General features: G+C 59.2%; 51 protein-coding genes and 5 tRNA genes (2 of these 56 running past the window's edge). 38 read left to right on the top strand and 18 right to left on the bottom strand.

What is annotated here, in order from left to right; translation table 11 throughout:
* Positions 1-575, bottom strand: partial view of a heavy metal response regulator transcription factor gene (locus F7R06_RS14015; RefSeq protein WP_090318607.1) — the 5' portion only. The gene continues 106 nt to the left of window position 1, outside the view; only the first 575 of its 681 coding nucleotides appear in the window; the start codon lies at positions 573-575; the stop codon falls past the left edge of the window.
* A gap of 155 nt (positions 576-730) precedes the next feature.
* Here F7R06_RS14015 and copI point away from each other — a divergent pair, with 155 nt between their 5' ends.
* Together copI and queF are read left to right on the top strand one after the other, a co-directional pair.
* Positions 731-1,267: a copper-resistant cuproprotein CopI gene (gene copI, locus F7R06_RS14010; protein WP_090318609.1), complete on the top strand. Its 537-nt coding sequence runs from the start codon at positions 731-733 to the stop codon at positions 1,265-1,267.
* 61 nt (positions 1,268-1,328) lie between these two features.
* The gene (gene queF, locus F7R06_RS14005) at positions 1,329-2,159 is read left to right on the top strand and encodes an NADPH-dependent 7-cyano-7-deazaguanine reductase QueF (RefSeq protein ID WP_090318612.1); all 831 of its coding nucleotides are present in this window, start codon (positions 1,329-1,331) and stop codon (positions 2,157-2,159) included.
* Between the two features lie 44 nt (positions 2,160-2,203).
* On the opposite strand, the gene F7R06_RS14000 is transcribed toward queF, so the two are convergent.
* Together F7R06_RS14000 and pcrP are read right to left on the bottom strand one after the other, a co-directional pair.
* Positions 2,204-2,467 (bottom strand): DUF4404 family protein, encoded by a 264-nt coding sequence (locus F7R06_RS14000; RefSeq protein ID WP_090318615.1) that lies wholly within the window; start codon positions 2,465-2,467, stop codon positions 2,204-2,206.
* A gap of 109 nt (positions 2,468-2,576) precedes the next feature.
* Positions 2,577-3,197 carry an HAD superfamily inactivated hydrolase PcrP gene (pcrP, locus tag F7R06_RS13995; protein WP_090318617.1) on the bottom strand — a complete coding sequence of 207 codons (621 nt, stop codon included), beginning with the start codon at positions 3,195-3,197 and terminating at the stop codon, positions 2,577-2,579.
* Positions 3,198-3,398: 201 nt separating this feature from the next.
* On the opposite strand from pcrP, the gene F7R06_RS13990 reads away from it, so the two are divergent.
* Positions 3,399-4,088 (top strand): MlaA family lipoprotein, encoded by a 690-nt coding sequence (locus F7R06_RS13990; RefSeq protein ID WP_090318620.1) that lies wholly within the window; start codon positions 3,399-3,401, stop codon positions 4,086-4,088.
* A gap of 62 nt (positions 4,089-4,150) precedes the next feature.
* Here F7R06_RS13990 and F7R06_RS13985 read toward each other — a convergent pair whose 3' ends face one another.
* Entirely contained in the window at positions 4,151-4,450 is a 300-nt protein-coding gene (locus F7R06_RS13985; RefSeq protein ID WP_090318623.1) for a PilZ domain-containing protein, read from the bottom strand.
* 275 nt (positions 4,451-4,725) lie between these two features.
* On the opposite strand from F7R06_RS13985, the gene rssB reads away from it, so the two are divergent.
* Both rssB and rssC read left to right on the top strand, forming a co-directional pair.
* Positions 4,726-5,907 carry a two-component system response regulator RssB gene (gene rssB, locus F7R06_RS13980; protein WP_090318626.1) on the top strand — a complete coding sequence of 394 codons (1,182 nt, stop codon included), beginning with the start codon at positions 4,726-4,728 and terminating at the stop codon, positions 5,905-5,907.
* Complete coding sequence (gene rssC / locus F7R06_RS13975; protein ID WP_090318630.1) at positions 5,907-6,389, top strand: anti-sigma factor antagonist RssC; 483 nt, start codon at positions 5,907-5,909, stop codon at positions 6,387-6,389. The genes rssB and rssC overlap by 1 nt, the downstream gene beginning before the upstream one ends.
* A 192-nt stretch (positions 6,390-6,581) precedes the next feature.
* Here rssC and tal read toward each other — a convergent pair whose 3' ends face one another.
* Together tal and dusA are read right to left on the bottom strand one after the other, a co-directional pair.
* Positions 6,582-7,508, bottom strand: a complete 927-nt coding sequence (tal, locus tag F7R06_RS13970) for a transaldolase (RefSeq protein ID WP_090318632.1) — start codon at positions 7,506-7,508, stop codon at positions 6,582-6,584.
* Positions 7,509-7,686: 178 nt separating this feature from the next.
* Entirely contained in the window at positions 7,687-8,682 is a 996-nt protein-coding gene (gene dusA / locus F7R06_RS13965; RefSeq protein ID WP_090318635.1) for a tRNA dihydrouridine(20/20a) synthase DusA, read from the bottom strand.
* A 212-nt stretch (positions 8,683-8,894) separates the two neighbouring features.
* Here dusA and F7R06_RS31460 point away from each other — a divergent pair, with 212 nt between their 5' ends.
* The 4 genes from F7R06_RS31460 (at position 8,895) to F7R06_RS13945 (ending at position 13,022) form a co-directional block, all read left to right on the top strand.
* On the top strand, positions 8,895-9,260 hold the full coding sequence (locus F7R06_RS31460; protein WP_212613242.1) for a sensor histidine kinase: 366 nt from the start codon (positions 8,895-8,897) through the stop codon (positions 9,258-9,260).
* A 296-nt stretch (positions 9,261-9,556) separates the two neighbouring features.
* Complete coding sequence (locus F7R06_RS13955) at positions 9,557-11,116, top strand: GGDEF domain-containing protein (RefSeq protein WP_090318639.1); 1,560 nt, start codon at positions 9,557-9,559, stop codon at positions 11,114-11,116.
* 261 nt (positions 11,117-11,377) lie between these two features.
* Complete coding sequence (locus F7R06_RS13950; RefSeq protein ID WP_090318642.1) at positions 11,378-12,568, top strand: MFS transporter; 1,191 nt, start codon at positions 11,378-11,380, stop codon at positions 12,566-12,568.
* Between the two features lie 229 nt (positions 12,569-12,797).
* A complete protein-coding gene (locus F7R06_RS13945; RefSeq protein WP_090318644.1) occupies positions 12,798-13,022 on the top strand; it encodes a hypothetical protein in 225 nt (74 codons plus the stop codon).
* Positions 13,023-13,188: 166 nt separating this feature from the next.
* Here F7R06_RS13945 and F7R06_RS13940 read toward each other — a convergent pair whose 3' ends face one another.
* The 3 genes from F7R06_RS13940 to F7R06_RS13930 all read right to left on the bottom strand — a co-directional run bounded on the left by F7R06_RS13940 (position 13,189) and on the right by F7R06_RS13930 (position 15,337).
* A complete protein-coding gene (locus F7R06_RS13940; protein ID WP_425415216.1) occupies positions 13,189-13,953 on the bottom strand; it encodes a transporter substrate-binding domain-containing protein in 765 nt (254 codons plus the stop codon).
* A gap of 203 nt (positions 13,954-14,156) precedes the next feature.
* The gene (locus F7R06_RS13935; RefSeq protein WP_342671273.1) at positions 14,157-14,636 is read right to left on the bottom strand and encodes a hypothetical protein; all 480 of its coding nucleotides are present in this window, start codon (positions 14,634-14,636) and stop codon (positions 14,157-14,159) included.
* The gene (locus F7R06_RS13930) at positions 14,633-15,337 is read right to left on the bottom strand and encodes a murein L,D-transpeptidase catalytic domain family protein (protein WP_090318654.1); all 705 of its coding nucleotides are present in this window, start codon (positions 15,335-15,337) and stop codon (positions 14,633-14,635) included. The genes F7R06_RS13935 and F7R06_RS13930 overlap by 4 nt, the downstream gene beginning before the upstream one ends.
* 83 nt (positions 15,338-15,420) lie before the next feature.
* On the opposite strand from F7R06_RS13930, the gene F7R06_RS13925 reads away from it, so the two are divergent.
* Positions 15,421-17,172 (top strand): L,D-transpeptidase family protein, encoded by a 1,752-nt coding sequence (locus F7R06_RS13925; RefSeq protein ID WP_090318656.1) that lies wholly within the window; start codon positions 15,421-15,423, stop codon positions 17,170-17,172.
* Positions 17,173-17,266: 94 nt separating this feature from the next.
* On the opposite strand, the gene F7R06_RS13920 is transcribed toward F7R06_RS13925, so the two are convergent.
* Entirely contained in the window at positions 17,267-17,734 is a 468-nt protein-coding gene (locus F7R06_RS13920) for a hypothetical protein (RefSeq protein WP_090318659.1), read from the bottom strand.
* A 192-nt stretch (positions 17,735-17,926) separates the two neighbouring features.
* Here F7R06_RS13920 and F7R06_RS13915 point away from each other — a divergent pair, with 192 nt between their 5' ends.
* Positions 17,927-19,498 carry a sensor domain-containing diguanylate cyclase gene (locus F7R06_RS13915; RefSeq protein ID WP_090318662.1) on the top strand — a complete coding sequence of 524 codons (1,572 nt, stop codon included), beginning with the start codon at positions 17,927-17,929 and terminating at the stop codon, positions 19,496-19,498.
* A gap of 142 nt (positions 19,499-19,640) precedes the next feature.
* Positions 19,641-21,047, top strand: coding sequence for a DUF1254 domain-containing protein (locus F7R06_RS13910; RefSeq protein WP_090327242.1), 1,407 nt, complete (start codon positions 19,641-19,643; stop codon positions 21,045-21,047).
* Between the two features lie 55 nt (positions 21,048-21,102).
* Here the strand turns inward: F7R06_RS13910 and F7R06_RS13905 are convergent, their stop codons facing one another.
* Complete coding sequence (locus F7R06_RS13905; protein ID WP_090318665.1) at positions 21,103-21,414, bottom strand: hypothetical protein; 312 nt, start codon at positions 21,412-21,414, stop codon at positions 21,103-21,105.
* 238 nt (positions 21,415-21,652) lie between these two features.
* Between F7R06_RS13905 and xth the strand changes: the two genes are divergently transcribed.
* The 3 genes from xth to F7R06_RS13890 all read left to right on the top strand — a co-directional run bounded on the left by xth (position 21,653) and on the right by F7R06_RS13890 (position 25,303).
* On the top strand, positions 21,653-22,447 hold the full coding sequence (xth, locus tag F7R06_RS13900; RefSeq protein ID WP_090318668.1) for an exodeoxyribonuclease III: 795 nt from the start codon (positions 21,653-21,655) through the stop codon (positions 22,445-22,447).
* A 113-nt stretch (positions 22,448-22,560) separates the two neighbouring features.
* The gene (locus tag F7R06_RS13895) at positions 22,561-23,388 is read left to right on the top strand and encodes an arylamine N-acetyltransferase family protein (RefSeq protein ID WP_090318671.1); all 828 of its coding nucleotides are present in this window, start codon (positions 22,561-22,563) and stop codon (positions 23,386-23,388) included.
* A 397-nt stretch (positions 23,389-23,785) separates the two neighbouring features.
* Positions 23,786-25,303, top strand: a complete 1,518-nt coding sequence (locus F7R06_RS13890) for a nucleobase:cation symporter-2 family protein (protein ID WP_090318674.1) — start codon at positions 23,786-23,788, stop codon at positions 25,301-25,303.
* 128 nt (positions 25,304-25,431) lie between these two features.
* On the opposite strand, the gene F7R06_RS13885 is transcribed toward F7R06_RS13890, so the two are convergent.
* Positions 25,432-25,507, bottom strand: a tRNA-Asn gene (locus F7R06_RS13885).
* 227 nt (positions 25,508-25,734) lie between these two features.
* Here F7R06_RS13885 and F7R06_RS13880 point away from each other — a divergent pair.
* On the top strand, positions 25,735-25,965 hold the full coding sequence (locus F7R06_RS13880) for a hypothetical protein (RefSeq protein WP_090318677.1): 231 nt from the start codon (positions 25,735-25,737) through the stop codon (positions 25,963-25,965).
* Here the strand turns inward: F7R06_RS13880 and F7R06_RS13875 are convergent.
* The gene (locus F7R06_RS13875; protein ID WP_090318679.1) at positions 25,962-26,162 is read right to left on the bottom strand and encodes a hypothetical protein; all 201 of its coding nucleotides are present in this window, start codon (positions 26,160-26,162) and stop codon (positions 25,962-25,964) included. The two genes, F7R06_RS13880 and F7R06_RS13875, sit on opposite strands and share 4 nt — an antisense overlap.
* 150 nt (positions 26,163-26,312) lie before the next feature.
* On the bottom strand, positions 26,313-27,509 hold the full coding sequence (locus tag F7R06_RS13870) for an amino acid aminotransferase (protein ID WP_090318682.1): 1,197 nt from the start codon (positions 27,507-27,509) through the stop codon (positions 26,313-26,315).
* Positions 27,510-27,861: 352 nt separating this feature from the next.
* On the opposite strand from F7R06_RS13870, the gene uvrB reads away from it, so the two are divergent.
* Entirely contained in the window at positions 27,862-29,877 is a 2,016-nt protein-coding gene (uvrB, locus tag F7R06_RS13865; RefSeq protein WP_090318684.1) for an excinuclease ABC subunit UvrB, read from the top strand.
* Positions 29,878-29,982: 105 nt separating this feature from the next.
* On the opposite strand, the gene F7R06_RS13860 is transcribed toward uvrB, so the two are convergent.
* On the bottom strand, positions 29,983-31,533 hold the full coding sequence (locus F7R06_RS13860; RefSeq protein ID WP_090318687.1) for an MDR family MFS transporter: 1,551 nt from the start codon (positions 31,531-31,533) through the stop codon (positions 29,983-29,985).
* The gene (locus tag F7R06_RS13855) at positions 31,523-32,572 is read right to left on the bottom strand and encodes an HlyD family secretion protein (protein ID WP_090318690.1); all 1,050 of its coding nucleotides are present in this window, start codon (positions 32,570-32,572) and stop codon (positions 31,523-31,525) included. Before F7R06_RS13855 ends, F7R06_RS13860 begins: the two co-directional genes overlap by 11 nt.
* 233 nt (positions 32,573-32,805) lie before the next feature.
* On the opposite strand from F7R06_RS13855, the gene gltX reads away from it, so the two are divergent.
* The 10 genes from gltX to F7R06_RS13805 all read left to right on the top strand — a co-directional run bounded on the left by gltX (position 32,806) and on the right by F7R06_RS13805 (position 38,786).
* Positions 32,806-34,287, top strand: coding sequence for a glutamate--tRNA ligase (gltX, locus tag F7R06_RS13850; protein ID WP_090318693.1), 1,482 nt, complete (start codon positions 32,806-32,808; stop codon positions 34,285-34,287).
* 201 nt (positions 34,288-34,488) lie between these two features.
* Positions 34,489-34,564, top strand: a tRNA-Ala gene (locus F7R06_RS13845).
* A gap of 79 nt (positions 34,565-34,643) precedes the next feature.
* Positions 34,644-34,719 (top strand) — tRNA-Glu (locus F7R06_RS13840).
* Between the two features lie 53 nt (positions 34,720-34,772).
* Positions 34,773-34,848, top strand: a tRNA-Ala gene (locus tag F7R06_RS13835).
* A gap of 80 nt (positions 34,849-34,928) precedes the next feature.
* Positions 34,929-35,004 (top strand) — tRNA-Glu (locus F7R06_RS13830).
* Between the two features lie 184 nt (positions 35,005-35,188).
* Positions 35,189-35,728, top strand: a complete 540-nt coding sequence (locus F7R06_RS13825; RefSeq protein WP_090318696.1) for a TetR/AcrR family transcriptional regulator — start codon at positions 35,189-35,191, stop codon at positions 35,726-35,728.
* A gap of 29 nt (positions 35,729-35,757) precedes the next feature.
* Entirely contained in the window at positions 35,758-36,591 is an 834-nt protein-coding gene (locus F7R06_RS13820; protein WP_090318699.1) for an alpha/beta fold hydrolase, read from the top strand.
* Positions 36,592-36,639: 48 nt separating this feature from the next.
* A complete protein-coding gene (locus F7R06_RS13815; protein ID WP_090318702.1) occupies positions 36,640-37,080 on the top strand; it encodes an acyl-CoA thioesterase in 441 nt (146 codons plus the stop codon).
* A 170-nt stretch (positions 37,081-37,250) separates the two neighbouring features.
* On the top strand, positions 37,251-38,210 hold the full coding sequence (locus F7R06_RS13810) for a tRNA dihydrouridine synthase (protein WP_090318705.1): 960 nt from the start codon (positions 37,251-37,253) through the stop codon (positions 38,208-38,210).
* 129 nt (positions 38,211-38,339) lie between these two features.
* On the top strand, positions 38,340-38,786 hold the full coding sequence (locus F7R06_RS13805; protein WP_047531258.1) for an Hsp20 family protein: 447 nt from the start codon (positions 38,340-38,342) through the stop codon (positions 38,784-38,786).
* Positions 38,787-38,852: 66 nt separating this feature from the next.
* Here F7R06_RS13805 and F7R06_RS13800 read toward each other — a convergent pair whose 3' ends face one another.
* Together F7R06_RS13800 and F7R06_RS13795 are read right to left on the bottom strand one after the other, a co-directional pair.
* Positions 38,853-42,131: a PAS domain S-box protein gene (locus F7R06_RS13800; protein ID WP_090318710.1), complete on the bottom strand. Its 3,279-nt coding sequence runs from the start codon at positions 42,129-42,131 to the stop codon at positions 38,853-38,855.
* Positions 42,132-42,197: 66 nt separating this feature from the next.
* Positions 42,198-43,088, bottom strand: a complete 891-nt coding sequence (locus F7R06_RS13795) for a LysR family transcriptional regulator (protein ID WP_090318715.1) — start codon at positions 43,086-43,088, stop codon at positions 42,198-42,200.
* Positions 43,089-43,235: 147 nt separating this feature from the next.
* On the opposite strand from F7R06_RS13795, the gene leuC reads away from it, so the two are divergent.
* The 11 genes from leuC to folC form a co-directional block, all read left to right on the top strand.
* The gene (leuC, locus tag F7R06_RS13790) at positions 43,236-44,654 is read left to right on the top strand and encodes a 3-isopropylmalate dehydratase large subunit (RefSeq protein WP_090318719.1); all 1,419 of its coding nucleotides are present in this window, start codon (positions 43,236-43,238) and stop codon (positions 44,652-44,654) included.
* 10 nt (positions 44,655-44,664) lie between these two features.
* Positions 44,665-45,309: a 3-isopropylmalate dehydratase small subunit gene (gene leuD, locus F7R06_RS13785; protein WP_090318721.1), complete on the top strand. Its 645-nt coding sequence runs from the start codon at positions 44,665-44,667 to the stop codon at positions 45,307-45,309.
* Positions 45,310-45,455: 146 nt separating this feature from the next.
* Complete coding sequence (locus tag F7R06_RS13780; RefSeq protein WP_090318724.1) at positions 45,456-46,223, top strand: class I SAM-dependent methyltransferase; 768 nt, start codon at positions 45,456-45,458, stop codon at positions 46,221-46,223.
* Positions 46,224-46,288: 65 nt separating this feature from the next.
* Positions 46,289-47,371, top strand: coding sequence for a 3-isopropylmalate dehydrogenase (leuB, locus tag F7R06_RS13775; RefSeq protein ID WP_090318730.1), 1,083 nt, complete (start codon positions 46,289-46,291; stop codon positions 47,369-47,371).
* Between the two features lie 68 nt (positions 47,372-47,439).
* Positions 47,440-48,552, top strand: a complete 1,113-nt coding sequence (gene asd / locus F7R06_RS13770; protein WP_090318733.1) for an aspartate-semialdehyde dehydrogenase — start codon at positions 47,440-47,442, stop codon at positions 48,550-48,552.
* A 244-nt stretch (positions 48,553-48,796) separates the two neighbouring features.
* Positions 48,797-49,807 (top strand): aspartate-semialdehyde dehydrogenase, encoded by a 1,011-nt coding sequence (locus F7R06_RS13765; protein WP_090318736.1) that lies wholly within the window; start codon positions 48,797-48,799, stop codon positions 49,805-49,807.
* A gap of 204 nt (positions 49,808-50,011) precedes the next feature.
* A complete protein-coding gene (locus F7R06_RS13760) occupies positions 50,012-52,657 on the top strand; it encodes a FimV/HubP family polar landmark protein (protein ID WP_090318739.1) in 2,646 nt (881 codons plus the stop codon).
* Between the two features lie 173 nt (positions 52,658-52,830).
* Complete coding sequence (truA, locus tag F7R06_RS13755) at positions 52,831-53,655, top strand: tRNA pseudouridine(38-40) synthase TruA (protein ID WP_090318742.1); 825 nt, start codon at positions 52,831-52,833, stop codon at positions 53,653-53,655.
* 63 nt (positions 53,656-53,718) lie between these two features.
* Positions 53,719-54,333: a phosphoribosylanthranilate isomerase gene (locus F7R06_RS13750; RefSeq protein ID WP_090318744.1), complete on the top strand. Its 615-nt coding sequence runs from the start codon at positions 53,719-53,721 to the stop codon at positions 54,331-54,333.
* Between the two features lie 191 nt (positions 54,334-54,524).
* A complete protein-coding gene (gene accD / locus F7R06_RS13745; protein WP_090318747.1) occupies positions 54,525-55,445 on the top strand; it encodes an acetyl-CoA carboxylase, carboxyltransferase subunit beta in 921 nt (306 codons plus the stop codon).
* Positions 55,442-56,500 carry the 5' portion of a bifunctional tetrahydrofolate synthase/dihydrofolate synthase gene (gene folC, locus F7R06_RS13740; RefSeq protein ID WP_090318750.1) on the top strand. The gene runs 249 nt beyond the window's last position, so only the first 1,059 of its 1,308 coding nucleotides appear in the window; it begins with the start codon at positions 55,442-55,444; its stop codon lies beyond the right edge, outside the window. The genes accD and folC overlap by 4 nt, the downstream gene beginning before the upstream one ends.

The following is a 56,500-nucleotide window of genomic DNA, read 5'->3' as shown; positions in this document are numbered from 1 at the left end:
TCGATGACGTTGGTGTCACTGTCGAAATTCATATCCCAGACCTGGGAGGCGATCAGTGATTTGGGCAGCACTTCGCCCTGGCGGCGCAGGAGCATTTCCAGTAAGGCGAACTCCTTGGCGGTCAGGTCGATGCGCTGTCCTCCGCGTTCGACCCGACGGCGGATCAGGTCCAGGCGCAGGTCGGCCAGTTGCAGGCTGGTTTCCTGAGGTGTCGCGCTGCCACGACGCAACAAGCTACGAACCCGGGCGAGCAGTTCGGAAAAGGCGAAGGGCTTGACCAGGTAGTCATCGGCGCCGAGTTCGAGGCCGTGAACCCGGTCTTCCACAGCATCCCGTGCGGTCAGAAACAAAACCGGCGTATCCAGGCCGGCATTGCGTACGGCCTGGAGAATTTGCCAGCCATCGCGACCGGGCAGCATCACATCGAGAATCAGCAGCGCGTAGTCGCCGCTCAACGCCATCTGCTGGCCGGTGCTGCCATCGGCCACCAGTTCGGTGTTGAAGCCGGCCTCGCTCAGGCCCTGGCGCAAGTAGTGGCCGGTTTTCGGTTGGTCTTCGACGATCAGCAGTTTCATGGGCGACTCGGGCTAAATGGAACGACAGCTTTATACCGTGGGTGGCGACGCGGCAGGCCAAGCTGACAAAGTTGTAATCTGGCTGTCAGGTTGTGGGCAGCGGTAGCAGTCTAGAGTTTTCCACAGGCTGAACCTTATCTTGTTGGAGTACGACCATGTTTTTGCGCAAATCTGTGGCATTGGCCGCTTGTGTGTTGGCGCTGAGCTCACCGGTGTGGGCGTCGCCGGCGATTACTTATGACTTTGGCCAACCGGCTCCGGCATCCAAGGCGACCCGCAGCGTCGAGGTGGTGATGGGCGATATGTCGTTTACTCCCAAGGCCATCGATATCAAGGCCGGGGAGACCATTCGCTTTGTCCTGGTGAATAAAGGTCAATTGCTGCACGAGTTCAACCTCGGTGACGCGGCGATGCATGCCAAACACCAGCAGGAAATGTTGCAAATGCAACAAAGCGGCATGCTGTCGCCTACAGGCATGATGGGCATGGATCACGGGGCGATGGCTGGGATGGATCACTCTTCCCAAGGGCATGCCATGAAGCACGACGACCCCAACAGTGTACTGGTAGAGCCGGGTAAGACCGCCGAGCTGACCTGGACCTTCAGCAAAGCCGCCAACCTGGAATTTGCCTGCAACGTCCCCGGCCATTACCAGGCCGGCATGGTAGGCAAATTGACAGTCAGTCAGTAAGCACTCAAAGGCGGGAGCAAAGGCTGATAGAATCCGCTGATTCTTCAGTCAGGTTTCCGCCATGCATCCCGCAGCCGAACACTCGCCGCTGGGCAAATCCAGCGAATACATCGCCACTTACACGCCGTCCTTGCTGTTCCCGATTCCGCGTACCGCGAAGTGGGCCGAGCTGGGTTTGACAGCTGAAACCCTGCCGTACAAGGGCGTGGACTTCTGGAACTGCTTTGAACTGTCGTGGCTGTTGCCGTCCGGCAAGCCGGTCGTGGCCATCGCTGAGTTCAGCATTCCGGCAGATTCGCCGAACATCATCGAGTCGAAGTCGTTCAAGCTGTACCTCAATTCCCTGAACCAGACCCCGTTCGCCAATACCGCGAGCCTTGAGGCGACGCTGGTCAAAGACCTGTCCGCCGCAGCCGGCAAACCGGTCGGCGTGCGTATTCGCAGCCTGAAAGATGTCGAGGCCGAAGGTGTCGTGGCGTTGCCCGGTGTGTGTATCGATGAGCTGGATATCAGTGTCAGCAACTACGAGCATCCGCGTCCGGAACTGCTGCGTTGCGACGAGACCCGTATAGTCGAAGAGAGCGTGCACAGTCATTTGCTCAAGTCCAATTGTCCAGTCACCAGTCAGCCGGACTGGGGCAGCGTGGCGGTGGAGTACCGTGGCGCGGCACTGGATCATGCGAGCTTGCTGGAGTACATCGTCAGCTTCCGTCAGCACTCGGACTTCCACGAACAATGCGTCGAGCGCATCTTCCTTGACCTGCAGCGCTTGCTGAAGCCGGAGAAGTTGACGGTTTATGCGCGTTACGTTCGTCGTGGCGGACTGGATATCAATCCGTATCGCAGTACTGAAGAGGTGCAACTGCCGAACCATCGTCTGGTTCGTCAATGAAGGTCTGATGTGGGAGCGAGCTTGCTCGCTCCCACAAGGTTTTTTCAGATCCCCATGTTACCCAGGGCTTGCGCAATGTTGCGCAGGGTGCCGGCCAGGGTCGGGTGTTCGAGTTCGAAGCGTTCCACCGCCAGATTGACGCCGTCGGCGAGGTTGACATCCTTGGTCTTGGTCTCGAGTTCAAGTTCAAGCTGGATCTGTTGCATCAGCGCGTGCAGGTCTTCGCGCTCGGCTTCTGTCAGCGGAGGATTCTGTTCCAATTGCTCGCGCAGGGCATTGAGCTGTTCTTGCAGTTCGCGGGCAGGCATGGCGTTCTTCCTTTTATCGATAGGCACTGGCATAGACCGCGAGGGCGCGCCAAAGGTCTATGGCTGACTTTTAGATTAATCCACTTGCGCCTAACCTGCATGATCTCGATCAGGGCTTTTCGCCTTTGAGCCGGCGCAGGCTGATATCGGCCAGGCAGGTGTCGAGCTCGCCCAAGTGATCAATCACCGAATGCACGCCCAGGGCGAAGAGCTGCATTGTGGCCTTGCCGCGTTTGAGGTCCCGTTCCTGAGGTGTCAACGCCTGCCATTCGGTGGGTGACATGCCGCAAAGCGACCCGCAAGACGCCAGGCCAATCGTCCACAAGCCGGCATTGAGCCCCGCTTGCAGCAAGCGCGGTTCACCGCTGACCAGCACGCAGCCATCCAGCCTTTCGACGTTCAGCGCCATCAACGCTTGCCAGCAGGCATGCGGCGCCGGCCAAGGATTGATTGTTGCGGGGTGTTGCGAAGGTTTGATCCATTTCGGCAGGGCGGCGGCCAGAGGATGGCTGAGGGCGGAGGGCAATTCATCGAGCCAGGCGCAGGGAATTTGCAGATGCTGCAAGCTGCGCAGGCTCTCCAGGGCGCCGGGCGTGGCCTCGGCGTGCTCGGCCGCATGACCGCCGTTCAGGCGCGCACGGGCGCCGAAATCCACCAGGCAGCCACTGAGGCCGAACAGCACGGCGGTGAGGCTTGGCGCAGGTTGAGGCGAGGTTTCAGCGTGCGGCATGTCAACGTCCCTGAAATAGCCTCGAGGCTAGGCGACGACGGTGACAGTTGAGTGACATGGATGTGAATGGCTCACAATCGATGCGAAATCATCTGCGGTCCGACTGGCTCGATGCTGCCTAAAGCAGCCTTTCCATCTTATACTAACGCTCTTTGCGCCGGGCCAATGCGCCCGGTGACCGTACCATCCAAGGAGTTTTCTATGCGCTGGAGCAATCATCTCGCTCAGCTTTGTGTATGCGCCAGCGCGTTGCTGGTACCGTTCGTTGCCCAGGCAGCTTCGGAAGACGACCCTTGGGAAAGCATCAACCGTCCGATCTACAAATTCAACGATGTGCTCGATACCTACGCGCTGAAGCCTTTGGCCAAGGGCTACCAGTATGTGACGCCGCAGTTTGTCGAAGACGGCATTCATAACTTCTTCCAGAACATCGGTGATGTGCGCAACCTGGCCAACGACCTGTTGCAAGCCAAGCCGGCCGCCGCCGGTGTCGACACGGCACGGCTGATTTTCAACACCACCTTCGGCGTGTTGGGTTTCATCGATGTCGGCACCAAGATGGGCTTGCATCGCAATGATGAAGACTTCGGCCAGACGCTCGGTTATTGGGGCGTAAGCAGTGGTCCTTACGTGATGCTGCCCTTCTTCGGTCCAAGCACCTTGCGTGATGCGCCATCGAAATTCATCGACACCTACACCGGCGCTTACCGCTATGTGAACGACGTGCCGGTGCGTAACTCGTTCTACGCGCTGGATGTCACTGACACCCGTGCCAACCTGCTGTCGAGCGAGAAGTTGATCACTGGCGACAAATACATCTTCATCCGTAACGCGTACTTGCAGAACCGCGAATTCAAGGTCAAAGACGGTCACGTCGAAGATGATTTTTAAATCCTGACCGATAAAACAAAAAAAGCGGCCCGTTTCGGCCGCTTTTTTTGTCTGGAGAGCCGTTACTTCATCTTTAAGATAGTAAGCCCGAGTTTCTGGCTTCCAGCGTCCTGTTCCTTCACCCACACCACTTCGGTATCGGCTTCGAGCCCCTTCAGCGCGGCGTGGTCGGATTCGATACGCACACTGAGTCGGTCTCCCACCTTGAAGGAACGCGGTGCCTGTAGCTGCATGCCGCTGCTGGAAAGGTCGATGCAGACGGCTGGCACCTCATCTCCCTCATGAATCAGCGACACATCGGCATCGACCCGCATGCGGATGTAATCGCGCTTTTCGCTGTAGTCTCGACGGGTTTGACTCATGGGCTTGATCCTTCCATTGGGTTACGGTTTTGACGGTTTTTATAACTCCCGGTGATTTGACAAGTGTAGACGTCAAGCGACCATCGGCGTGAGCTTGAAACGCCTCGCGGATGGGAGTACCGTCTGCGCCTTAGAAGGGCACCTCTGGTGTACATGTGTGTAGGGCGAATGCTCGAAAACTGTGCGACAGAGAGGCTAGAAAGCGAATCCAGTAGTTTGAGCCGGGCCAAAACCCGAGCCGCTACGCCAACCTAATTCTGGCGCCGTTTGCCCACATGCCAAAAACCAGTGCCACGCTGCTGATAATCGATGATGACGAAGTAGTGCGCGCGAGCCTCGCCGCCTATTTGGAAGACAGTGGTTTCAGCGTCTTGCAGGCCAGCAATGGCCAGCAGGGTCTTCAGGTATTCGAGCAAGACAAGCCCGACTTGGTCATCTGCGATCTGCGCATGCCGCAGATGGGCGGGCTCGAACTCATCCGCCAAGTGACCGAGCTGGCGCCGCAAACACCGGTGATCGTGGTGTCGGGTGCCGGTGTGATGAACGACGCGGTCGAAGCGTTGCGCCTGGGCGCAGCGGACTACCTGATCAAGCCTCTCGAAGATCTGGCTGTGCTCGAGCACTCTGTGCGTCGGGCCCTGGATCGTGCGCGCCTGCTGCTGGAAAACCAGCGCTACCGCGAGAAGCTGGAAAAGGCCAACCGTGAGCTCGCCGCCAGCCTGAACCTGCTCCAAGAAGACCAGAACGCCGGTCGCCAGGTGCAGATGAACATGCTGCCGGTCAGCCCCTGGACCATCGACGAGTTCAAGTTTGCTCACCAGATCATCCCGTCGCTGTACCTGTCGGGTGATTTCGTTGACTATTTCCGCGTCGACGAGCGCCGGGTGGCGTTCTACCTGGCGGACGTTTCCGGGCATGGCGCCTCTTCGGCCTTCGTCACCGTGCTGTTGAAGTTCATGACCACGCGCCTGCTGTTCGAGTCCAAGCGCAGCGGTACATTGCCGGAATTCAAGCCTTCAGAGGTTCTTGGTCATATCAACCGGGGCCTGATCAGTTGTAAGCTGGGCAAACACGTCACAATGGTCGGTGGAGTCATCGACGAGGAGACAGGTTTGTTGACCTATAGCATCGGTGGTCATTTGCCGTTGCCAGTGTTGTACACACCCGACAGTGTTCGTTATCTGGAAGGACGTGGCCTGCCGGTGGGCCTCTTCAACGAAGCCACCTACGAAGACCACGTGCTGGAACTGCCGCCGACCTTCAGCTTGACGCTGATGTCTGATGGCATTCTGGACCTTTTGCCAGAACCCACACTCAAAGAAAAAGAAGCTGCGTTGCCCCAACGGGTCAAGGCGGCGGGCGGCAGCCTGGATGGTCTGCGGCAGGTTTTTGGATTGGCCACGCTAGGGGAGATGCCGGATGATATCGCCCTGTTGGTGTTGAGCAGGAATCTTTAATGAGTACCGGTAGAATCCAGTTCGCCGAGCAGGACGGCACCTTCGTCCTCAAGTTCGTCGGTGAAGTTCGCCTGACCCTGTGTTCGGCGTTGGATGCGACTATTGATCGGATCTTCACGGCGTTGAATTTCAACACCATCGTGATCGACCTGACTGAAACCCGCAGCATCGACAGCACCACCCTTGGCCTTCTGGCCAAGCTGTCGATTCTCTCGCGGCAAAAGGTCGGCCTGCTGCCGACCGTCGTCACCACCCACGAAGACATCACCCGTCTGCTGCAGTCCATGGGCTTCGAGCAAGTGTTCAACATCGTTGACCAGCCCGTGCCATGCCCGGAGTGCCTGGACGACCTGCCTGATCAGGATCAGTCCGAAGAAGTGGTGCGAATCAAAGTGCTTGAAGCGCACAAGATCCTCATGGGGCTCAACGACCATAACCGTGAAGCGTTCCATGACCTGGTGAATGCGCTGGAGCGGCATTGAACCCTTGACCGGCAGCTGCCAGTAAGGGCGCCAATCGCCTGTGTTGATCAGATCAAACTCCCGTAGGCTCTGGCTTGCCAGCGAAGGCTTCCGCTCAGTCACTGCATAACTGGCGCGAAGCCAACCCAGCCAGACAGGCACAAAAAAGGGCGAACCCAGCGGTTCGCCCTTTTTTACGTGCGCTGAACTAGATCACAGCTTGGCTTGCAGCAACGCCTCGAGTTTTTCCTGATCGCGGGCGAACTGACGAATACCCTCAGCCAGTTTCTCGGTCGCCATCGCATCTTCGTTGGACAACCAGCGGAACTGCGCTTCATTCAGGCTCAAGCGTGCTTCACCGGCATGCCCCGGCGCCAGCTTGCGCTCCAGCTTGCCGCTATCCGCCGCCAGCTTGTCGATCAGGTCCGGGCTGATGGTCAGGCGGTCGCAACCGGCCAGTTGTTCGATCTGGCCCAGGTTACGGAAGCTCGCGCCCATCACGACGGTTTTGTAGTCGTTGGCCTTGTAGTAGTTGTAGATACGCGTCACCGACTGCACGCCCGGATCGTCCGCGCCGATGTAGTCGTTGCCATTGGCTTTCTTGTACCAGTCGTAGATACGGCCCACGAACGGCGAAATCAGGAACACCCCGGCGTCAGCGCAAGCGGCTGCCTGGGCGAAGGAGAACAGCAGGGTCAGGTTGGTCTGGATGCCTTCCTTCTCCAGGATCTCCGCCGCGCGGATGCCTTCCCAGGTGGAGGCGATCTTGATCAGCACGCGGTCGCGGCCGATGCCGGCTTTTTCGTACAGCTCGATCAGACGGTGCGCACGCTTCAATACGGCGTCAGTGTCGAACGACAGGCGCGCATCCACTTCAGTGGAAATTCGCCCCGGAATCACTTTCAGAATTTCTTGCCCCACCGCAACGCCAAACCGGTCGCTGGCCAGGCCGACATCGCCCTTGCAGTCGTTGACGCAAGCATTCAGCAATTCGGCGTAAGCAGGAATCGCCGCCGCTTTGAGCAGCAGGGAAGGGTTGGTGGTGGCGTCTACCGGTTTAACCCGAGCGATTGCTTCGAAGTCGCCGGTGTCGGCAACGACGGTGGTCATTTGTTTGAGTTGTTCCAGCTTGGAAGTCATGGGCGTGCTCTGTCCTATGGGTCTGATGACATTACCCGAGCGCTGACAGCCACTCAAGGGCGCGTACGTGTATCGACGGCCCCGGTGGCAACAACCTGAAAACGGCTGTTTGAAAGGCGGGGCGCGGTATCGGTAAATACGATGCCAAAACAGACCACAGGTTCAAAGCAACCGACCGTCAGCGCCCTTCAAGCAACGCTGCCGCCTGATCAAGCAACGCCAGCGGGTCTTTGGCCTTGTGGATATCCACCGACAGCAATTGCCGGAATTTGCGCGCCCCCGGAAACCCGGTGCCCAGGCCCAGCACATGGCGGGTGATGTGGTGCATCGAACCGCCGGCATCAATGTGCGCAGCGATATACGGCCGCAATTGCGCCAGCGCTTCGGCGCGAGTGATCACCGGAGCCGTACTGCCGAACAACTGCTGGTCCACCTCGGCCATCAGATACGGGTTGTGATACGCCTCACGACCCAGCATCACACCGTCGAATGTCTGCAAATGCTCGTGACAGGCTTCCAGTGACTTGATCCCGCCGTTGAGAATGATCTCCAGCTCCGGAAAATCCGCCTTCAACCGCGCCGCCACGTCATAACGCAGGGGCGGAATGTCGCGGTTCTCCTTCGGCGACAACCCCTCCAGAATCGCAATCCGCGCATGCACGGTAAAACTGGTGCACCCGGCATCCCGAACCGTCCCCACGAAATCGCACAACTCCTCGTAACTGTCCCGTCCATTGATACCGATGCGATGCTTCACCGTCACCGGAATCGACACCGCATCCCGCATCGCCTTCACACAATCCGCCACCAACTGCGGATGCCCCATCAGGCACGCACCGATCATGTTGTTCTGCACCCGATCACTCGGGCAGCCGACATTCAGGTTCACCTCGTCGTAGCCATGGTCCTGGGCCATGCGGGCACAGGCGGCCAGATCCAGCGGAACGCTGCCGCCGAGTTGCAACGCGAGTGGATGCTCGGCTTCGTTATGGCGCAGGAAACGCTCGTGATCACCATTGAGCAGAGCACCGGTAGTGACCATTTCGGTGTAGAGCAGGGCGTTTTTTGAGAGTAGGCGCAGGAAGAAACGGCAGTGGCGGTCGGTCCAATCCATCATCGGGGCGACGGAAAAACGGCGGGAGAGCGGTGCAAGTATGGCGTTGGTTACGGACATTGGGGATCTGGAATCGGTGAGGCTGGGAGGTGGGGAGTTTAACAGGATTGGGCTAATCACTGAGATTCACGTTTGGGTTGATGCCACTGTGCCTTGCGTACTTCCAGGGTGTTGATGCGATTTAGTGAATGTGCAACTGGTAAATCAGACTCAGGATCAGTTGCTGGGTGATCCAGGCTTGATCCATCGTGCACTGACAAACACGCTGGCCAATGCGCTGCGTAACCTCCGCCTCTGCAGTGACGATCATTAACAGGATTTCGGAGCACCGACTCGAAATCACCTTGCACAACCACGGCGAACCGAATGCAGCAGAGCATCGGCCGCGATTGTTTGAGTGCTTTTACCGGTGCGTCCTGTCACAACCGACGGACGCTAATGGTTCGGGATTGGCCATTGTTCGCACATTCATGCAATTGCATGGCGGTCGTGTAAGCATTGATACCACTGAAGCAGGTACGCGTTTTCACTTGGAGTTTCCCCTTATAAACGCCTGGACACGAACCAAAGGAATTGCACCTGACACAGCGAATGCTGGCAAATTGCCCTACAATGAGTTTTGTTGCACTGGTGACTAGGTAGGAAGCATGCAAATGGGGCTCGAATCGTTTTCTTTCGGGCACATGCGAAAAGGGAGACGCAGTGTTGAGCATGAATCCGATAGCCTGCTACGCCAGTTTTGGGAAGGTAACCTTGGCCAACATCATTTTTGAATCGCAAGTTTGCGCATCGGATTTGACCCCCAGGGAGTTGTTTTGAATAGTCAGCGACCTTCAAATCCGCATCTCATCGATCGTTCGACACCTATTTCGTTTGGCTTCGACGGTGGTTGCCAGGGCACGGTTCTTCCAATGCGCCTTGGAAAGTTAAAGTGATGTTTACTAAACGGCGCAGCTCCCTGTTAGGGTTCATTATCCTGGCTGTCGGTTTGGTTGGTTTTTCTGCGCTGTTATTGCTGAAGTCAGAGACTCAACGCAGAGAAAAGCGTTTCTCGGAATACGTGCAGAATATTTCCGGCATCGTCCGCAACCAGCTGGATACTAATGAGGCTGTGTTGGCCGGTTTCTCGGCATTTCTGCAGGCTGTCGATCAAAGCGATACGGAGGCGGCGGCCCGTTACGCCGCAGCCGTTTTATCCGCTTATCCCCATATTTACATGCTTGAGGCGGCGAGGGCGGTACCCATCGCCGAACAGGCTGCGTTTGAAGATCTGCTGCGCCGAACTTGGCGGCCAGACTTTGAACTCAAGGACTTTCCGAGCCTCACTCATCAACCCGCGCAGCATCAGGTCTATCTCAACGAGACTTGGCCAGTGTTATTCATGTACCCGTTACTCCCTGAATCCAGCTCGATTTATGGCGTCAGGCTGGAAACCGTCGCCTATCTCTCCTATGCACTGGCTCGAACCCACAATAATCAGAAGCCTGTCGTATCACCTGTTTTCTCAATGTATGAGGGGGGTGACGCTTACATTCTGATGCAGTCAGTCAATCGGCCTGAACAGGCGCGAGAGAACACCCGCCCCAATTTCTTTGGCAGCACGATGGTGTCTTTGCTTTTGATCAAGACGAGTTCGCTACAGGATGCTGTGAATTATGCGAACGTAGATCCACTGGTTCACGTCAGTGCTGTCCTGAAAACTGCTGCAGGATCTGAAAGCAATGTCCTTTCAACGGAGATCAAGCAAGCCGGTATCCTCGATCGCCTTCTCTTGCCCGCTCTGGCTGATCGAGTAGAGATCAGGAGTGTTTCACAGCCAATGACCTTGTTGTTTGAGCGTCAGTTGCGTTTAGGGGATATTCTGACCGCGGAAACACTGATCATTCTTGCTGTTCTCGCCGGGGCATTCGTATTGATGCCGGTGGTGTTGATTCGGCATTTCAGATCGATCGAAAGAGCAGAGGTCGAACACGAACGCTCCGCGTATCTTGCAACCCATGACGTGCTCACCCAACTGCCAAATCGCTACCTTTTCGCCGATCGTTTTGATCGGGCCCTCTCAAACTGGACATTGAGTGGGACTGCATTTGCCGTTCTGTTGATCGATCTGGATCATTTCAAGGAAATTAACGATAAGTATGGTCATGAGGTAGGTGACCAGGTTCTCAAAGCAGTCGCGAATCGCATGCTTCAGGTCACTCGTTCTTGTGACACCGTCGCGCGTTACGGTGGAGATGAATTCGTGATTCTGATCACCGATCTTGTCGTCCCGGAGAGTGCTGAGCAGAACGCTGAGAGGGTGCTGGAAGCCATTGCGCAGACAGTAGCGACAAGCGCAGGAGAGTTATCGCTGTCGTGCAGTATTGGAGTCTCTCTGTGTCCTGACCATGGTCAGAGTCTGGGATCATTGCTGAAAGCAGCGGATCAGGCCATGTATGGCGTTAAACAACTGGGGCGCAAAGGAGTTGCGATGACTGAGTTCCCAGAAGCTTGAGATGTTTACAAACGCGATTTCTACCCATACACCGCCAGTCACATAGTCAAGGCTAACGAAGCATTGCTTGGAAATATCCTGAACACGCCGTTGGCTGCGATGCGACGATAGCTTTCGTGATATCTACACTCGCAGCATGCCCCCTAAACAAACCGGGCGCCGTCAAGGCGTCCGTTTTTGTTTGCGAAGTTGCGCTATTAACTCAGAAGCGCTTTGTCTTTCGCAGTCTTTCTTTTATGCCGATGAGTAAAGGAAGAACATATGAGTCGCGAACGTCCAACCACCAAAGCTGAGCGAATTCGCATTCCGCGCACGATCTGGGCATTGGGCTTTGTCAGCCTGTTCATGGATCTGTCTTCTGAACTGGTACACAGCTTACTCCCCGTATTTTTGGTCACGACATTGGGTGCGAGTGCATTGACCGTCGGGGTGATCGAGGGGGTTGCCGAGTCAACCGCAATGCTCGTCAAGATATTCTCTGGCGCTATCAGCGACTTTATGGGGCGGCGCAAAGGGTTGCTGTTGCTTGGATATGGTCTGGCTGCTTTAAGCAAACCCCTTTTTCCTCTGGCTCACTCGGTTGAAGTGGTCTTCATCGCACGCTTCCTGGATCGCATTGGCAAAGGCATTCGTGGTGCGCCGCGGGATGCCTTGATCGCAGATGTTTCGCCGCCTGAGATTCGCGGGGCCTGTTTTGGTTTGCGCCAATCGATGGACACCGTCGGGGCTGTTCTCGGCCCCGCTCTGGCGATCTTGCTGATGCTATGGCTTGTCGATTTACAGCGAGCACTGTGGTTTGCCGTGATCCCCGCAACGATAGCGGTGGCTCTCATAGTCGCAGGCGTAAAAGAACCCACATATGTGCCCGGTGAACACCCATTCCGTTCTCCAATTCGTTGGGGAGTGCTTCACGACTTTTCTGCCGGGTATTGGTGGGTCGTCATTATTGGTGGGGTGTTTACACTTGCCCGTTTCAGCGAGGCGTTCCTGGTATTGCGTGCGCAGCAGACAGGTCTATCGGTGACCTGGATTCCACTGGTGATGGTGGTCATGGCGATTTTCTATGCGTTTTCCGCTTACCCTGCTGGCTGGCTATCTGATCGTATGAGCCGCACGAAGCTGCTTTGCATGGGGATGGTGTTACTCGTGCTGGCGGATGTGGTGCTTGCTCAGTCCGGCTCTGTCATCACGATGATGCTGGGCGTTGCGTTGTGGGGACTTCATATGGGCTTCAGCCAAGGCATTCTTGCCTCGCTGGTAGCTGATAACGCCCCCGGACAACTGAAGGGCACCGCATTTGGCATTTTCAATCTGGTGAGTGGCGCATGCATGCTGATTGCCAGTGTTCTGGCCGGTGGGCTATGGCAAAGCATTGGATCAGCCAGCACGTTCCTCATGGGGGCATTGCTTGCCTCAACAGCACTGCTCTTGCTGTTACTTAAGAAACAATGATTACTCAGGCTATTCTAAGCAATGAACCGTCCCGGGTTTTCCAGACGCTCTCAAGCTCGCTGTGTAGCGCGTTTCAAACTCTTAAAGAGTGCCTCTTTTTATAGAAAATACGCCGCACCTGAACCAACGCTGTAACCAACAAAAGTTTCATGATTCTCGGCACGCCACCGGCCTAGGATGAACGGACAAGATCAAGCCAACGCTTAACCACCCCACAGGAACCAGAAAAATGATCTCAAACCTCTTCAAAGTCTCGCTCATCGCCGGTGCTTTGCTGTTGAGCGCCTGTTCGGGTGTGACGACGTCTCATGAAAACTATTCGGCCGAATCCGTGCCGTCCGCTGGCTTTGGTCCGGGGCCTACCAATAGCAACCCCAACAAGATGAGCTTTCATGGCAATGCACTGAGCAATAGCTTTGGCGAGTACAGCTCGGGTTTGCTGCACGACGACTGAGTTTGATCATGTGCTGACCCGTCAGGGTTTGGAATGTGTTGGACCTCTGTAGAAGCCTGCGGCTGTCAATTGCGTGGGCGATCGATATCGTTGTTGACGGTTAAATCGCCTTCGCCGGCAAGCCGGCTCCTACAGTTGGTTTTTTTTCCGTGGCAGGTATGACGCTTTACTTCGCGTCAGGCACCGCCAGCCACTGCCGCAGAATCTTCTGATAATTGCCTGTCGCCTTGGCCAGGTGCAGCCACTGATCGACGTATAGCTTCCAGGTCATGTCGTCTCGGGGTAGCAGGTAGGCTTTTTCGCCGTATTGCATGTATTGCGTCGGGTTGACCGCGCACAGTCCTGGTTTGAGTTTCTGCTGGTACAGCGCTTCCGAGGCGTCGGTGATCATCACGTCAGCCTTCTTGTCCAGCAGTTCCTGGAAAATGCTCACGTTGTCGTGCAGTTGCAGTTGCGCCTTGGGAAGTAGGGCGTGAGCAAAGGCTTCGTTGGTGCCGCCCGCAGGTTCGACCAGGCGCACCGAGGGTTGGTTGATCTGCTCGAGGGTCTGGTACAGGGCCTGATCTTCGCAACGCACCAGCGGGATTTTGCCGTCGACGTCCAGCATGGTGCTGAAGAAAGCCTTCTTCTGCCGCTCGAGAGTGACCGAGATGCCACCCATGGCGATGTCGCATTTACCGGCGAGCATGTCCGGCATCAGGGTTTTCCAGGTGGTGGGCACCCACTCGACCTTGACGCCAAGGCTGTCGGCCAGGGTGCGGGCCATGGCGATGTCGATCCCGGCGTATTCGCCGTCTTCGCCTTTGGAGGTATAGGGTTTGTAGTCGCCCGTCGTGCAGACGCGCAGTTGGCCTTGCTGGATGACGCTGTCCAGATGTGAGGTGCCTTCCGCCGACGCACCAAGGGGGAGAGCGAGCAGGCCGCTGAGCATCATCGCGCTTTGCAGGATTTTCATTTTTTGGGCTTTTGTGAGGGTTTGAAGAGGCCTGAGTGTAGCGAATCGGTTTCTCGGCTGCCGCTGGCAACAAAAAAGGGCGTTCCAACTCTGTGGAACGCCCTTTTTTCGAGTTTGTTGTGAGCAGCAATAACTTGAGCCGCCGCCTCCCGTTTGTTTTCCTCGTCACGACGGCACGGCTATTGGCCCAGTGGCTGCTTCATCATGCTTGATTGCTGATCCATCATTTTTTGCATCAAGTCCATCATCTGGTCTGAGTGGCCCATGCCACCGGCCATCCCTTTTCCCATCCCCATGCCTGGGCACTGGCCTTGCATCATGCCAATGCCACCCCTCATCGCATTCATGCCTTCCTGCATGGCGATCCGACGTTCGGCCGGGGTTTTGGCGGCGGCCATTTTTTCGTGGGCGGCCTGCATTTTTTGCAACTGCTCGCTCCACGCCTTGTCTTGTGCGGTGGTGGCCGGTGCGGTTGGCGAGGTGTTGGCGGGCTGTTCATCTGCGGCCAAAGCGATCAATGGGCTGCTGATCAGCAGCGCGGCAACGAGTGATATGAAATGCTTGTGCATGGCCGTGTACCCGAACTGAGGATTTGTTTCGAGCCTAATCCCCAGTGAGTGGCTGCGATTGATTAATATCAAGTGACGCCGTTTGATCATTGGCGTGTAGTGGTCTTTTCCGACGACGCCACGGTGCCGCTCCCACAATTAATGTAGGAAGAAGACTTCAGCCAGCGCTGGTCCGGGTAGTAGGAAAACAACAGCTGGCCGTCTTTCATCGAGTCGATCAGTCGATGGGCAATCGCCGGCCTGACGGCCGGGCAACCAAGGCTTCTGCCGATGCGCCCGTTGATGCGTGCCAGGACCGGGCTGACGTACGGTGCACCGTGAATGACGATTGCCCGCTCGAACGCGTTATCGTTGAAGCCTGGCTCCAGGCCTTCCATGCGCAACGAATAGCCGTTCTGGCCGAGGTAGCTCTCTTGCGTACGGAACAGGCCGAGGCTGGTGGCGTAGCTTTCGTTTTGATTGGAAAACTGGGTGGCCATGTTTTCGCCGCTGTTACGGCCGTGGGCGACGAGTTCGTGAAAGAGCAGTTTGCGTTTTTTCAGATCGAACACCCACAAGCGTTGTTCGGTCGAAGGCAGTGAGTAATCGATCACTGCTAGTCTCTGTGCCGGGGCTGCGCCTTGGGCGCGGGTGCATTGTGTGGCGCGTACTGCCAGGGCGATGACTTTGGCATTGGCATTTGGAGCAGCTTTGGCCAGAGCGATTTCAAGCGAATCGGCGTAGGCTGATGGCAGTAAAGCCGACGTCAACAGCAGGGCTGTGAGCGGGAGGCCAAAGCGATGTAGCGCCATAAGTCAGTCTCATCAGGAATAGTTCGAGTCTAGCAGCGAATAGGACGCTAGCCTTTTGATTTGCAGGAGATTAAGGATTATCCATGGGGCAATTAACAAGGTTATTCGTCATAAGCCGCGTCTTTATTATGGTCTTTCTGATCAGTGGCACGGCGTTCGGTGAAACTTCGCCGATCATGCCAGAAACTCCGCCGATCGGGGTGCAGGGGGCTGCGCCCAATGACGTCGTTGGCCAAGCCATACAAGCGGTGCTTGAACCTCTGCAATCGGCCTTTCCGCCGCTGCTCACTGCGCGCAGGCATCAGCGACTGGATATCAATCGGGTCGTCCTGGATTTCTATGCCCATCGCAACTATCGCGCCGCCTGGACGGATGGACGCGATGTCGCCCAGTTGCTGAAAAGCCTGAATGACACAAAAATAGACGGTCTGGTCCCGCAGGATTTCCGGATTGCCGAACTGGAGCAGGCACGACTCGCGCTGCAGGCTACCGCACCGACGCCGGCACAATCGGCGGCGTTCGACCTTGCGGCAACTCGCACCTACATCACGGCGCTGCTGCAGTTGCGACGGGGGAAAGTCGACCCCTCACGGCTGGACTTCCACTGGAACTTCGACCCCGTCGGCGTGGATCCTCGCGAGGACATGAACAGCTTCTTCGCCGCACTCGATGCCCACGACATCGCCCGCGCCTTCGCCCTGGCGCCGCCGCAGGAGACGGTTTACCGCAACATGCGCGAAAGCCTGGCGCAGCTGCGCAAGGTTCGAGACGCTGGCGGTTGGCCGAAAGTGGCCGAAGGGCAATCGCTCAAACCCGGCATGGACGGTGTGGCGGTCGCGCAGTTGCGTGCCCGTTTGGTGGCCGCGGGCTATCTGGCCCCGACCAAAGGCAAGCGAAACGACTACGACGACAGCGTCATTGCCGCCGTGAAGAAATATCAAACCGAGCAATACCTGGGCGCCGATGGCGTGGCGGGGAAGACGACGCTGGAAGCGTTGAATGTGCCTGTTGAAGCGCGGATCGATCAGGTCCGGGTGAACATGGAGCGGGCGCGCTGGTTGCTCTACAAACTGCAGGGTACCTTTGTGGTCGTCGACATCGCCGGGTACAAGGTCGCGCTGTACCGCGATGGCCAGCCGATCTGGCGCTCCCGGGTACAGGTCGGCAAGCCGTTTCGCAGTACGCCGGTGTTTCAGTCCGAGATTACCTACGTGACGTTCAACCCGACCTGGACCGTGCCGCCGACGATTCTGGTCCAGGATATGTTGCCCAAGATTCAACAGAATCCCGGCTACCTGGCCGCCAACCGGATCCGCGTTTTTGATCGCCAGGGCAACGTGCTCGACCCATCAACCGTCGACTGGTCCAACGCAAAGGGCCTTACCTTGCGCCAGGACGCCGGTCCCGAGAACTCCCTCGGGCAGGTGGTGATTCGCTTCCCCAACGACTACGCCATTTACCTGCACGATACGCCGCACCGCGAGTTGTTCGCCAAGTCCGTGCGAGCCACCAGTTCCGGATGCATCCGGGTGGAGAATCCGCTGCAGTTGGTCGAGTTGCTGTTCAACGACCCGGTGCGCTGGAACAGCGAAGGCATTCAAAAGCAATTGGCCAATGGACGAACCGAAAACATCAAGCTTCCAGTCAAGGTGCCGCTGCTGCTGGCGTACTGGACCGTCGATATGAGCAAGGATGGCCGGGTGACCTTCAAACCTGACGTCTATGGCTATGATTCCCCGGTACTGCGAGAGTTGAACCTGCCTACCAAACTACCGGCCCTGGACTTGCCCCGTGCGGACACCGCGCTGGTGGTGACCGAACAAAGCAAGCTGTAAGCGCAATACCGCACCTGTAGAAGCCGGCTTGCTGGCGAAGGCGCTCTAAATGACGCCATCGCGGCAAGCCGGATGCTTACGAAAAGCGATGGCCCTACAGTTCCAGCCCTTGTTGCACCACCGAGAGCAGGCCGTTTTCAGTCAGCGCCACCGCGTCGGCTTGCTGTGCGGCTAGCTCGATGCCTTGAAGCCACCAGTGGGTTTCACCGTGTTCGTCGAGGGTGCGCAACAACGCCATTTCGTTGCTTTTACAGTGAATCTCGACACGCCCTTCGCCATCGTCCGTAAAGCGGGCGACGGGGTCGAAGGTCATGCTGTGGTCGTTACCGGTGATCACCAACTGGTCGATGGCATAGTCGTACGTCTCGCCATCGGGGTGGCTCTCGAATACATGCGTGGGATTGCGCCGCAACGTCAGGCCGGCCTCCATCAGGGGCTGCAGCCAGGTCTCGATGCGGTGATACAGCTCGTAGACCTGCCCTGGCCAGCTGTCGATCGCCTGATCGGCGCTGGTATGCCGGGTTTGTTTGAGCTTTGCGGCGAGTTCGTCTGCCTTGGTCATTTCGATTCCCTGTCTTGATGTATGAGTAATCGTAGCTCCTCCCGGGGGATACAGTTCTTGCCTTGGGTCATGTCTGTTCAACCACTTGGCAAGTGGTTGCCATTTGTCCCCGATAAACCCGTAGACTGCGCGCACAAAAATGAGGGGGCTTTTGGGCCGGTGCCCATGCGTTGCCCCTGAGGAAGATTTTTTTTGCCCCCGCGCCCACACGATCAGCATCACGTCCCCAGCGTCGCATCGAAACGCCTGCCGTTACGCAAGGCCGCGGTGCTTTTCATTGCTGCGGTGTGCCTGTGCCTGTGTGGTTTGCTTTACCTGCAACTGGAACAATCCCGGCGCCACGACCTGCGCCAGGCTCAGGTCGCCTCGTCGAACCTGACGCGAGCCATGGCACAGCAGGCCGAAGACACGTTCAAGAAGGCTGACCTGGTGCTCACCAGTCTGGTGGACTGGATTCAGGCTGACGGGTTTGGCCCTGCCGTTCGACCTCGTTTGCAGAAAACCTTCGCCCGACGCGTCCTGGCATTGAATCAATTGCACGGCATTTTTCTGTTCGATCAGAAGGGCCAGTGGGTGGTGACGTCGTTTGAAAATCTGCCGCGCGGCTCCGGCGTCGCGGATCGTGAGTACTTCAAGTTCCATCAGCAGAATGTGTCGACGGTGGCGCACATTGGCCCTGCGATTCGCAGTCGGGAAAACGGCGAGTGGATCATTCCGGTGTCAAAGCGGGTGAACGACAAGAATGGTCAGTTCCAGGGCGTGTTGCTGGCCGGGATCAAGATGTCGTATTTCGACCAGTTCTTCAAAAGCTTCAGCATTGACGACAACGGCTCGATGTTCCTCGGGTTGAACGATGGAACGCTGCTGGCACGCCGGCCCTTTGTCGAGTCGCAGATCGGCACGTCATTGGCCAGGGGCGAAATCTTCGAGAAACTCCTGACCCGGGCACCCTCCGGCAGTGCCACCTTTACTTCTATGGTGGACGGCGTTGTCCGCTTGTATGGCTATCGACAATTGGAGGCTTATCCACTGGTGGTCTCGGCGGCCTCGTCAAAAGATTCGATTCTCGCCGGGTGGTATGACACCGCGTTTCGATCCAGCCTCATTGTGGCCCTGGTCATGCTGGGAGTGGGGGTGTTTGGTTGGGTGTTCATTCGTCAGGTACGTGTCGGCGAGCGAATCGAGGCGGATTTACGAAAGGCCCAGGAAGCGCTGGAGCTGATCGCCACCCATGACAGCCTGACCGGCCTGGCCAATCGCCGCTTGTTCGAGCGGGCGCTGGACATCGAGTTCGGGCGTGGCGCCAGGCAGCAGAGTCCGCTGAGCCTGATCATGCTGGACATCGATTTTTTCAAGCGCTACAACGACACCTATGGCCATGTGGTCGGAGATCACTGCTTGGCCCAAGTGGCGCGAGCGGTGAAAAAATGCTGCCATCGCAAGGCCGATCTGGCGGTGCGTTACGGCGGTGAAGAATTTGCCGTGCTGCTGCCGGACACGGACATCCACGGTGCCATGACCATTGCTGAACAAATCCGCCGCTGCGTCATGGACAAAAACATCAACCACAGCGGATCGCCCACCGGTTACGTGACGGTCAGCCTCGGTTGTTACTCGTTTGTGCCGACCGGGCACGACAGCATTGAAGTATTCCTCCAGCGCGCCGATGCGGCGCTCTATCAAGCCAAGCATTCGGGGCGCAATCGCTCGGCGGTGCTGTCGATGGAAGGCGGTGTCGAAGTGTTGATGCGTTCGGATCGTTGAGGCCGGTGCTTCACTGTTTCAGCCCTGTAACACCTTGAATAACCGACTGTCTGCCTGTCAGATCTTGTTCATGTGATCGTCTAGAGTTCCGTTAGCTCTGCCAAGCCCGGCAGACCTCCCCATGCCTCGGACGATCGCCAACATGTTGATATCCCAAGCATTGACCGCCGTTGCTCTAAGTGTTGCCGCCTCCGCTATCTTTCCTCTGGCCAGTCACGCGCAATCGAAAATCACACCCGAAGAAGCTCACGCCATCGGTGTCGAGGCGTACGTTTATTTCTACCCGCTGTTGACCATGGACATTACCCGCAAACAGTTCACCAACATCGAGCCGGGCAAGGAGTTCGGCAAGGGGCCGATGAACTTGTTTGTGAGTGTGCCGCAGTATCCGCCTGCGAATTTCAAAGGGGTGGTGCGTTCCAACTTCGACACCTTGTATTCCATCGCCTGGCTCGATTTGACCAAGGAGCCGCTGGTCATCGCCGCCCCGGACACCGCGGGGCGTTTTTACTTGCTGCCGATGCTCGACATGTGGAGCGATGTATTCGCTTCGCCGGGCTGGCGCACCACCGGAACCGATGCCGCACAGTTCCTGGTGACACCGCCGGGCTGGACCGGCACGGTGCCTGCCGGGTTGAATCATCTGCCGGCACCGACACCCTTCGTGTGGGTCATTGGCCGGACCAAGACCGATGGCGCAGCGGACTACGCGGCGGTGCACAAGATTCAGGCCGGCTATACCGTGACGCCGCTCTCGCGCCTGGGCAAAACGGCGGAACCGGTCAGTGTCACGATCGACCCTGCGGTGGACATGAAGACGCCACCGAAGATCCAGGTCGACACGATGTCGGCAGGCAATTACTTCGCCTACGCGGCCGAACTGCTCAAAGTGCATCCGGCCCACAGCACCGATCAACCGATACTGGCGCAGATGAAACGCATCGGCATCGAATCCGGCCAGCCATTCAACCTGAGTTCGCTCGACCCCGATATCCAGGCGGCGCTGCAAACCGTGCCTGAAGAGGCTCAGGCGCTGATGAAGTGGAAAGTCGAGACCCTGGCGCGAGTGGTCAATGGCTGGTCGATGAACACCGACACCATGGGGGTCTACGGCAACTACTACCTCAAGCGCGCCATCGTTGCTCAGGTAGGGCTCGGCGCGAACCTGCCTGAAGATGCGATTTATCCGTTGAACATGGGCGATGCGAATGGCAAGGCGCTGGAGGGTGTGAACAAGTACGTGCTGCATTTTCCCAAGGGCGAAACGCCTCCGGTGAATGCGTTCTGGTCGATCACGTTATACGACCCCGAAGGTTTCCAGGTCGGCAACGAACTTAACCGTTTCGCCGTCAGTAGCTGGATGCCGTTCAAGAACAATGCCGACGGATCGCTGGACCTCTACTTCCAGAACGAAAACCCGGGCAAGGACCTTGAAGCCAATTGGCTGCCGGCACCCAAGGGGCCGTTCAACCTGACCATGCGCCTGTACGGGCCTAAGGCCGAAGCGTTGAACGGCAAGTGGAACCCTCCGGCGGTCAAGCAAATGTAAGTAACTGGCGATGGAGCAGCCGATGATTCGCCCCTCATCGGCTGCCTTTGCGCGTTCAGCTGCCTGTCCCGCCGCCAGCGCCGCCGGTCCCGCCGCCCGCCGCACCGGTGCCTCCACCGGCACCAGAGCCGCTGTTTCCGGCATTCCCGCCTGCGCTGCCGCTGGATGAGCCGGTGGCGCCACCGTCACCGGCATTGCCGCCTGAGGACGAGCCGGGAGTATTGTCGGGCGGCATGACCGGGCCGCTGGTGGCGCCGGACTGGGTGCCGGTCGTATTGGTGCCGTCGCCCGATGCCGCGTAGGTGGCCAGGGATGCAGCGGACAGCAATCCGGCCAGTAACAGCGAAGTGAGTTTGATGTTCATCATGGCGCGTCTCCCAAAATGAGTCGTTACCTGATGTTGGTGTGAGGGGCGAGGCGGTTGGTGCCGGTTGGATGACGAGTGGCGTAGCAGGGTAGATCGCCGACCTGCGGGCCAACCGGGAGCCCTGTGGGAGCTTGCTTGCGAAGGCCGTTCTGTTACGCCTTATACGCGTCAGCCGACGCAACCACTACGAGCCATCGGGGTCACAATCTGGACACCCTTGGCAACAGGACTGATGGCCATGAAAAAGTTGCGAATCGCGACGTTCAACGTCAACGGCATGCGCGCCCGGATGCCGAACCTGCTGGCCTGGCTCGAACGTGAGCAACCGGACATCGCCTGTTTGCAGGAGCTCAAGTCGGTCGACAGCGCGTTCCCTGCCGCTGAGCTGGAGGCCATCGGTTACGGCGCCATCTGGCAGGGGCAGGCATCGTGGAACGGCGTGGCGATTCTGGCGCGGGACGCGCAGCCCCTGGAGAGCCGACGAGGCTTGCCGGGCGATGACGGCGATAGCCAGAGCCGCTACCTGGAAGCCGCCGTGCACGGCGTGCTGGTGGGCTGCTTGTACTTGCCCAATGGCAACCCGCAACCTGGACCGAAGTTCGAGTACAAGCTGGCGTGGTTCGAGCGCCTGATCGCCTATGCCAAGGATCTTCAGTGCAGCGAGCATCCGGTGGTGCTGGCCGGTGACTACAATGTGGTGCCGACCGACCTGGACATCTACAACCCGCGCTCATGGCTCAAGGATGCGCTGCTGCAACCCGAGAGCCGCGAGTGTTATCAACGCCTTCTGGATCAGGGCTGGACGGACGCGTTGCGATACCTGTACCCGCAGGATCGGCTCTACACCTTTTGGGATTATTTTCGCCAGCACTGGCAGAAGAATTCCGGTTTGCGCATCGACCACCTGCTGCTCAATCCAGCCTTGAGTCCTTACCTGCAGGCGGCGGGCGTCGATGCCTGGGTACGCAACGAACCCCACGCCAGCGATCACGCACCGACCTGGATTCAACTGGATTTGCGCAAACACCGTTGACGTCAGGAGTGGGGGCGATTGGTTAAATCAATTGTCGGTCACGGCGGTTCTTCCCTTATACATAGCGCCCATTGGCGGAGCGATCCGCTGCCTGCGTGCACAAGGACTGAACGATGAGCGAGCCACGCCTGACTGACCTCGCGCTGTATCTGCGACGCCTGGGCTTTGACATGTCCCCGGCGCCGACCCTGGAAACCCTGCGACGACTGCAATTGCGCCATACCGGCGTGTTCCCGTTTGAAAACCTGACCACGTTATCTGGCGAACCGGTGCTGATCGACTTGCCCTCGATAGAGAAGAAAGTCCTGCACGAGGGGCGCGGCGGTTACTGCTACGAACTGAACAATCTGTACCTGGCCTTGCTTCAGGCGCTGGGTTTCGATGCGCGGGGCATCAGCGGTCGCGTGGTCATGGGGCAGCCTGAAGGCGCATGGACGGCCCGAACGCACCGCTTGAGCCTGGTCACCCTGGACGGCGTGCGCTACATCAGCGACGTCGGCTTCGGCGGCATGGTGCCCACCGCACCGCTGTTGCTCGATACCGCCGATGAACAAATCACGCCCCATGAGTCGTATCGCATCGAACAGCACGCCGACGGCTATACCCTGCGCGCCAGGGTCGCGGGCGAATGGCGAGCGATGTACATCTTCGACCTGCAGCGCCAGGAGGACATCGATTACGCCGTCGGCAACTGGTATGTCTCGACTCACCCTGAATCACCGTTCGCCAGGCAACTGATGGTGGCGCGGACCGGGGAAGGGTGGCGACGTACGCTCAACAACGGAAGTTTTGCGATTCATCGCATGGGGTGTGACAGCGAGCGCCGGGAAGTGGCCGATGTGCAGGCGTTGATCGGCGTTTTGGAGAGCGAGTTCGACATACGGGTGCCGACCCATGCGACATTGATGCGCACACTCGAGCGATTGATCGTGCCGCAATAGACGGATCATCGTGCACACAAAAAAGGGGCGAATTGGATCATTCTGCCCCTTTTTCGCGCTTCTTCCTGGTCGTACTTCAGGCGCCTTCGCCTTGTGAAATTCACTGAGAGCCACGAAGGCTTTTTTCAGGCTATTCAGGCGCGACACACTTGATCTCCCAATAAAAACCGGTGCCCGCGGCCAGTGCTCGCCAGAAATTTAAACGGCGGGTGAACGCAAGAGGGAAAGGGCGGGGCGGATATATTCCGAGGTTTTTTAGGAGGTTGCACACACTGGCACACAGACTGCATGGCTAACCGTTCATAAATTGACCGGTCAGTTGTATACAATTCTATAGACAGTTGTCCTGAGTCTTGAATACAGTGTGCGCATAACAAAAACCAGGGAACCCCCTAACATGAAAACGCCCCATGTTTCACACCAACGGCCTGAAGATGAAAATCTCGGGATCGGCGCGAATATGGCTTACGGCCTGCAACATGTTCTGACCATGTACGGTGGCATCGTCGCGGTGCCTTTGATCATTGGTCAGGCGGCCGGGCTTTCGCCGGCGGACATCGGTTTGTTGATTGCTGCTTCATTGTTTGCGGGGGGGCTGGCCACGTTGCTGCAAACCCTGGGTCTACCGTTTTTCGGCTGTCAGTTGCCGCTGGTACAGGGTGTGTCGTTCTCGGGTGTCGCAACCATGGTGGCGATTGTCAGCAGCGGCGGCGAGGGCGGGTTCCAGTCGATTCTGGGGGCGGTGATTGCGGCGTCCCTGATCGGTTTGCTGATCACGCCAGTGTTTTCTCGAATCACCAAGTTCTTTCCGCCGCTGGTCACGGGGATCGTGATCACCACCATCGGCCTGACGCTGATGCCTGTGGCGGCACGCTGGGCCATGGGCGGCAACAGTCATTCACCGGAATTTGGCAGCATGGCCAACATCGGCCTGGCCGCTGTGACGCTGGTGCTGGTGCTGTTGCTGAGCAAGATCGGTAGCGCGACCATCTCCCGTTTGTCGATCCTGCTGGCGATGGTCGTCGGTACGATCATCGCGGTGTGCCTCGGCATGGCGGATTTCTCGTCCGTGACCCAGGGTCCGATGTTCGGTTTTCCTGCGCCGTTCCATTTCGGCATGCCGACTTTCCACTTTGCCGCGATCCTGTCGATGTGCATTGTGGTGATGGTGACCCTGGTGGAAACCTCGGCCGATATCCTGGCTGTTGGTGAAATCATCGGCACCAAGGTTGATTCCAAGCGCCTGGGGAACGGTCTGCGCGCCGACATGCTGTCGAGCATGATCGCGCCGATTTTTGGCTCATTCACTCAAAGCGCCTTTGCCCAGAACGTCGGGCTGGTGGCGGTGACCGGAATCAAGAGCCGCTTTGTGGTGGCCACGGGGGGGCTGTTCCTGGTTCTCCTCGGCCTGCTGCCGTTCATGGGGCGGGTCATCGCTGCGGTACCGACCTCCGTGCTCGGTGGTGCCGGTATCGTGTTGTTCGGCACGGTGGCCGCCAGCGGTATCCGTACGCTGTCCAAGGTCGACTACCGCAACAACGTCAATCTGATCATCGTTGCCACTTCCATCGGCTTCGGCATGATCCCCATCGCTGCACCGAACTTCTACGACCATTTCCCAAGCTGGTTCGCCACCATTTTCCACTCCGGCATCAGCTCTTCGGCCATCATGGCCATCGTGCTGAACCTCACATTCAACCATCTCACGGCCGGTAACTCCGACCAACAGTCGGTGTTTGCCGCGGGGACCGAGCGGGTTCTGCGTTATCAGGATCTGGCGGCGTTGCGCGAAGGGGATTACTTCAGCGACGGCAAGCTGCATGACTGCGATGGTAAAGAGATTCCGGTGGTGGAGCCGGACCATGGCCACGGAGAGCCGCGAGCGGCGCATGCCAAAAGCAGTGAGCATGTCTGACACGCTTAGCGAATGAAAAAAGCCGATCTGTTGAATACACAGATCGGCTTTTTCTTTGTGGATCAAAAAATCGCAGCCACAAAAAAGCCCCTGATCTTTCGATTCAGGGGCTTCTTTATGTTGCTGTCTGGCTCCACGACCTGGACTCGAACCAGGGACCCAGTGATTAACAGTCACTTGCTCTACCAACTGAGCTATCGCGGAATGGCGCCTATGTTACTGATTCAAAAAGAGAAGTCAAGCGCCTGATAGCAAGTTGATGGATTCATCGGGACAGACGGTGGTTTATCGGTGATTGGCGGTTACCAGAACCGCAGCAGAGGACTACCATGGCCGCCCGGAAGTGGTTACACGCGCTACCGGCCATTCGCCGAAAAGGTACGTGCCATGAATCACTCAACCACCTCACCTCGTCAAAACGGGGTGCTCGCATGAGCATCGCTCAGATCAGCCTGCCCAAGGGTGTCGGCCCACACGCCGAAAAACTGTTCGATGCGATCACCCAGGCCAGCAGCGCCGACGAATTGAACCGCGCCGGCGGCAAGGCCGAAGGTTTTGTCCTGGGTCTGGAAAGCACCAAGGCGATCAAGAGTCAGGTGGCTGAATCGCTCTATGTCGCCTATGACGACGCCGCCAGCCTGCGGGCGACCGAACTGGCCTAACCGCCGAAGGTAAAGGTGCCGAGCATCAGTTTGGCGTAAAGCGCTGTGGCGCCCAGTTGCACCAGCCACAGCGCCAGGCCGCCGAGGAACACGCCGGTGGCGACTTGCATCACCAGGTTATTGCCCCGTTTGGCCGGAGCACGGGGGATGAAGTCATCCAGGTCATCGCGGTCAGCGCGTAGGTCATCGTTTTTCATGTGGGCTCTCGTCGAAATCTCGGGTGTACATCAAACCTGCAGGAGCGATGTGTGCAGTTTAGGGGTGCGGGTCGGCGCTTTGAGAATTATCTGCGACAAATAAAAAACGGGAAGCCAAAAGGCTTCCCGTTTTTCGTATCAGCGCGCGATTCAGATCACCTGAACAATGGCGTCCGTCACGACATTGATGTTGCTCTGGTTCAGCGCAGCCACGCAGATGCGGCCGGTGTCCAGGGCGTAGATGCCGAATTCGTTGCGCAGACGGTGAACCTGCTCAACGCTCAGGCCGGAGTACGAGAACATGCCACGCTGACGGCCAACGAAGCTGAAATCGCGTTGCGGCGCGTTTTTCGCCAGCAGTTCGACCATCTGGGTGCGCATGCCGCGAATGCGCAGGCGCATTTCGGCCAGTTCGGCTTCCCATTGGGCGCGCAGTTCCGGGCTGTTCAGCACGGCGGCGACGATGCTTGCACCGTGGGTCGGCGGGTTGGAGTAGTTGGTGCGGATGACGCGTTTGACTTGCGACAGAACGCGCGCGCTTTCTTCTTTCGATTCGCTGACGATCGACAGGGCGCCCACGCGCTCGCCATACAGCGAGAAGGATTTGGAGAACGAGCTGGAGACGAAGAAGGTCAGGCCCGATTCAGCGAACAGACGAACGGCAGCGGCGTCTTCGTCGATGCCGTCGCCAAAGCCCTGGTAAGCCATGTCGAGGAACGGCACGTGACCTTTGGCCTTCACCGCTTCCAGCACGTTTTTCCAGTCCGTCGGGCTCAGGTCGACGCCGGTCGGGTTGTGGCAGCAGGCGTGCAGGACAATGATTGAGCCGTTTGGCAGCGCGTTCAGGTCTTCCAGCAGGCCGACGCGGTTCACGTCATGGGTCGCGGCATCGTAGTAGCGGTAGTTCTGCACCGGGAAACCGGCGGTTTCGAACAGTGCGCGGTGGTTTTCCCAGCTCGGGTCGCTGATAGCCACGACGGCGTTCGGCAGCAGTTGCTTGAGGAAGTCGGCACCGATTTTCAGTGCGCCAGTACCGCCAACGGCCTGGGTGGTGATGACGCGGCCAGCGGCGATCAGCGGCGAATCGTTACCGAACAGCAGTTTTTGCACGGCCTGGTCGTAGGCGGCAATGCCGTCGATTGGCAGGTAGCCACGGGAAGCGTGTTGAGCGACGCGAATGGTTTCGGCTTCGACAACGGCGCGCAGGAGTGGAATCTTCCCCTCCTCGTTGCAGTAAACACCGACTCCCAGGTTGACCTTGTTGGTACGGGTATCGGCGTTGAATGCTTCGTTGAGGCCCAGGATTGGATCGCGTGGTGCCATTTCGACAGCGGAGAACAGGCTCATTTTTGCGGCGGCTCTGAATGGAGAGTGGAGGGACGTGTCGCGCTCCAGCCGAATGCACTAGAGCGGTGCACAAACGGGGAGCTAGTATAGAGGCCATCTGCGATTGATGGCGACAGACGATTCAGCTTTTACGGTAAGTTTTTCCGATTATTTTCCGACCGTTAGTCGATTGGCGTCGTCAAAGACTTCGAGGGATGTAGGACGTTTGCCTTGAAAGCGAGTGCAATCGGCTCCACATTGAGCACAATCCAGTTTTTTCCTCGGGCGACGCGGGTCGTTTGCGGCCTTTTTCGTTCCTGCCGGTTTGACTGTGCAGTGGCGGATTCCTGCACCGAGAACCGAGAGGTACTACATGTCTGAATTTCAGCTAGTCACCCGTTTCCAGCCCGCCGGCGACCAGCCGGAAGCCATCCGCCTGATGGTCGAGGGCATCGAGGCCGGGCTGGCGCACCAGACGTTGCTCGGTGTGACCGGTTCGGGCAAGACCTTCAGTATCGCTAACGTGATCGCTCAGGTGCAGCGCCCGACCCTGGTGCTGGCGCCGAACAAGACCCTCGCCGCGCAGTTGTACGGAGAGTTCAAGGCGTTCTTCCCGAACAATGCCGTGGAGTATTTCGTTTCCTACTACGACTACTACCAGCCCGAAGCTTATGTGCCGTCGTCCGACACCTTCATCGAGAAAGATGCTTCGATCAACGATCACATCGAGCAGATGCGGCTGTCGGCGACCAAGGCGTTGCTGGAACGCAAGGACGCGATCATCGTCACCACAGTGTCGTGCATCTACGGTCTGGGCAGCCCGGAAACCTATTTGAAGATGGTGTTGCACGTGGATCGCGGCGACAAGCTCGATCAACGGGAATTGCTGCGGCGCCTGGCCGACCTGCAATACACCCGCAACGACATGGAATTTGCCCGCGCGACCTTTCGTGTGCGCGGCGATGTGATTGATATCCACCCGGCGGAATCCGACTTCGAAGCGGTCCGCATCGAGCTGTTCGATGATGAAGTGGAAAGCCTGTCGGCTTTTGATCCGCTGACCGGCGAAGTCATCCGTAAGCTGCCGCGCTTCACCTTCTATCCCAAAAGCCACTACGTGACGCCACGGGAAACCCTGATGGGCGCCGTGGAAGGGATCAAGGTCGAATTGAAGGAGCGCCTGGAATACCTGCGTTCCAACAACAAACTGGTGGAAGCCCAGCGGCTGGAACAACGCACCCGTTTCGATCTGGAGATGATCCTCGAACTGGGTTATTGCAACGGCATCGAAAACTACTCGCGCTACCTGTCCGGCCGTGAGGCCGGCGCGCCGCCACCGACCCTTTACGATTACCTGCCGGCCGACGCCTTGCTGGTGATCGACGAGTCCCATGTCAGCGTGCCGCAGGTCGGCGCAATGTACAAAGGTGACCGCTCGCGCAAGGAAACCCTGGTCGAGTACGGCTTCCGGCTGCCGTCTGCGCTGGATAACCGGCCGATGCGTTTCGACGAATGGGAAAGCATCAGCCCGCAGACCATTTTTGTCTCGGCGACCCCCGGCAACTATGAGGCGGAACACGCCGGGCGAGTGGTCGAGCAGGTGGTGCGACCGACCGGTCTGGTCGACCCGCAGGTGGAAATCCGCCCGGCGCTGACCCAGGTTGACGACTTGCTGTCAGAAATCAGCAAGCGTGTTGCCGTCGAGGAGCGAGTGCTGGTTACCACGCTGACCAAGCGCATGGCCGAAGATTTGACCGACTACCTGGCCGACCACGGCGTGCGCGTGCGTTACCTGCACTCGGACATCGACACCGTGGAGCGGGTCGAGATCATCCGCGATCTGCGCCTCGGCACTTTCGATGTGTTGGTGGGGATCAACCTGTTGCGCGAAGGCCTGGACATGCCGGAAGTGTCGCTGGTGGCGATTCTCGATGCGGACAAGGAAGGCTTCCTGCGCTCCGAGCGCTCGCTGATCCAGACCATCGGCCGGGCGGCGCGTAACCTCAATGGACGGGCGATCCTCTATGCGGATCGCATCACCGGTTCCATGGAGCGCGCGATTGGCGAAACCGAGCGCCGTCGCGACAAGCAGATTGCCTTCAACCTGGCCAACGGCATTACGCCCAAGGGCGTGTTCAAGGATGTGGCCGACATCATGGAAGGCGCCACCGTGCCGGGCTCGCGCAGCAAGAAACGCAAAGGCATGGCCAAGGCCGCCGAGGAAAATGCCCGGTACGAAGCCGAATTGCGGTCGCCAGGTGAGATTGCCAAGCGTATCAAGGCGCTGGAAGAGAAGATGTACCAGCTGGCGCGTGACCTGGAGTTCGAAGCCGCAGCGCAGATGCGGGACGAGATTGCCAAGTTGCGCGAGCGGTTGATTACGGTCTGAACTGGCAGGAACAACACAGACCTGTAGGAGCTGACTTGCCAGCGAAGGCGGCATCAAGGCCACCACTGCTTTGCTGGCAAGCTAGCTCCAGAGGCTGCACGAACTTCAATGAGCTTCGCCGGCCTTGAGCCCCGCTGGCAATTTCCTGGTCAGCAACACCGCCAGCATGCTGATCCCCAGCGCAATCCCGACAAGATGAAACGCATCGTTGTAGGCCATGATCGAGGCCTGTTGATGGGCAATCTCGCTGAGTTTGCCCAGCGCCGCCGTTTCACTGCCCAGGCGATCGGTCAAAGAGGCCATGCGTTCAGCCACTTGTGGGTTGCCGGGCACGATGGATTCGCGCAAGTAGTCAAAGTACGTCTTGGTTCGCGCATCCAGCAGGGTGGCCAGCAGGGCGATGCCAATGGCGCCGCCGAGGTTGCGCAAGATGTTGAACAGGCTCGACGCCGAGCCGGCGTCCTGGGGCTGGATGTAGGCAGTGGCAATTAGCGAGATGGTGACCATGATCAGCGGCTGTCCCAGCGCGCGCACGATCTGGATTTGATTGAACTGCGGTCCGGCGAAGTCCGGGTTCAACACGCCCGAAGAAAAACTCGCCACGCCGAACAGTGCGAAACCCATCGCGCACAGCCATTTGGGCGAGATGTACTTCATCAGCTTGGGCACCAGCGGGATCAGAAACAGCTGCGGCACGCCCATCCACATGATCACCTCGCCGATCTGCAGGGCGTTGTAGTTCTGGATCTGCGCCAGATACAGCGGCAACAGATAGATCGAACCGTACAACCCGACCCCCATCCCGACGCTGGAAATGCTCGATAGACCGAAGTTGCGATTGCCGAGGATGCGCAGGTTGATCAGCGGGTTGGGCTTGGAAAACTGTACGATCACAAACGTCATCAGGCTGAGCAGCGCGATGCTGCCGAGGGTGACGATCAGGTTCGACTCGAGCCAGTCCTTGCGATGGCCTTCCTCCAGAAACACCTGCAAACAGCCAAGGCCGACGCCGAGGGTGACGATCCCTGCGTAATCGGTGCTTTTGAGCAGTTCCCAGTGTGCTTCCTTCTTCTCCAGGCCGTACATCAGGCCGGCGATCATGATCAGGCCGGGGGGCACGTTGATGTAGAAGATGTATTCCCAGCCCCAGTTTTCCGTCAGCCAGCCGCCCAGCGTCGGGCCAATCGACGGCGCGAAGGTGGCGGTCATGGCGAACATGGCCATGCCCTTGGCGCGGTGGTGTTCAGGGAGTTTGATCAGGGTGAGGGTGAAGGCGAGCGGGATCAGCGCGCCACCGGTGAAGCCTTGCAAGGCGCGAAAGACAATCATGCTCTCCAGGCTCCAGGCCATGGAGCAGAGGAGCGATGCGGCGAGAAATCCAAGGGACACCCACACCGCCAGGCGTCGCGCCGACAATAGCTGCACCAGCCAAGCGGTCAGCGGGATCATGATGATTTCCGCCACCAGGTACGAGGTGGAAATCCATGAGCCTTCTTCCAGGGTGGCCGACAGCGCACCCTGGATATCCTTGAGCGAAGAGTTGGTGATCTGGATGTCGAGCACCGCCATGAAGGCGCCGAGCATCACGCTCATGACCGCGATCCAGTCCCGCCGGGTCGGTTCCCCGACCGGACGGATCAGTTGATCACCGGCCATTGTCAGGGGCGTCTTTGATATTCACTTTGACCGTGACCGACATGCCTGGACGGATTCTGCCGCGCAGGGGATTGTCCGGGGCGAAGGTCAGCTTTACCGGCATCCGTTGTACGACTTTGGTGAAGTTGCCCGTGGCATTGTCCGGCGGCAACAGGCTGAACTGCGCGCCTGACGCGGCGAACAGGCTGTCGACCCGCGCTTCGATCGGCGTGTCGCTGTAGGCGTCGAAAATCAGCTCGGCTTTCTGGCCGGGTTGCATGTGGCCGATCTGGGTTTCCTTGAAGTTGGCCTGAATCCAGATGTCTTCATCCGGCACGATCGACAGCAAATAGGCACCGGCCTGCACATACTGGCCTTCGCGAGCGGCGCGCTGGCCAATCAGGCCGCTGATAGGGGCGTGGATTTCGCTGCGGGTGAGGTTCAGTTCAGCCTGGGCGAGATCGGTTTTGGCGTTGGCAATTTGCGCGTCTAGGCGTTTGATCTCGGCGGTCAGTGCGTTGACTTGCTGGCGCTGGCCCTGGGAATCCGCCTGGGCCTTGGCCAGTTGCGAGCGGGCAATGTGGGTGTCGGCGGAGAGGGTGGTGACCCGTTCCTCCGAGACATAACCGGGCTTGCGCAAAGTCTCGGCGCGGTTCAGGTCGATCTGTGAGCGACCCAGGCTCGCTTGCATGGACGCAACTTGCGCATCGCTGGCGGCAATCAGGCTGCTTTGCTGCGTCAGTTTGCTCTGGGCTTGCAGGCGTTCGGCTTCGCGGGTGGCAAGGGCCGCGTTGGCGCGGTCGACGGCGAGGTGGAAATCATCCCCTTCAAGTTTGACCAGCAACTGGCCTTTCTCGACATGTTGGTTGTCCTGGACCAGCACCTTGTCAATGCGCGCCCCCAGCTGGCTGGACACGCGGGTGATCTCGCCCTGGACGTACGCGTTGTCAGTGCTTTCGTAAAAACGCCCCTTGAAAAACCAATGGGCAAAAAAGCCCGCGGCGATCAGCAGGACGATTATCAGGAAAATGGACAGGCGACGCTTGAGTTGGGCAGGCATGGGGCAAACTGTAGTCGAGAAATTGTCAGGAAAGTTATCAGCAGGCGAATCTTGCATACAGCCGATAAACGGTAAATGCCATTGGCTGATATTCGGTCATTCACCGCGGAAAACGGGCGTTGTAGGCGCAACCTTGGCTTAAATGCCCTGCTTACTGGAGCAGGGCGTACGTCGCCTGTTACCATTCGCCCCTTGTCTGATCTTCGCTTTCTATTCTTTTGTTGAGACTTGCCATGACCACCGTCCGCACGCGCATCGCGCCATCGCCTACCGGGGACCCCCACGTAGGTACCGCTTACATCGCATTGTTCAACTACTGCTTTGCCAAGCAGCACGGCGGTGAGTTCATCCTGCGGATCGAAGACACTGACCAGCTGCGTTCGACCCGTGAGTCCGAACAGCAGATTTTCGACGCCTTGCGCTGGTTGGGCATCGACTGGAGTGAAGGCCCGGACGTGGGTGGCCCGCACGGTCCTTACCGTCAGAGCGAGCGCGGCGACATTTATCAGAAGTATTGCCAGCAACTGGTCGACATGGGTCATGCCTTCCCGTGCTTCTGCACCGCCGAAGAACTGGACCAGATGCGCGCCGAGCAAATGGCTCGCGGCGAGACGCCGCGTTACGACGGCCGTGCCTTGTTGCTGTCCAAGGAAGAAGTCGCGCGCCGCCTGGCGGCTGGCGAACCGCACGTGATCCGCATGAAGGTGCCGAGCGAAGGCGTCTGCGTGGTTCCGGACATGCTGCGTGGCGACGTTGAAATCCCGTGGGATCGCATGGACATGCAAGTCCTGATGAAGACCGACGGCCTGCCGACCTACTTCCTGGCCAACGTGGTCGATGACCACCTGATGGGCATCACCCATGTGTTGCGTGGAGAAGAGTGGCTGCCATCGGCGCCGAAACTGATCCTCCTGTACGAATACTTCGGTTGGGAGCAGCCGGAGCTGTGCTACATGCCGCTGCTGCGTAACCCGGACAAGAGCAAGCTGTCCAAGCGCAAGAACCCGACTTCGGTGACGTTCTACGAGCGCATGGGTTTCATGCCCGAAGCGATGCTCAACTACCTGGGGCGCATGGGCTGGTCGATGCCGGACGAGCGAGAGAAGTTCTCGCTTCAGGAAATGGTCGATAACTTCGATCTCAAGCGTGTGTCCCTGGGCGGGCCGATTTTCGACATCGAGAAATTGTCGTGGCTCAACGGCCAGTGGCTACGCGACCTGCCGGTGGAAGAATTCGCCGCGCGCGTGCAGAAGTGGGCCTTCAATTCCGAATACATGATGAAGATCGCGCCGCACGTGCAGGGCCGTGTCGAGACCTTCAGCCAGGTCGCACCGCTGGCCGGGTTCTTCTTTGCCGGTGGCGTGAATCCGGACGCCAGGCTGTTCGAGTCGAAGAAACTGTCCGGCGATCAAGTTCGTCAGTTGATGCAGTTGATCCTGTGGAAGCTGGAAAGCCTGCGTCAGTGGGAGAAGGACAGCATCACTGCGACCATTCAGGCCGTGGTCGAGTCCCTGGAGCTGAAACTGCGTGACGCCATGCCGTTGATGTTTGCCGCGATCACCGGTCAGGCGAGTTCGGTGTCCGTGCTCGATGCGATGGAAATCCTCGGTCCGGACCTGACGCGTTTCCGTCTGCGCCAGGCGATTGACCTGCTGGGCGGCGTGTCGAAGAAAGAAAACAAAGAGTGGGAAAAGCTGCTGGGCGCTATTGCCTGAGCGCGTCTGACTCTGCGGTAGCCGTCGGAGGCCGGGATATTTGCTCCTGTCCTCCGGCGTTTTCTCCCGAATTTGCGGGGGAAGGGCGGTAAGTGATTGTAATGCCGACAAAAATTTTTGAATTTTTTTAAAAATAAGTTTGACAGGCTTTCGATACACCCTTAAGATTCGCCCCGTCCTCAGCGATGACATCAACGATGAGGGGCTATAGCTCAGCTGGGAGAGCGCTTGCATGGCATGCAAGAGGTCGACGGTTCGATCCCGTCTAGCTCCACCAATTTACACTTCAAGGTCTGGCCACACCGGCCTTGAAGCGATCAACACTCAGCGTTGATCAGTTGTATAGAAGGGTTTGCGTCCCCTTCGTCTAGTGGCCTAGGACACCGCCCTTTCACGGCGGTAACAGGGGTTCGAGTCCCCTAGGGGACGCCAGTTTTACAGAAGCGATATCACAAAATGTCGCTCCGCCGCGAGGCGAAAAATCCGGGGCTATAGCTCAGCTGGGAGAGCGCTTGCATGGCATGCAAGAGGTCGACGGTTCGATCCCGTCTAGCTCCACCAATTTTACAGTTCAAGGTCTGGCCACACCGGCCTTGAATCGATCAGCTCTCAGCACTGATCAGTTGTATAGAAGGGTTTGTGTCCCCTTCGTCTAGTGGCCTAGGACACCGCCCTTTCACGGCGGTAACAGGGGTTCGAGTCCCCTAGGGGACGCCACGATTACCCGCTCTGCGGGATTTTATAAGGGTCATTCAATTATTGAATGGCCCTTTTGTTTGTCTGGCGTTTGGCCAAATTCCCCCATTTCTTTCAAACTGTTCTTCAGACCAGCGGTCACATCCACGACTTGCAGAAAATTATTATGAGAATAATATTCTAGTCGTAATATTCGGAGGCAACGATGAACGATAAAAAAGCTCAAACCCGTGAACGCATCCTCAAGGCTGCCAGCGCAGCGCTGATTCAGCGCGGCCCGGCCGAGCCTAGTGTGGGCGAAGTCATGGGCGCAGCCGGCCTGACCGTCGGCGGCTTTTATGCGCACTTCGAAAGCAAGGACGCAATGATGCTGGAGGCGTTCAAGCAATTGTTGGGTCGCCGTCGTGACCTGATTGCCGACATGGATGCCGAGCTGACCGGTGAGGAGCGTCGCGCGCTGGTCGCTGCGTTCTATCTGTCGCGCAAGCATCGTGATTCCAGCGAGTCTGCGTGCCCGATCCCGGCGTCGATCGGTGAGCTCGGACGTCTGCCCGATGCCTTCCGGGTCGCACTGAATGAACACATGGAACTGATGGTCGCGCAGTTGGCGTCCAGTCCTGAAGATACCGATAAAGCCCTGGCCGACTTGGCCTTGATGGTGGGCGGTCTGGCGCTGGCACGGGCGCTGGGTCCTGGTGATTTATCCGATCGATTGCTACGCGCCGCCAAGTCGGCAGTGCGTTGACCTGAAGGCTTGCGCCTGAGGAGAGAGCGATGAGCGCGTTAAAGTGGGTTCGTGGCGTCAATGGCACCTTGGGTTGGTTTGCTCCAAAACTGGTCGCAAGCAAAATGCGACTGGCATTCATGACGCCGCGAGAATTTGCGCCGCGTGACTGGGAATTGCCGCTGCTGGCTAAATCCGAGCGGATCACGTTGCGCTTCGGTCTCTCGGCATTGCGCTGGGGGCAGGGCCCTGCGGTGTTGCTGATGCACGGTTGGGAGGGCCGGCCGACGCAGTTTGCCAGTCTCATCACCGCTTTGGTCGATGCCGGTTATTCCGTGGTTGCCCTTGATGGTCCGGCGCACGGTCGTTCACCGGGAACCGAAGCGAACGTAGTGCTGTTCGCCCGGGCCATGCTCGAAGCCGCCGCCGAATTGCCGCCCTTGCAAGCAGTCATCGGTCACTCGATGGGTGGCGCCAGCGCCATGCTGGCCGTGCAGCTGGGTTTGCGTACCGAAACCCTGGTCACCATCGCGGCTCCGGCGCGAATTCTCGGCGTACTGCGCGGCTTCGCGCGTTATGTGGGGTTGCCGCCGAAAGCCCGCTCGGCATTCATTCGTCAGGTTGAGAAGGACGTCGGCATGCGCGCCGCAACGCTGGATGTGGCGCACTACCAACTGGACATGCCTGGCCTGATCGTCCATGCCGAAGACGACAAGTTTGTCTCGGTGAAGGAATCGCAGGCGATCCATGAAGCCTGGTTCGACAGCCGCCTGTTGCGCCTGCAGGAAGGTGGTCATCAGCGAGTATTGGCCGACCCTCGGGTGATTGATGGCGTGCTATCACTGCTGGCCGGACGCCGTCTGCAATCGCGCCAATCGGCCTGAGCATCCGTTACACTGCCCCGGTCGACATCATCTGACCGGGAGTGGGGCATGGGCTGGGATCGGGCAACGCCATTTATCATTGATCTGCAAGTAGGCGCCGAGGACATCGACGGGCTGGGGCACGCCAATAATGCGGTGTACGTCACCTGGCTCGAGCGTTGTGCCTGGCGCCACTCCCAGCGCCTGGGCCTGGACCTGGTCGAATACCGGCGACTGGACCGGGCGATGGCGGTGGTGCGGCATGAGATCGATTACCTGGCGGCCGCTTATGAAGGCGACGAGCTGCAATTGGCGACCTGGATCGTCGATTGGGATCAGCGCCTGAAAATGACTCGTCACTTCCAGTTGAAGCGCCCGAGCGACAATTCGACGTTGCTGCGGGCGCAAACCACCTTCGTTTGCATCGAACTGTCCAGTGGCAAGCCCAAACGCATGCCGGCGGAGTTCATCGAGGGCTATGGCCCGGCGTTGCTGTCGCTCCAACCCTAGTAGGAGCGAGCTTGCTCGCGATGGTGGTCAACGATCACCCGGACTGTCTGGTTCCCCGTGGTGTTTTTGAATCCATCGCGAGCTCGCTCCGGCAAAGGATCTGCGATGTTCTGCAGATTTCTTGCGTAATCCAGTAAACTGCCGCACGTTTTTCGTTGAGTGTGTTTTTCATGCAAATTGCCTTGGCGCCCATGGAGGGGTTGGTCGACGACATCCTGCGCGACGTGCTGACCCGCGTGGGTGGCATTGACTGGTGCGTAACCGAGTTCATTCGTGTCAACGATCAGTTGCTCACGCCTGCCTATTTCCACAAGTTCGGCCCGGAATTGCTCAACGGTGCTCGCACTGGTGCCGGTGTGCCGCTGCGCGTGCAGTTGTTGGGTTCCGATCCGGTTTGCCTGGCAGAAAACGCTGCGCTGGCCTGTGAGCTGGGTTCCGAGGTGATCGACCTGAACTTCGGCTGCCCGGCCAAGACCGTGAACAAGTCCCGCGGAGGAGCGGTTCTGCTCAAGGAGCCGGAGCTGCTGAACCAGATCGTCGAACATGTCCGCCGCGCCGTTCCGGCGCACATTCCCGTGACCGCCAAGATGCGCCTGGGCTTCGACAGCCCGGATGGCTCGCTGGTGTGCGCCACGGCCCTGGCCGAAGGTGGCGCGGCGCACATCGTGGTCCATGCACGAACCAAGACCGACGGCTACAAGCCACCGGCGCATTGGGAATGGATTCCGCGGGTACAGGACGTGGTCAAGGTGCCGGTGTTTGCCAACGGCGATATCTGGAGTGTCGAAGACTGGCGCCGTTGCCGCGAAATCAGCGGTGTGGAAGACATCATGCTGGGTCGCGGCCTGGTTTCGCGCCCGGATCTGGCTCGGCAAATCGCCGCCGCGCGTGCCGGTGAAGAGGTCATCGAGATGACTTGGGCCGAACTGCTGCCTCTGATTCAGGACTTCTGGCTGCAAGCCAAGGCGCAGATGACGCCCCGTCAATCGCCGGGTCGTTTGAAGCAGTGGCTGGCGATGCTGACCCGCAATTATCCCGAAGCGGTGGAGCTGTTCAGCGTCCTGCGCCGCGAGACCGAACTGGATCAGGTCTCGCGTTTGTTGGGGTTGCAGGTCGCTGAAGCCGCCTGAAAACAGCTAAAAAAATTTGAAAAAAATCTCTTGAAAAGTAATCGGCGGTCCCTATCTAAGGGTTACGCGATGCCGAATTCGGGTCGCGGAGACAAACAACTTGCTGATAGTTTTCAGGAGATTTGAACCATGAGTACTGCATTTTCCCTGGCGCCTCTGTTCCGTTCCTCGGTAGGCTTCGACCGTTTCAACGACCTGTTCGAAACCGCCCTGCGCAACGAGCCAGGCAGCACCTACCCACCGTACAACGTCGAAAAACACGGTGACGATCAATACCGCATCGTCGTGGCGGCGGCCGGTTTCCAGGAAGAAGACCTGGAGCTGCAAGTCGAGAAGGGTGTGCTGACCATCAGTGGCGGCAAGCGTGACAGCAACGAAGGCGTGACCTTCCTGCACCAGGGCATCGCCCAGCGCGCGTTCAAGCTGTCGTTCCGACTGGCGGACCATATCGAAATCAAGGCTGCCGGCCTGAGCAACGGTCTGTTGAGCATCGACCTGCTGCGGGTGATTCCGGAAGAGGCGAAAGCCAAACGCATCCCGATCAACGGGACGGAAAAACCGGCTCTGCAGCACTGAGTCAGAGCAACAAGAAGGGGCGCCATTGGCGCCCCTTTTTTGTACCCGGCCTCTGGAAAGATCCGGTTATCTCAGTAGTTTCTGAAATTCCTCCACCGGTAACGGCCGGCTGTGCAGGTAACCCTGATAGAAATGGCAGTCCAGCCCCTGCAAGAACGCCAGTTGCTCCGGCGTTTCCACCCCTTCGGCGATCACCTTGAGTTCCAAGCTGCGAGCCATGGCCACGATGGCTCGGATGATTTCGGCGTCATTGGGGTCGGTGGTGGCGTCGCGGATGAACGACTGGTCGATTTTCAGGGTGTCGACCGGCAGGCGCTTGAGGTAGGTCAGCGAGGAATAACCGGTACCGAAGTCGTCCATGGCAAAGCTCACGCCGAGTTTTTTCAGGCGACGCATTTTGCTGATGGTGTCTTCCAGATTCTGGATGACGATGCCTTCGGTGATTTCCAGTTTCAGCAGCGAGCAGGGCAGACCGTGGCTGGCGAGGCTGTTTTCGATGCGTTCGACAAAGTCGTTCTGGCGGAACTGCCTTGGGCTGATGTTGACGCACAGGCTGAAGTTCAGCGGGTCGATCAGGCGATTGGCGATCAATTGCCTGAAGGCCTGACAGGCTTCGTCGAGAATCCAGGTGCCGACCTCCAGGATCAGCCCGCTGTCCTCCAGCACCTTGATGAATTCGGTCGGCGATTGCGCGCCGAGTTCGGGGTGGGTCCAGCGTACCAGGGCCTCGGCGCCGACGATGCGGTTATTGCGGGCATCGAGCTGGGGCTGGTAGTGCACGCGAAATTCACCCCGCGACAGCGCCAGGCGCAGATCGGTCTCCATGCGCAGGCGCTCGCTGGCGGCCTTCTGCATGGTGTTGTGATACATCTGCGCGGTGTTGCGCCCTGAATCCTTGGCGCGATAGAGGGCAATGTCCGCGCGTTTGAGCAAATCGGTCGGCGTGGAGCCGTGGTCGGGAATCAGCGCAATGCCGATACTCGGCGTCACTTGCAGGCGCTGGCCATCGAGGAACATCGGTTCCGACAGCAATTCACGCAAGGTATCGGCCAGTTCGCGCACCTGATCACTGACTTCACTGCGCGAGCCTTCGAGACCGCTGAGCAGGACCACGAATTCGTCGCCGCCCAGGCGCGCGACGGTGTCTTCCATGCGCACACTGGCTTCCAGGCGGGCAGTGATGATCTTCAGCACCGTGTCGCCCACCGGATGGCCGAGGGAATCGTTGATGTGCTTGAAATGGTCGAGGTCGAGAAACATCAGGGCGCCACGCAGGTTGTGGCGTTTGAGCAAGGCGATCTGCTGGCTCAAGCGGTCCATCAGCAGTGCACGGTTGGGCAGATTGGTCAGTGGGTCGTGGTAGGCCAGGTGACGGATCTGCGCTTCGGCGTTTTTCAGCAGGCTCACGTCCCGGGCGGTCAGCAGCAGGCACGCGGTTTCATTGAGGGTGATCGGTTCCACCGACACTTCCACTGTCAGCAATTCGCCGCGCTTGTTGCGCCCGAGCATTTCCTGGTGATGAACCCGGCCCTTGATCTGCAATTCAGCCAATAACGCCGAACGTTGTTTCTCTTCGGCCCAGATGCCGACCTGATACACCGTGCGCCCGATCACTTCGTCGGCGCGGTAGCCGGTCAGGCGGCAGAAACCGTCGTTGACCTCCAGATAGCGTCCGGTGTCGCGTTCGGTGATGGTGATGGCATCGGGGCTTGAATGAAATGCCTTGGCGAACTTTTCTTCGCTGGCCTTGAGCGCGGCTTCCGAGCGTTGTTGCTGGGTGATGTCCCTTAGGGTTGTGACCACGCATGGCTGGTCGCCGACGCTGATCTGCCGGCTCGAGATCACGCAGGTCAGCGACTGCCCGTCCTTATGCTGGACGAGGATGGCCACGTTGTTCAGGCTTTGCTCGCGGATCACCTGTTCGATGCGCTGCAGGCTTTTTGCCGAGGCGTCCCACAGGCCGATTTCGTCGGCGCTGCGTCCAATGACATCGGCGGCACTCCAGCCAAAGGTCTGGGTGAAGCTGGAGTTGATTTCGATGAAGTGCCCGGTGTCCTGGCGGGTGACGCAGATCGGGTCCGGGCTGACCTGGAACAGGGTGGCGAATTTCTCTTCGGAAGCCACCAGCTGCTGTTCGCGTTCGACTTGATCGGTGATGTCGAGCAGGGTGCCGGCCATGCGCAGCGGCAGGCCGTTTTCGTCGCGATAGAGCCGGGCGCGGCTTTCCAGGTAGCGTGAGGTGCCGTCCTCCAGTTGTACCCGGTAGGTCAGTTGATAATTGCCCGCCGGACCTTCGCGCAGGCTGCGGTAGGCGTCGCGCATGGAATCGCGTTCCTCCCCGGGCACGCCTTCGAAAAAGTCTTCGAAAGATTCGTGGAAAGGTTTCGCGTCCATTCCGTGCAACTGGGCGGCGCGGGCCGAGCCGTAAAGCATGCCGCTGGGAATGTGCCAGTCCCAGGTACCCAGTTGCGCCGAATCAAGGGCCAGGTCGAGGCGCTCCTGACTGTCTTTCAAGGCGTGCTCGGCAGCTTTGCGTTCAGTGGTGTCGAGGAAGGTGCTCAGCAGATACGGTTGGCCTTCGAGCTCGACCTTTTGCGCGCTGAGGATGCCGTCGTGGATCTGGCCATTGCTGGCGCGAAACTGCACTTCCATGTTGATCAGTTCGCCCTTGGCCTTGGTGGCTTTGACCAGAACCGCCCGTTGTTCGGGGTGCACCCAAAGGCCCAGCTCCAGGGTGGTGCGGCCGATCGCATCCTGTACCGGCCAGCCGAACAGGCTCTCGAAATACTGGTTGGCCTCAGTGATCAGACCGTCTTCCTGGCGGGTCAGCAGGACCATGTTCGGGCACAGGTGAAAGAGGGTGGCGAAACGCTTTTCCGAGCTGCTGAGCGCTTGCTCGCGCTGGCGCTGGTGGGTGATTTCGCGAATCACCCCGATCATGCGTGGCCGGCCGTGTTTGTCGGGCAGCAGGCTGCCATTGATCTCCAGCCAATGCAGGCTGCCGTCGGGCCAGCGAATGCGATGGTGCATCGCTTGCTCCAGCGGTGCGCCGGCGATCACGGCGTGGAAGGCGCGAACGGTTTTCGCTCGGTCTTCCGGGGGCAGCAAATCGAGGTATTCCAGATCGGCGGGTAACGGTTGGCGTGGATCAAAGCCAAACAGCGCCTGTGTGCCGCGAGACCAGCTGATCTGCCCGCGTTCGATATCCCAATACCAGGCGCCCAAACGCGCGCCGTTCAGGGCAGCCAACAATTGGGGGGCACTTTCCCAGCTCTGCTCGGATCGTTGAGGGTCAAGTGCCTGGATTCGCGGCATCGGCGGAATACGGTCAACAGATTTCGGCATTGGCAAGCCTTGGGCTGATTTGGGCATTTGGCACAGGAATTCGCGGCTCTATAGGAGTAGCACAAGTTAGCCTTGAGTCCCTGGCAGATCGATTTGAGCCTCCAGCAAGGCCATGAAGGCCCGCGCTGCATTCGATAGCGTCCGTTCTGTGTGCAGGATATAGCCTAGCTGGCGAGACAGTTGTATGCCCGGCAGGGGTATTCGCGCAACTTGATCATCGAGCATGGTGCGCGGCAGCACGCTCCAGGCCAGGCCAATCGACACCATCATTTTGATGGTTTCCAGGTAATTGGTGCTCATGGCGATGTTTGGCGTCAACCCCTGGGCTTCGAACAGGCGCTGGACGATGTGATGGGTGAAGGTGTTGCCTCCGGGGAACACGGCCGGATGCCGGGCAATGTCCGCCAGGCTGACCGGGCCGTTAGTGAGCAGCGAATGCTCCGGGGCGACCACGAAATCCAGCGGGTCGTCCCACACCGGGGTGGCCTTGACCAGCGCATGAGGTTCCGGCGCCAGGGTAATGACCGCCAATTCGGCGCGACCATGCAGGATCTCTTCGTAGGCCACTTCCGAGTCGAGGAATTGAATGTCCAGCGCGACGTCGGGGTAGCGGCGGGTGAACGCCCTTAATAAAGGGGGGAGGCGGTGCAGGCCAATGTGGTGGCTGGTGGCCAGTGTCAGCCGACCGGTGACCTCGCCGGTCAGGTTGGTCAGGGCGCGGCGCGTATCATCCAGTACATTCAGAATTTGATAGGCGCGCGGCAGCAGGGCGCGGCCCGCCTCTGTCAGACCGACTTCACGACCCAGTCGATCAAACAGGCGCACCTTTAATTGCTGCTCCAGCCCGGCGATGCGTTTACTGATCGCCGGTTGCGTCAGGTGCAGGCGCTCGCCGGCCCCGGAGAAACTTCCTGTCTCGGCGATGGCAATAAAAGCATTGAGGTTGGCCAGGTCCATGGTTGCATTCCAGTTGGTTATCCAAAGCATAAAAAATATGAATTTGAGTTATTTAATGTAACCCCATAGGATCAGCCTCACAAGCCAAAGGGTTATTGAAATCTCAACGCCCGGGGCATAGAAACAAGCTGATGAGGAAACCGTCTGATGGCCGGCAAAACGCTCTACGACAAGCTCTGGGATTCGCATTTGGTCAAGCAGCGCGACGATGGCTCTGCGCTGATCTACATCGACCGTCACATCATTCACGAAGTGACCTCGCCGCAAGCCTTCGAAGGCCTGCGTCTGGCCGGGCGCAAGCCTTGGCGCATTGATGCCAACATCGCGACCCCGGACCACAACGTACCGACCACGCCGGAGCGCAAGGGCGGCATCGACGCCATTGTTGACCAGGTCTCGCGCCTGCAGGTCCAGACCCTTGACGATAACTGCGATGAATACGGCATTGTCGAATTCAAGATGAACGACGTGCGCCAAGGCATCGTTCACGTCATCGGCCCGGAGCAGGGTGCAACCTTGCCGGGCATGACCGTGGTCTGCGGCGACTCCCATACCTCGACCCACGGCGCCTTCGGTGCCCTGGCTCACGGTATCGGCACCTCCGAGGTCGAGCACGTGCTCGCCACCCAGTGCCTGGTTGCCAAGAAAATGAAAAACATGCTGGTGCGCGTCGAAGGCCAATTGCCGTTCGGCGTGACCGCCAAGGACATCGTACTCGCCGTGATCGGCAAGATCGGTACCGCCGGCGGTAACGGCCATGCCATTGAATTCGCCGGTAGCGCGATTCGTGACCTGTCCGTCGAAGGTCGCATGACCATCTGCAACATGTCCATCGAGGCCGGCGCTCGCGTAGGTCTGGTGGCGGCCGACGAAAAAACCGTGGCTTACGTGAAAGGTCGTCCATTCGCCCCGAAAGGCGCGGAATGGGACTTGGCGGTTGAAGCCTGGAAAGACCTGGTGTCCGATGCCGATGCGGTATTCGACACCGTGGTCGAGCTCGACGCGAGCCAGATCAAGCCGCAAGTCAGCTGGGGTACTTCGCCTGAAATGGTCCTGGCCGTTGATCAGAACGTGCCGGACCCGGCCAGGGAAATGGACCTCGTCAAGCGTGGCTCCATCGAGCGCGCCCTGAAATACATGGGTTTGACCGCCAATCAGGCGATCACCGACATTCAACTGGACCGCGTGTTCATCGGTTCCTGCACCAACTCGCGCATCGAAGACTTGCGCGCGGCTGCCGTGATTGCCAAGGGCCGCAAAGTGGCCTCGACCATCAAGCAGGCCATCGTCGTGCCGGGCTCGGGTCTGGTGAAGGCGCAGGCCGAATCGGAAGGCCTGGACAAGATTTTCCTCGAAGCCGGTTTCGAATGGCGCGAGCCGGGTTGCTCGATGTGCCTGGCGATGAACCCGGACCGTTTGGAGTCCGGCGAACACTGCGCCTCGACCTCCAACCGTAACTTCGAAGGCCGTCAGGGCGCCGGTGGTCGTACCCACCTCGTGAGCCCGGCCATGGCCGCCGCCGCCGCTGTGAACGGTCGTTTCGTCGACGTCCGTGAATTGATCTAAGGAGCGCAGCATGAAAGCTTTTACCCAGCACACTGGACTTGTCGCGCCTCTGGATCGTGCCAACGTCGACACCGACCAGATCATCCCCAAGCAATTCCTGAAATCGATCAAGCGCACGGGTTTCGGCCCGAACCTGTTCGATGAATGGCGCTACCTGGATGTGGGGCAACCGTATCAGGACAACTCCAAGCGCCCGCTGAACAAGGACTTCGTCCTCAACGCCGAGCGTTATCAAGGCGCCAGCGTCTTGCTGGCCCGTGAAAACTTCGGTTGCGGCTCCAGCCGTGAACACGCGCCGTGGGCTCTGGAAGAGTACGGTTTCCGCAGCATCATCGCGCCGAGCTATGCCGACATCTTCTTCAACAACAGCTTCAAGAACGGCTTGCTGCCGATCATCTTGAGCGATGCCGAAGTTGATGAGTTGTTCCAGCAGGTTGAAGCCAATCCGGGCTACCAGTTGCAGATCGACCTGCAAGCCCAGACCGTGACCCGCCCTGACGGCAAGGTCCTGAGCTTCGAAATCGACGCTTTCCGCAAACACTGCCTGCTCAATGGCCTGGACGACATCGGCCTGACCTTGCAGGACGGCGATGCAATTGCGGCGTTTGAAGCCAGGCACCGTGCGAGCCAGCCTTGGTTGTTTCGCGACGCTTGATTGATTCGAGATTTTTGTAGTCAGGGCCGGCCCCATCGCTGGCAAGCCAGCTCCCACAGGGATTTGCGGTGTTCAGAAAACCTGTGGGAGCGAGCTTGCTCGCGATGAGGCCGGAACAGGCGCCACAAGACTAAAAGGAAGTCCCCATGACCAGCACCGCCCAGCACAGCCAGGTAGTCCAAAAGCAATTCGGTGAACAGGCTTCGGCCTACCTGAGCAGCGCCGTACACGCTCAAGGCACTGAATTCGCACTGCTACAGGCCGAACTGGCGGGGAAGGGCGATGCCCGTGTGCTGGACCTGGGTTGCGGTGCCGGTCATGTGAGTTTTCATGTGGCTGGGCTGGTGAAGGAAGTGGTGGCTTACGACCTGTCGCAGCAGATGCTCGACGTGGTGGCTGCAGCCGCCGCTGATCGTGGTTTGAGCAACGTGTCCACGGTCAATGGCGCCGCCGAATGCTTGCCGTTTGCCGATGGTGAATTCGATTTCGTCTTCAGTCGTTATTCGGCGCACCATTGGAGCGACCTCGGCCTGGCCCTGCGGGAAGTGCGTCGGGTGCTGAAACCGGGTGGTGTGGCGGCGTTCATCGATGTGTTGTCACCGGGCAGTCCGTTGTTCGACACTTACCTGCAAAGCGTCGAAGTGCTGCGCGACACCAGCCACGTGCGCGATTATTCCGCCGGCGAATGGTTACGCCAGGTCAGCGAAGCGGGGTTGCATACCCGCAGCACCACGCGGCAGCGGCTGCGTCTGGAGTACAACGCCTGGGTCGAGCGCATGCGCACGCCACAGGTGATGCGTGCGGCGATCCGCGAGTTGCAACAGTCGATGGGCAACGAAGTACGCGAATATTTCGAGATTGAGGCCGATGGTTCGTTCAGTACGGATGTGCTGGTGCTGTTTGTAGAAAAATAAGTACTGATCGATAGATTTTTTCCGGGCGCGCCCCAGGGTGCACCGACTGATGACATGAGGAAAGCATGAGCAAGCAGATTCTGATTCTCCCAGGTGACGGTATTGGCCCGGAAATCATGGCCGAAGCGGTCAAGGTGCTGGAACTGGCCAACGACAAGTACGCCCTGGGCTTCGAACTGAGTCACGACGTGATCGGTGGCGCCGCCATCGACAAGCACGGCGTGCCGTTGGCCGATGAAACCCTGGAACGTGCCCGTGCCGCCGATGCCGTGCTGCTGGGCGCCGTTGGCGGCCCGAAATGGGACACCATCGAGCGTGACATTCGTCCAGAACGTGGCCTGCTGAAAATCCGTGCGCAACTGGGCCTGTTCGGCAACCTGCGTCCTGCGATCCTGTACCCGCAACTGGCCGAAGCTTCGAGCCTGAAGCCGGAAATCGTCTCCGGTCTGGACATCTTGATCGTTCGCGAGCTGACCGGCGGTATCTATTTCGGCGCCCCGCGTGGCACCCGTACCCTGGAAAACGGCGAGCGTCAGTCCTACGACACCCTGCCGTACAGCGAAAGCGAAATTCGCCGCATCGCCCGTGTCGGTTTCGACATGGCCATGGTCCGCGGCAAGAAACTGTGCTCGGTCGACAAGGCCAACGTGCTGGCCTCCAGCCAGCTGTGGCGTGAAATTGTCGAGGAAGTGGCCAAGGATTATCCTGAGGTCGAGCTGAGCCACATGTACGTCGATAACGCCGCGATGCAGCTGGTGCGTGCGCCGAAGCAGTTCGACGTGATCGTCACCGACAACATGTTCGGCGATATCCTGTCTGACCAGGCTTCGATGCTCACCGGCTCCATCGGCATGCTGCCGTCGGCGTCCCTGGACACCAACAACAAAGGCATGTACGAGCCGTGCCACGGTTCGGCGCCGGACATCGCGGGCAAGGGCATCGCCAACCCGTTGGCGACCATTTTGTCGGTGTCGATGATGCTGCGTTACAGCTTCAACCAGCAGGCCGCGGCCGATGCCATCGAAAAAGCCGTCAGTCTGGTGCTGGACCAGGGCTTGCGTACGGGCGACATCTGGTCGACCGGTTGCACTAAAGTCGGTACGCAGGAAATGGGTGACGCAGTAGTCGCCGCGCTGCGGAATCTGTAATCTCTCGGGCCCGCTGCCACTTTCATCCCCGAAAGCAGCGGCCCACTTTTCAAGAAGGTGTAGTTGCGATGAAACGTGTAGGTCTGATCGGTTGGCGCGGTATGGTCGGTTCCGTGCTCATGCAGCGGATGCTGGAAGAGCAGGATTTCGATCTTATCGAGCCGGTGTTTTTCACCACTTCCAATGTCGGTGGCCAAGGCCCGTCGGTGGGCAAGGACATTGCTCCGCTCAAGGACGCTTACAGCATTGAAGAGCTGAAAACCCTCGACGTTATTCTGACCTGCCAGGGTGGCGACTACACCAGCGAAGTCTTCCCGAAGCTGCGCGAAGCCGGCTGGCAGGGTTACTGGATCGACGCCGCTTCCAGCCTGCGCATGCAGGATGACGCGGTCATCATCCTTGACCCGGTCAACCGCAAGGTCATCGACCAGCAGCTGGACGCAGGTACCAAGAACTACATCGGCGGCAACTGCACCGTCAGCCTGATGCTGATGGGCCTGGGCGGTCTGTTCGAAGCCGGTCTGGTGGAGTGGATGAGCGCCATGACCTATCAGGCGGCCTCCGGTGCCGGCGCGCAGAACATGCGTGAGCTGATCAAGCAAATGGGCGCGACCCATGCCGCTGTCGCCGATCAACTGGCCGACCCGGCCAGCGCCATCCTCGACATCGACCGTCGTGTCGCCGAAGCCATGCGCAGCGACGCGTACCCGACCGAAAACTTTGGCGTACCGCTGGCCGGCAGCCTGATTCCCTGGATCGACAAGGAACTGCCGAACGGCCAGAGCCGTGAAGAGTGGAAGGCCCAGGCCGAGACCAACAAGATCCTGGGTCGTTTCAAGAGCCCGATCCCGGTCGATGGCATCTGCGTGCGTATCGGCGCCATGCGTTGCCACAGCCAGGCGCTGACCATCAAATTGAACAAGGACGTGCCGATCGCCGATATCGAAGGGCTGATCAGCCAGCACAACCCTTGGGTCAAACTGGTGCCGAACAACCGCGAGATCAGCATGCAGGAGCTGAGCCCTACCAAGGTCACCGGTACCCTGAACGTGCCAGTCGGCCGTCTGCGCAAGCTGAACATGGGTTCGCAATTCGTCGGTGCGTTCACCGTCGGCGACCAACTGCTGTGGGGCGCGGCCGAACCGCTGCGTCGCATGCTGCGGATCCTGCTTGAGCGTTGATCGATTGAAGCGGTGAAAGAACCCGTGCCTTGAAAGAGGTGCGGGTTTTTTTATTCCAGGCAGTCTGATGTGGATAGGTTGTCTGATGTTCTGTCATCGCGGGCAAGCCCTCTCCCACAAGGATTGTGCTGAACCCTGTGGGAGCGGGCTTGCCCGAGACGAGGCCAGAATAGAGCCACATAATTGCCTGCATCCCCACCAGTCGGTAAAGTGCCGCTCCCCCCGTTTCGCCAGAGGTAAAACCATGAGCCAGTCCTTCGATATTGCCGTGATCGGCGCCACCGGTACTGTTGGCGAAACACTGGTGCAGATTCTTGAGGAGCGCGACTTTCCGGTCGGCAACCTGCACTTGTTGGCCAGCAGTGAGTCGGCAGGGCACTCGGTGCCGTTTCGCGGCAAGAATGTGCGGGTGCGGGAAGTCGATGAGTTCGACTTCGGCAAAGTCCAGTTGGTGTTCTTCGCCGCCGGCCCGGCTGTAACCCTCAGTTTCGCCGCGCGCGCCACGGCCGCCGGTTGCTCGGTGATTGATCTGTCCGGCGCGTTGCCGGCCGACCAGGCGCCACAAGTGGTGCCGGAAGCCAATGCGCACGTACTGGCCGGTCTGAAAAAACCATTCCGGATCAGCAGCCCGAGCCCATCGGCTACCGCGCTGGCGGTGGTGCTGGCGCCGTTGCTGGGTTTGATTGATCTGCAGCGCATCAACCTGACCGCGTGCCTGGCGGTTTCCGCCCAAGGCCGGGAGGCCGTGACCGAGCTGGCGCGGCAGACCGCCGAGTTGCTTAACGTGCGCCCCCTGGAGCCGACCTTTTTCGATCGGCAGATGGCGTTCAACTTGTTGGCCCAGGTCGGCAAGCCGGACGAGCGAGGTCATACGCTGCTGGAAAAACGCCTGGTGCGTGAGGTGCGCCAGGTCATGGCCCTGCCTGCATTGAAGATTTCCGTCACTTGCATTCAAGCCCCGGTATTTTTTGGCGATAGCTTTAGTGTGAGCCTGCAGTCGGCGAGTGAGGTCGACCTGGCGAAAGTCAACGCCGCACTGGAGGACGCGCCCGGCATCGAGCTGGTCGAAGCCGGCGATTATCCGACGCCGGTAGGTGACGCGGTAGGGCAGGATGTGGTCTACGTTGGTCGGGTACGCCAGGGTATCGACGACCTGTCGGAACTTAATTTGTGGCTGACGTCAGATAACGTACGCAAGGGCGCCGCGCTCAACGCTGTGCAGCTGGCTGAGTTGTTGATAAAAGACCAGCTGTAAAAGATACTTGGCAACAATTTTTCGAATGGTTCCGACCAGCGCTATGCTTGGCTGGAATGCTGAAGGCGAGCCACCCTGCGGGGCTTTCCGGGGCATGCATGAAACGATCGCGCGCGGCGACCTCTCGCCGCCGCGCAATGCCTTACGGCAGCGGCTATCAACACCTTCTCGCTGGCCGAGGAATGTTCAAACTAAGGATGAGCTATGGTTCAAGTTCGCAAACTGGTGTTAGCAATAGCGGCCGCCTCGGCGCTGTCCTCCGGTATGGCGCATGCGCTCGGGCTTGGGGAGCTGACCCTGAAATCAACGCTGAACCAGCCGTTGGTGGCGGAAATCGAGCTGCTCGACGTCAAGGACCTCACCGCTGCCGAAGTGGTGCCGAGCCTGGCTTCACCTGAAGAGTTCGCCAAGGCGGGTGTCGACCGCCAGGCGTTTCTCAACGACTTGACCTTCACCCCGGTGCTGAACGCCGGTGGCAAAAGCATCCTGCGTGTGACGTCCAGCAAACCACTTTCCGAGCCGATGGTGAAATTCCTGGTTCAGGTGATGTGGCCCAACGGTCGCCTGCTGCGCGATTACAGCGTGCTGCTCGATCCGTCCAAATTCTCGCCGCAAACCGCCGAAGCGGCTGCGCAGCCCGCGCCGACGCAGGTTGTCACAGCGCCCGTCACCGGTGCGAGCCAGCCGTCCCAACACACCACCACGCCGCGCGATACCCTGTGGGAGATCGCGGCGAAGGCGCGTAATGGCGGTTCGATTCAACAAACCATGCTGGCCATCCAGGCTCTGAACCCGGATGCCTTTATCGACGGCAACATCAACCGGCTGAAAACCGGGCAGGTGCTGCGTCTGCCGGATCAGGCGCAAAGCACCAGCGTGCCGCAACCCAAGGCCATTGCTGAAGTGGCCGCGCAGAACACCGCGTGGCGGCAGGGCCGTCGATATGTGGCGAAGCCGGGTTCGGGGCAGCAGCAACTCGATGCAACCAGGCGAGCCCGTGCCGAAGGTGCTCCGGCGCAAACCGCCGCCGACAAGCTGAGCCTGGTTTCCGCCGAATCCGGAAAAGCGCGCGGTAAAGGCGCTGCCGGTGATGCCAAGGCCCTGAACAACAAGCTGGCAGTGACCAAGGAAAGCCTCGACACGACCCGTCGTGACAATGCAGAACTGAAAAGCCGCATCTCTGATCTACAAAGTCAGATGGATAAGCTGCAGCGACTGATCGAACTGAAAAACAATCAACTGGCCAAATTGCAGGCTGAGGGCGCGACTGATACTCCGGCGGCAGCGACTGCTACGACCGCTCCGGCGATGACGGCTGAGCTGGCGCCTGCTCCTGCGGCAACACCTGCGCCAGTGGTTCCGGCAGCACCAGCGACTGCGGCGGCACCTGAGACGGTTCCGGCGCCTGCCGAACAGCCCATTGAACCGACGCCGGTCGCCGCCAACGACAAGCAGTTCAATGACCTGCTGACCAATCCATGGCTGTTGGGGCTGGCCGGTGGAGGGGCAGTGGTTGTGCTGCTTTTGCTGCTGTTGCTGGCTCGCCGCCGCAAAGCCCAGCAAGAAGCCGAGAAACACCTGCGCATGGCCCGGGCCTTGGCCGAAGAACAGCCGTTTTCCTCTGACCTTGACCTGCCGGAAAGCAGCTTCGAAGGCCTGGAGGTTCCACCTCCGAGCGTGAAGCTCGCTACCGCGCCGACTCCGACTCCGACTCCTGCGCCAGCGCCTGCTCCGGTTATCGCCCCGGTTGTGGTAACGCCGCCGATCGCGGCGCCACTGGTGGCTCCGGCCGCCGATCGCTCCGATGACGTGTTGGGCAAGGCTCAGTCGCACATCGCTGCCGGTCGTTTGAATCAGGCGGCTGCGCTACTGGAAGAGGGGGTCAAGCTGGAGCCGCAGCGCAGTGATCTGCGCCTGAAGCTGATGGAAGTTTACGGTCAGCAAGGCGACCGCGATGCGTTCGTGACCCAGGAGCGCCAATTGGTGGCCAATGGCGACAACTTCGCCCAGGTCGAAAAACTCAAAAGTCGCTTTCCGGCCATGGCTCTGGTCGCAGCCGGTGGTATCGCCGCTGCAGCTGTCGCCGCCGAACTGGACGCGCAGTACGTCAAGGACCTGTTGAAGGACGAGCCGCAGGTCCCGGCCCCGGCCCCGGTCGATGATGATTTCGACAGCGCGTTCGATCTGAGCCTGGATGACCTGGACAACATTACTCCGGCGGCTGTTACGCCTGCGCCTGCCTCGGAACCTGAGCCGACGACGTTGGCAGACCTGGAAGATTTTCCGCTCGACGATGATCTGAGTTTCGAGTCGGTGTTGCAGCAGCAGACTGAAATCAAGGAAAACCTCGACGACCTGTCGGACTTCGATCTGGACATGGATCTTGGCGCGGAACCCTCGACGGCGATGCTGGCCGAAGATGATTTCCTGCTCGATCTGGATGAAGGCGTGAAGGACTTGCCGGTCGTGGAAACCCCGGCAGCACCTGAGCTGGCGTTGGATGATCTGGAATTGCCGGCCGATTTTGACCTGTCCCTGGCCGACGAAATGGCGGCACCCGATGCCTTCGCGGCGGAGCTGGATGACGTCAATGCCGAGCTGGAGAGCTTGTCGGGCAGCATCGCCGAGCCGAGTTTCACGGCGCAAGACGCGCTGGCTTCCGCAGATGACGAGCCGGAGTTCGATTTCCTTTCCGGCACCGACGAAGTCGCCACCAAACTCGATCTGGCCCAGGCCTATATCGATATGGGGGACAACGATGGCGCCCGGGATATCCTCAATGAGGTGGTGATCGAAGGCGATGACGGCCAGAAGAGCGAAGCCAAGGAGATGCTGGCACGTCTGGCGTGAGTGATCGGCTCGTTGTAAGCAAAACGGCAGCCCGGTGAGGCTGCCGTTTTTGTTTTACCCCAAGGGCGACGCGGTTGTACTGGCGTCCACGTCCTGCGGCCTTATAATGCCCGCCTTTGCGTACATCAGCAGGCTGTCACTCCTTGGCAAATATAGATAACCCGGCCGCCGAAATGGCGGCCGACGGCTTTTTCCGAATCGCGTTGGGCGTTGAATACAAGGGCTCGCGCTATCGTGGTTGGCAGCGCCAGGCCTCTGGCGTGCTCACGGTGCAGGAAACCCTCGAAAACGCCTTGTCGAAAGTCGCCGACTCGCCTGTATCGCTGCTTTGCGCCGGGCGCACCGATGCCGGTGTTCATGCCTGTGGGCAGGTGGTGCATTTCGACACCCAGGTCGAGCGTTCGATGAAGGCCTGGGTCATGGGGGCCAATATCAACTTGCCTCACGACGTGAGCGTCAGTTGGGCCAAAGTCATGCCAGCGCATTTTCATGCACGGTTCAAGGCCATTGCCCGGCGCTATCGCTACGTGATCTACAACGATCAGATCCGCCCGGCGCACCTGAACGAAGAAATTACCTGGAATCACCGTCCGCTGGACGTCGAGCGCATGGCCGAGGCGGCGCAGTACCTGGTGGGCATCCATGACTTCAGCGCCTTTCGCGCCGGGCAGTGTCAGGCCAAGTCGCCGATCAAGGAGCTGCATCATCTGCGCGTCAGCCGTCACGGCAAGATGATCGTATTGGATATCCGCGCCAATGCCTTCCTGCACCACATGGTGCGCAACATTGCCGGTGTGTTGATGACCATCGGGGCCGGCGAACGCCCGGTCGAATGGATGAAGGAAGTGCTGGAAAGCCGTATTCGCCGCTCCGGCGGGGTGACGGCACACCCGTTTGGTCTTTATCTGGTGCAGGTCGAGTACCGCGACGAGTTCGAATTGCCCGAGCGTTACATCGGTCCGCATTTCCTGACCGGTTTCACCGAACTTGACGGCTGACGCCCTCGAACGCTTTTGTTACCATCCGGGACTTTCCCGGATTTGCCGTGAGGTTTTATCGACATGTCAGCCGTTCGCAGCAAGATTTGTGGGATTACCCGCATAGAAGATGCGTTGGCGGCGGTTGAGGCTGGTGCCGATGCCATCGGGTTTGTGTTTTACGCCAAGAGCCCGCGGGCGGTGACGGTTCAGCAGGCGCGCGCGATCATCCAGGCGTTGCCGCCGTTCGTCACGACCGTGGGCCTGTTCGTCAACGCCGGTCGCGAAGAATTGGCAGACATCCTCCAGGTTGTGCCGCTGGATCTGTTGCAGTTCCATGGCGACGAAAGCGCGGCAGAGTGTGAAAGCTGGCATCGCCCGTACATCAAGGCATTGCGAGTCAAGGCCGGTGATGACATTGCGGCGGCTTGCGATGCTTATCCGAGTGCCAGCGGGATCTTGCTCGATGCCTATGTCGAAGGTGTTCCGGGGGGAACCGGCGAAGCATTCGACTGGTCACTGATACCGCAGGGTTTGAGCAAACCGATCATTCTGGCGGGCGGCTTGACCCCGGATAACGTCGCTGAGGCAGTTGATCGGGTTCGGCCGTATGCCGTGGATGTCAGCGGCGGGGTGGAGGCAAGCAAGGGCATCAAGGATCACGCGAAGATTCGGGCATTCATCAACGCGGTGCGTTGATGTGACGGCTGGCAGACTGCCGCCGTCCACTGCTCTGTACAAAAAGGCTGAGGGTTGTTGGGTGGTACGCAGGTCACGTTTCGCTGACCCGGCCATTGACCGATCATCGCCGCACACATGAATTTAGCTCAAGGGCATACGCGGGGCTGCGAACCAGAGCGTTCGGGCCGCCGGTACTGGAGAAAGAAAGCATGAGCAACTGGTTAGTAGACAAACTGATCCCTTCGATCATGCGTTCCGAGGTCAAGAAGAGCTCGGTGCCTGAAGGTCTTTGGCACAAATGCCCGTCTTGCGAGGCTGTGCTGTATCGTCCGGAGCTGGAAAAGACCCTGGACGTTTGCCCCAAGTGCAATCACCACATGCGTATCGGCGCGCGCGCCCGTATCGACATTTTCCTCGACGCCGAAGGCCGTGTTGAGCTGGGTGCAGACCTGGAGCCAGTGGACCGCCTGAAGTTTCGCGATGGCAAGAAGTACAAGGATCGCCTGACCGCTGCGCAAAAGCAGACCGGCGAAAAAGATGCCCTGATTTCCATGAGCGGTACCTTGCTGGGTATGCCGGTGGTGGTGTCGGCGTTCGAATTCTCCTTCATGGGTGGTTCGATGGGTGCCATCGTCGGCGAGCGCTTCGTGCGCGCTGCCAATTACGCGCTGGAAAATCGCTGCCCGATGATCTGCTTCTCCGCCTCCGGTGGTGCGCGGATGCAGGAAGCGCTGATCTCCCTGATGCAAATGGCCAAGACCTCTGCGGTACTGGCGCGTCTGCGTGAAGAAGGCATTCCGTTCATCTCCGTACTGACCGACCCGGTCTACGGTGGTGTTTCAGCCAGTCTGGCGATGCTCGGCGACGTGATTGTCGGCGAACCTAAAGCGCTGATTGGCTTTGCCGGCCCGCGTGTGATCGAGCAGACCGTGCGCGAAAAACTGCCGGAAGGCTTCCAGCGCAGCGAGTTCCTGCTGGAGCACGGCGCGATCGACATGATCATTCACCGTCAGGAGCTGCGTCCGCGTCTGGGCAATCTGCTGGCGCAGATGATGGGCCTGCCGACGCCCCAGTTCGTCGCGACCCCCATCGAGCCGATCGTGGTTCCACCGGTGCCTGCCAACGTATGACCCAACGTACCCTTGGCGAGTGGCTCGCCTACCTTGAGCAGTTGCACCCCTCGGCCATCGACATGGGCCTTGAGCGCTCGCAACGGGTAGCGTCCCGCATGGGGCTGGGCAAGCCGGCGCCTCGGGTGATCACGGTCACCGGCACCAACGGCAAGGGTTCTACCTGTGCGTTCGTGGCCTCGTTGCTGCGGGCCCAAGGCCTGAAAGTCGGTGTCTACAACTCTCCGCACCTGCTGCGTTACAACGAGCGGGTGCAGGTCAATGGCGTTGAAGCCACTGACGCCGAGCTGTGCGAAGCCTTTGCGGCGGTCGAGGCGGGGCGTGGCGACACTTCCCTGACCTATTTCGAGATGGGCACCCTGGCGGCGTTCTGGCTATTCCAGCGCTCCGGGCTCGATGCCGTGGTGCTGGAAGTGGGGCTGGGTGGGCGTCTGGACACGGTCAACGTGGTGGATGCCGACATGGCGCTGGTCACCAGCATCGGTGTCGATCACGCCGATTACCTGGGTGATACCCGGGAGTCCGTGGCCTTCGAGAAGGCCGGTATCTTCCGCCAGGGCGCGCCCGCGCTCTGTGGCGACCTGAATCCTCCGCAACCGCTGCTGGATAAGGCGCGGGAGCTCAAATGCCCGTTTTTCCTGCGTGGGCGCGATTTCGACCTCGGTATCACCGATCACAACTGGCAATGGCGCGGTCTGGACGCCCACGGGCGTGCGGTTGAACTGCATGATCTGCCGTTGCTTGATCTGCCGATGGAAAACGCCGCGCTGGCATTGCAGGCTTATCTGCTGCTCGGCTTGCCTTGGGTCGATGCGCAAATTGTCCAGGCGCTGCAGGCAACGCGGGTCGTCGGTCGTCTCGATCGTCGGCAATTCGACTGGCAGGGCAAGCGTCTGAACCTGCTGCTGGATGTGGGGCATAACCCCCATGCGGCGGAGTATCTGGCCCGTCGCCTGGCGAGCCGGCCGCCGGCGGGCAAGCGCCTGGCGGTGTTCGGGTTGCTCGCGGATAAGGACCTGGATGGTGTAATTGGGGAATTGAGTGCTAATGTCGAG

Origin of the sequence: Pseudomonas moorei (assembly GCF_008801475.1) — a bacterium.
GTDB classification, from domain to species: domain Bacteria; phylum Pseudomonadota; class Gammaproteobacteria; order Pseudomonadales; family Pseudomonadaceae; genus Aquipseudomonas; species Aquipseudomonas moorei.
Note: the sequence above shows the minus strand (reverse complement) of the source record. Positions and strands in the feature narration are given on the sequence as shown.

Bases quoted from the DNA above. Each gene is read 5' to 3' on its own strand.
- F7R06_RS13750 (WP_090318744.1), top strand. From the start codon at position 53,719: ATGTCAGCCGTTCGCAGCAAGATTTGTGGGATTACCCGCATAGAAGAT.
- F7R06_RS13925 (WP_090318656.1), top strand. From the start codon at position 15,421: ATGGGGCAATTAACAAGGTTATTCGTCATAAGCCGCGTCTTTATTATG.
- dusA (WP_090318635.1), bottom strand. From the start codon at position 8,682: ATGTCCGTAACCAACGCCATACTTGCACCGCTCTCCCGCCGTTTTTCC.
- F7R06_RS13920 (WP_090318659.1), bottom strand. From the start codon at position 17,734: ATGACCAAGGCAGACGAACTCGCCGCAAAGCTCAAACAAACCCGGCAT.
- F7R06_RS13760 (WP_090318739.1), top strand. From the start codon at position 50,012: ATGGTTCAAGTTCGCAAACTGGTGTTAGCAATAGCGGCCGCCTCGGCG.
- truA (WP_090318742.1), top strand. From the start codon at position 52,831: ATGGCGGCCGACGGCTTTTTCCGAATCGCGTTGGGCGTTGAATACAAG.
- F7R06_RS13765 (WP_090318736.1), top strand. From the start codon at position 48,797: ATGAGCCAGTCCTTCGATATTGCCGTGATCGGCGCCACCGGTACTGTT.
- F7R06_RS13990 (WP_090318620.1), top strand. From the start codon at position 3,399: ATGCGCTGGAGCAATCATCTCGCTCAGCTTTGTGTATGCGCCAGCGCG.
- F7R06_RS13805 (WP_047531258.1), top strand. From the start codon at position 38,340: ATGAGTACTGCATTTTCCCTGGCGCCTCTGTTCCGTTCCTCGGTAGGC.
- F7R06_RS13945 (WP_090318644.1), top strand. From the start codon at position 12,798: ATGATCTCAAACCTCTTCAAAGTCTCGCTCATCGCCGGTGCTTTGCTG.
- asd (WP_090318733.1), top strand. From the start codon at position 47,440: ATGAAACGTGTAGGTCTGATCGGTTGGCGCGGTATGGTCGGTTCCGTG.
- F7R06_RS13890 (WP_090318674.1), top strand. From the start codon at position 23,786: ATGAAAACGCCCCATGTTTCACACCAACGGCCTGAAGATGAAAATCTC.
- queF (WP_090318612.1), top strand. From the start codon at position 1,329: ATGCATCCCGCAGCCGAACACTCGCCGCTGGGCAAATCCAGCGAATAC.
- leuB (WP_090318730.1), top strand. From the start codon at position 46,289: ATGAGCAAGCAGATTCTGATTCTCCCAGGTGACGGTATTGGCCCGGAA.
- F7R06_RS13855 (WP_090318690.1), bottom strand. From the start codon at position 32,572: ATGCCTGCCCAACTCAAGCGTCGCCTGTCCATTTTCCTGATAATCGTC.
- copI (WP_090318609.1), top strand. From the start codon at position 731: ATGTTTTTGCGCAAATCTGTGGCATTGGCCGCTTGTGTGTTGGCGCTG.
- F7R06_RS13880 (WP_090318677.1), top strand. From the start codon at position 25,735: ATGAGCATCGCTCAGATCAGCCTGCCCAAGGGTGTCGGCCCACACGCC.
- F7R06_RS13870 (WP_090318682.1), bottom strand. From the start codon at position 27,509: ATGAGCCTGTTCTCCGCTGTCGAAATGGCACCACGCGATCCAATCCTG.
- uvrB (WP_090318684.1), top strand. From the start codon at position 27,862: ATGTCTGAATTTCAGCTAGTCACCCGTTTCCAGCCCGCCGGCGACCAG.
- F7R06_RS13810 (WP_090318705.1), top strand. From the start codon at position 37,251: ATGCAAATTGCCTTGGCGCCCATGGAGGGGTTGGTCGACGACATCCTG.
- F7R06_RS13905 (WP_090318665.1), bottom strand. From the start codon at position 21,414: ATGATGAACATCAAACTCACTTCGCTGTTACTGGCCGGATTGCTGTCC.
- pcrP (WP_090318617.1), bottom strand. From the start codon at position 3,197: ATGCCGCACGCTGAAACCTCGCCTCAACCTGCGCCAAGCCTCACCGCC.
- F7R06_RS13910 (WP_090327242.1), top strand. From the start codon at position 19,641: ATGTTGATATCCCAAGCATTGACCGCCGTTGCTCTAAGTGTTGCCGCC.
- F7R06_RS13875 (WP_090318679.1), bottom strand. From the start codon at position 26,162: ATGAAAAACGATGACCTACGCGCTGACCGCGATGACCTGGATGACTTC.
- F7R06_RS13955 (WP_090318639.1), top strand. From the start codon at position 9,557: ATGTTTACTAAACGGCGCAGCTCCCTGTTAGGGTTCATTATCCTGGCT.
- F7R06_RS13940 (WP_425415216.1), bottom strand. From the start codon at position 13,953: ATGCTCAGCGGCCTGCTCGCTCTCCCCCTTGGTGCGTCGGCGGAAGGC.
- F7R06_RS13780 (WP_090318724.1), top strand. From the start codon at position 45,456: ATGACCAGCACCGCCCAGCACAGCCAGGTAGTCCAAAAGCAATTCGGT.
- F7R06_RS13800 (WP_090318710.1), bottom strand. From the start codon at position 42,131: ATGCCGAAATCTGTTGACCGTATTCCGCCGATGCCGCGAATCCAGGCA.
- F7R06_RS13815 (WP_090318702.1), top strand. From the start codon at position 36,640: ATGGGCTGGGATCGGGCAACGCCATTTATCATTGATCTGCAAGTAGGC.
- tal (WP_090318632.1), bottom strand. From the start codon at position 7,508: ATGACTTCCAAGCTGGAACAACTCAAACAAATGACCACCGTCGTTGCC.
- xth (WP_090318668.1), top strand. From the start codon at position 21,653: ATGAAAAAGTTGCGAATCGCGACGTTCAACGTCAACGGCATGCGCGCC.
- gltX (WP_090318693.1), top strand. From the start codon at position 32,806: ATGACCACCGTCCGCACGCGCATCGCGCCATCGCCTACCGGGGACCCC.
- F7R06_RS13820 (WP_090318699.1), top strand. From the start codon at position 35,758: ATGAGCGCGTTAAAGTGGGTTCGTGGCGTCAATGGCACCTTGGGTTGG.
- F7R06_RS13895 (WP_090318671.1), top strand. From the start codon at position 22,561: ATGAGCGAGCCACGCCTGACTGACCTCGCGCTGTATCTGCGACGCCTG.
- F7R06_RS13950 (WP_090318642.1), top strand. From the start codon at position 11,378: ATGAGTCGCGAACGTCCAACCACCAAAGCTGAGCGAATTCGCATTCCG.
- F7R06_RS13825 (WP_090318696.1), top strand. From the start codon at position 35,189: ATGAACGATAAAAAAGCTCAAACCCGTGAACGCATCCTCAAGGCTGCC.
- F7R06_RS13930 (WP_090318654.1), bottom strand. From the start codon at position 15,337: ATGGCGCTACATCGCTTTGGCCTCCCGCTCACAGCCCTGCTGTTGACG.
- F7R06_RS31460 (WP_212613242.1), top strand. From the start codon at position 8,895: ATGCGCTGCGTAACCTCCGCCTCTGCAGTGACGATCATTAACAGGATT.
- F7R06_RS13935 (WP_342671273.1), bottom strand. From the start codon at position 14,636: ATGATCAAACGGCGTCACTTGATATTAATCAATCGCAGCCACTCACTG.
- accD (WP_090318747.1), top strand. From the start codon at position 54,525: ATGAGCAACTGGTTAGTAGACAAACTGATCCCTTCGATCATGCGTTCC.
- F7R06_RS13795 (WP_090318715.1), bottom strand. From the start codon at position 43,088: ATGGACCTGGCCAACCTCAATGCTTTTATTGCCATCGCCGAGACAGGA.
- rssC (WP_090318630.1), top strand. From the start codon at position 5,907: ATGAGTACCGGTAGAATCCAGTTCGCCGAGCAGGACGGCACCTTCGTC.
- F7R06_RS13860 (WP_090318687.1), bottom strand. From the start codon at position 31,533: ATGGCCGGTGATCAACTGATCCGTCCGGTCGGGGAACCGACCCGGCGG.
- leuD (WP_090318721.1), top strand. From the start codon at position 44,665: ATGAAAGCTTTTACCCAGCACACTGGACTTGTCGCGCCTCTGGATCGT.
- leuC (WP_090318719.1), top strand. From the start codon at position 43,236: ATGGCCGGCAAAACGCTCTACGACAAGCTCTGGGATTCGCATTTGGTC.
- rssB (WP_090318626.1), top strand. From the start codon at position 4,726: ATGCCAAAAACCAGTGCCACGCTGCTGATAATCGATGATGACGAAGTA.
- F7R06_RS14000 (WP_090318615.1), bottom strand. From the start codon at position 2,467: ATGCCTGCCCGCGAACTGCAAGAACAGCTCAATGCCCTGCGCGAGCAA.
- F7R06_RS13985 (WP_090318623.1), bottom strand. From the start codon at position 4,450: ATGAGTCAAACCCGTCGAGACTACAGCGAAAAGCGCGATTACATCCGC.